The organism is Streptomyces phaeochromogenes, assembly GCF_001418655.1.
Taxonomy (GTDB): domain Bacteria; phylum Actinomycetota; class Actinomycetes; order Streptomycetales; family Streptomycetaceae; genus Streptomyces; species Streptomyces phaeochromogenes.
Map to the genome: position 1 here is coordinate 1 of NZ_LIQZ01000111.1, position 56,774 is coordinate 56,774.

Genomic DNA, 56,774 nt, shown 5'->3' on the forward strand with positions numbered 1-56,774 from the left:
TCCTCCTCGGCCGAGGAGGAGTCGCCCTGGGGCTCCTTCTCCGATGCCGAGCCCGCACCGCCGTTCTTGTCGGTCTTCTCGGTCTGCGACTCGGACGACTGCGGGGAGGTCGTGGAGGAAGCGGTCGAGCCGTTCCCCGTGCTCGATGGTGCGGGGTCGAGCGAGGGGACCTGCTGGCCCACCGGCTCCCGGCCCGCCGTTCCTTCCAGGGAGCCGGAACCCTCGTCCTCACCGAACGGCGCCAGCGTGACCGCCAGTGCCAGGAGGGAGACACCGACGGCGGCGGCGATCAGTCCGACCCGCCCTATCCGGGCGCGGCGCCCTTCGGCCGCGTCGGCGTCCTGCGCGTCCGGGTCGTCGTCGGCCGCGCCGCGGCTGAGACCCGACTCGACGGCCCTGCGGCGTCGTTCCAGGTAGGCGAGTCCGCCCCAGCCGATGACCCCGCCCGCGAGCGCGGCGGGCAGTCCGCCGCCGGCGAGCCGCAGACAGGCGGCGGCCTCCGCACATTCGACGCAGCGCGCGAGGTGCCACGACAGGTCGTCCGGCACCTCGGCGGCGGGTGAGCGGGTGACCGCGTCGAGGAGCCGGGCGTAGCTGCGGCACTCCTCGGAGAGCGGTGTGTCGAGGTGGTTGCGGTGGCAGCGGTCGCGGAACACTCCGCGCACCTGGTGCAGTTCCTCGGCCGCGCCCTCCGGGTCGAGGCCGAGCCGGCGGGCCACGGAGGTGACCGGCAGCGCCTCGACCTCCGCCAGCCACAGCAGCGCTGCATCCGGTTCCTGCATGTCCCGCAGCCCGCGCAGGGCGAGCGGCCGGTGCAGGGGCGGTCCCGAAAAGCGGGCGGCCTTGTCGGAGTTGAGCCACAGTCGGAGTTCGGGGTCGAGGCGATCGCCCTGGCCCCTCGCTTCCCAGATGGCGGTCGTCTGGCGTACGGCGGTCAGGAGGAGCGGTATTCGGGGCAGCCGGGGTGTGCGGGCCCGGCGCCCGAAGTTCCTGCCGCTGGACTCGGCCTCCGCGGCACGCGCTTCGCGTATGCCGAGCGAGAACGCCTCGGAGGCCAGTTGGCGGGCATGGGTGGAAGCGCCGGTACAGAGATCGGCGTACGAAAGGACCGCGTCCCAGCACTCCGAGAACAGAGTGGCCTCGGCGGCGTCCTGAGGGGTCGGCAGGTCTGGCATGGGTGGGGACTTCACCTGCATCCACAAGCGGGGTCAACTCACCTGGGTAATACGGGAGTTGAGGGGGACGTCTGCGACGGGACCAGAGTTTTTCACGGTTCCTGCACAACTGACAAGCGGCACTTGCACATCCGGTTACCGCGGGTCGCACGTCCCACCAGGCCCCGCAGCCTCAGCCGTGCTTCAGTCGTACACCAGTTGTACGTCCCGGCAGCCCCAAATGACTCAATCGATTGCCCTTGGAACTGCCGTACGTCCCCATCCGCCCCGTTCCCTCAGACCGCGGGCACCTCTTCCGTCACCTCGTTCGCCGGCAGGCTGTCCATGAACGAGCTCACCGAGAAGACCGCGTTGCCCGGCCCGGGCGGGCCGTATCCGGGCGGCGAGGAGAGCCCGAAGTCCTCCATCGTGGAGCGGTAGGCCTCAAGGAGCCGGATGTGGTACTCCAACGGCGCACCCTGCGGATTCGCCTTGCCCAGCGGGGTCGTCGGCTCCGGGCACCAGGTGGTGAAACGGGGCGTGATGCCCTGCGACATGAAGAAGCGCAGGCCCTCGGTGGTGGACGCGATGGCCTCGTCGACGGTGGTGAAGCCGAAGGGCTCCGCCATCTCCACCCCCGCCACGAAGTTGGGGATCACATTGCGTGCGCCGAAGATCTCCGCGGAGTCGAGGATGCGCTTGTGCCACTCGGCGCGGCCGACGTAGCGCTCCTTGCCGGGGCAGTGCAGCTTGAACAGGTACTCGTCCCACACCTCGTAGTTGGGGTGGTAGATCTGCACGCCGTAGTCCTTGAAGCGCTGCACGTCGTCACGCGGGAGTGCCTGGGCGACGACCTTGCCGATCCACCTGCCCGGGAAGTGCTCCTCGATGGCCTTGGCGTACATGCCGTAGAAGTCGGCCTCGTCCCGGCCCTGGAGCTTGGAAGTGATCGCGCCGCCGGTGAGCGTGTAGGCGGTCGACGTCTTCGCCGTGTCGTAGCGGTCGATGATCTCCAGGGCTTCCAGGACCTCGTCGACGTCCTTGACGCCGGTGTAGGGCCGCCCGGCCGCCTTGTGCTGGCGCCAGTTGTGGTTGATGTCGCAGTACTGGCACTCCTCCTTGGCGCCGAAGTACTGGCACACCCGGAACACGGTCAGGTAGATCAGGTAGCCCCACTGGATCGTCGGGGCCACCTCCATGACGGACTTCCCGTTGGAGAGCTTGTGCCGGTAGTACTCCGGCATCGGCGGGACCCCGACGTCCGAGATCCGCTTCCCGTCGAGGTAGAGGCCGAGCACGCCGTCCTCGCTTGCTGCCACGCGGTACGGCGAGGACGGGTTCACGCGTACGGAGACGACTGTGCGGCGCAGGTCGTACGGGCCGCCGGTGAGGATGATCTCCTCCGGCGGGCGGCGCAGCGCGGCCTCGCCCAGTTCGGGCAGGGTGCCGTGGTCGAAGGAGAAGATGAAGTACGACTTCGGTTTGACGTCCCCGTCCTCGTTGTCGCTGAGCGCGGAGTCGTCGAAGGCCACTCCCCCACGGAGCAGGTCCTCCTTGAAGACGGCTTCCCGCGGTACGTGCGGGAACCTCTCCATCAGGTCCTCGACCAGCGCGGTACGGCTGCCCATCCCGTCCTCCTAGCTCCCGGTACTCCCGGCTGCTGTGCTCGACTCCTCACGGTATGCCCCTCCTCCCGGGCCCGTGGTGCCGGGTCCCTCCTGGTGGCAGGGCCGCGTCTAGAGTCACCTCCGTGACCACCTCCTCCCCACCGGTAGCCCTCCATCACACGGACCACCCCGGCACGGGCCCGGCCCTCCTCCTGGTTCATGGATGGGGCGGCGACAGCGGGGACTGGGCGCCCACCCTCCCGTACTGGCGGCACCGCGTGATCGTCCCCGACCTGCGGGGTCACGGCCGCTCACCGAAGCCGCCGAGCGGCTACGGGCCGCGCGACTTCGCCGTCGACCTGGCTGACCTGCTGGGCCGGCTGGACCCCGGCCCGGTGATCGCCGTCGGCCACTCGATGGGCGCCCAGGCGGTCACGGCACTCGCGGTGGAACACCCGCGGTTCGTACGGGCGTTGGTGGTCGTCGACTCCGCGTACGGCGCCGATGAGGGCGAGGCCGTCCGCATTCCCGGGGAGCAGGAGGAGCTGCGGAGGGAGGGTGCCGAGTGGGCCGCCCGTTTCGTGGACAGTGCCTTCCGGCCGGGGGCACATGACCAACTGCGCGACCGGCAGCGGACGTTGATGGCCCGCATGGACCCGGAGGTGCTGGCTCAGTGCCGCGACGGCATGTACCTGGCCCCGGACGCCTTCGGCCTGCGACCTGCGACCCGCGCGTATCTGGCCCGCCGCGACTGTCCCGTGCTGGGCGTGTACGCGACACCGGCTGCCGCCCACTTCGAGCGCGGCACGCTCACCCGACCCGGCTCCCGGGTGGAGGTCTTCGAGGGCTGCGGCCACTACCTGCACGAGGAGCGTCCACGAGAGCTGACGTCCCTCGTCCAGGAGTGGGCAGCGCCCCTTTAGGGGCGCGGGGAACTGCGCGACCAGCCACGACGAACCCGCGGCTCTCATTCCTCGTCGGGCAGTTGGTACCAGAACTCGATCTCCCCCACATTGCAACGCCCGTTGTGCCCGTCATAGACGCGGATCCGCTCGTACGACGCCCGTTCGGCGAGCCGGAACTCGTACCACCGGGCCGTGTCGACCCCGCTGACCGTGTGGAAGTCGGTCCAGTCGGCCCCGGTCCCGTCCGAGCCGCGGAACACCGTGCCGTTGGCGCGGCTCAGCTGGTCGGCGCGAGGATGCAGGCGGATGCGGTCTACGGTGATCGGGCCCGCGGCGCCCGCGTCGATGTCGATCCAGCTCTCGGCGGCCGTGGTGTCGGTGTAGGTGGTGGTGTCACCGTCGAAGGCCCGCCAGCCCGCCGCCTCCTTGGTTCCCGTGCCGGGCCACTGGATGGTGGAGGCCACCACCATGGACGGCGTCACCTGGAACTTCCGCAGCAGCGTGTCCACGGAGACCAGGAGTTCATGGGCCGCGTAGACGGCGTCCACGCGGGCGGGCTCCGGGTCGCCGGTCGTCCTTTCGATGCGGTCGAGTTCGGTGGTGAAGGCCGCGTACGACTTCTTCGTCCAGTCGGAGGCGTTCGTCCTCCGTGCTCGGGCGAGGACCTGGGCGAAGGTCTCGGCGACCGCTACGGCCACGGCGGAGTCTCGGGTGCCGCCGTCGACGAGGGCCGCTGTCACCTTGTAGGAGCGGGTGCCGTGGCGCAGGTTCTTGTCCTCGTATGCGTACGCGCGTGTGTTCTTGTCCAGAACTTCCCACTGGCCGCCGGCAGTTGAGCGGGAGAGTGTGAAGGTCAGGGCGTCGTCGGGCTTGTTCCAGCGGACGGTGGCCGTGTCGGCGGCGCGCTCGACGGAGAGCAGGAGCGCGTTCGCGCCGAGGGTGTCCACCGCCACCTTCGTGAACTCCGCGTCGCCCGTGGCCGCGAAGCCCGCGTGGACCGCGTACGGGAACGGTGTGAAGAGTGTCGCGACCGTCAGCCAGGTGGTGCCGTCGGCCGACACCTGGCCGTGCACGCGGTGGCTGCCGGTGTCCCGGACGATCCGCAGGTACGGCGTCGCGGCCAGGGTCTGCCCGTCGAGGCGGCGGGTGATGGGTGAGCGCAGGTCGTCCTGCCAGTCGTGGCGGCTGTCGCGGGTGCGGTTGTGGAAGACGAGCTGTCCGTCCTTGTCCGCGCCGAAGAACAGGTGGCGGGTGTCGGCGGTGATCCGGTCGCGGAGCATCAGTCCGGTGAGCGGGCCGCGTGCCCCGGTGATGTGGGTGGTGAGGGTGCAGCTGCCTGCCAACGGTTTGCTCACGTAGTGGAGTTGGTCCTCTATGTCTCGGGAGGGCACCTTGTAGTCGTCGCCCTCGCCGAGTCCCTCTCCGCGTGCGCCGAGCACTCGTATCGTCGAGCCTCGCACCGCCGTGCTGCCCGGTCTCGCCTTGCGCAGGGCGTCGTCGCGCCAGCCCGAGTTTCTGAGGCCGGGCGAGACGGGCTTCGGGAGTTCGGTTCGGATGGTGTGCGAAGTCCAGCCTGGGCCGCCGTCGTTGACGGCGGTGACCGTGTAGAAATACGTCTCGCCGGGGCGGGCGGCGGTGTCCGTGAAGTGGCGGCCCGTCTCCTTCAGGGAGAGGACCTTGTACGGGCCCTGCTGCCGGGTCGCCCGCCGTACCTCGTAGTGCGAGGCGCCCGCCGTTGTCTGCCAGGTCACCGTGACCGCTCCGTCGCCGGGGAGGGTGTGCACGAAGTCCACGTGTGCGGGAGGGAGTTCGGACTCGTGCGGTGTCGGCAGCTTCAGTACCAGGCCGGTCTTGGGCGGGACCTTCACCTTGCCGCCGCGCACTGGGAGTTCCTTTCCGGTCACGAGGTCCAGGACCGTCGAAACGGTTGAGCCGGTACGGCCCGTGGCCGAGGGCACCTCCACCTCGTACGACCGCTCGTTCCCGTACGTTCTGCGCGTCGTGTTGAAGACGAAGAAGTAGCGGCCGTAGCGGGCGGTCAGCAGGTCCGGGTAGCCCGAATAGGCGTGGTCCGCCTCGAAGTTCTCTCGGTGGACCGTGCCCACGCCCGGCTGGTAGGTGATGGGTGCGATTTCGCCCGCCAGGGCCTGGAGGGCTGTGGAGTCGGCCGTCTGCTGGTCCTCCATGAAGTCGACGTCGATGTTGTCCATGCGGGCCCAGTAGTCCTCGTACTGGAAGCGTGCGTTGGTGTTGATCTGCACGATGTGGTCGCGGTTCGCCTGGCGGACGTGCAGGCGGCCGTTGCGGGCGAACCCCCTTTGGCGTTCGTTGAGTTGGGCCCACAGGTGGAGGTCGCCGTCCCTGAGCGAGACGAACATGCAGTCCACGTCGACCCAGGCGAAGCGCTCGTAGTGGGCACGGTTCACCGCCAGTGCGGTCAGCTCCGCGGGCGTGTAGTGGGCGAAGTCCGTGTGCGGGTGGACGATTCCGGTCGGCTCGTGGGCCTTCAGGTACGCGTAGGTCTCGCCGAGCGTGAGGTCGTACTTGTTCTTGCTTGTGACCGAGGCGAAGGAGCTGAAGTACTGGTGGTCGGCGAGCTGTTGCTGGGCGAAGCCGACCGCCTCGCGGGCGAAGGAGCGGGTGACTGCCCAGCGGCTTCCGGTGTACCGGTCGGTGTGTTCGGCCATGTGCCGGGCCAGGGAGACGTAGTTGAGGATCCTGCCCTCGGAGATGCGCAGTACATAGCCCGGGAAACCTGGGTAGTTGGTGTTGCGCTCGTCGATCACCATCTCCATGCGCATCGTGCGCTTGAGGTTGTCGTCGAGGTCGGTCATCCGGGCCAGGGAGCGGGCGTGCAGGTTGCGCAGCGCGATCTCCAGGATGCGGTCGTTCAGGTCCTCGTCGCCCTTGTGGCCCCAGGTGCGGTGGAACCACTCGGGCAGGTAGTTGGTCGCCTCGCCGTAGTTGGCGACGTAGCCGTTCTCCCGGGTGTGGCCCGCCTCGGTGATGGTGGTGTAGTGCTTGCCGAGGGGCAGGCGGCGTACCAGGTTGCCGGCCTTGTCCTGCTTGGACTTGGCCAGGCCCTTGATGACGTACTTGACGTAGTCGTCCGTCCAGCGGGCCGTGGTGTCGTGGTAGAAGAGCGAGTGGAAGAGGTCCAGGTCCTGGCCGTCCGGGCCGACGAGGACCTCCTCGCCGAGGAAGGGCAGCCAGCCGAGCGCCTCGCCCGCGATGCGGTGGCTGCGCGCCTTTCCCTCGTAGAACTCCGAACCGATGACCCGCAGCCCCTCGTGGGCCTCCCAGGCGCCCTCGTACGTGTACATCACCTGGTTGTAGATGTACGAGAGCCGCGAGCGGGCGTAGTCGAAGTTGGCCTTGAGTACGCGGCCCCAGGCGGCCCGGCGGGTCAGTGGTGAGCCGTCGAAGTCGACGTCCTTGAGGGAGGTTTTCCCCTCGCTTGTGCCGGTGGTGAAGGGCTCGTCCAGGAACGTCTCGAAGGCCTCGCGGCCGAGGACGTCCTTGTCCGCGATGAGGTTCTCGACGATGTAGAGGGCCTCGCCGAGTGCGCCGTAGTAGCCGCCCCAGTCTCCCTGGTGGCCGCCGCGGGCCAGGAGTCTCGTGTCGGCGTAGTAGTCCTTGGTGTGGTTGTCGACGCACTTGAAGACCCGTTGGAGGGCCGTCCGCCGGTCGGTGGCGGTCCTTGCCGGGCACCAGTTGGATTGCGTCAACGCCGAGGCGTAGAAGCGTAGTTCGTCCTCGTAGCGGACGATGCTGAGCCTGGCCGTCGCCGATGCGTCGATCTTCGCGGAGTGGTCGTTGAAGAGCTTCACCTGGCCGGCCACATAGCCGTCGACGAGTGCCTGCTTCTGCGGCTCGGTCAGGTCCGCAACCGTGTCCGTTGGTGGTGTGAAGTCGGCCTGCGGGTCGTCGCTCACGTCGAGGTACGCGCCGGTGTGGGTGTACGCGCGGTAGTAGCCGCGGGAGTCGGCGGTGACCTTGGCGGTGAACGCGGCGTCGTACGTGCGCAGGGTGATCTCGGCGAGCTCCCTGCCCTTGGTGTGCTCCAGCGGCAGCATCACCGTGGCATAGAAGAAGCGGCCGGGCAGCGGACGGACCGTGCCGGTGTTCAGCGCCTCGTAGTCGCCGGAGCGGCGGTAGCCGATCTGTTCGCCGTTGATGTACGCGATCGTCTTGTACGGGGAGGTGTCGCCGCCCCAGAACTTGACGGTCAGGTAGTTCTGGTGGAGGGGGTCGACCCGCACCGTGAAGCGGAGGTCGCCGGTCTTGATGTCGGGGGTGGCCAGGGGTCTGGCGACTCGGGCCCGGTCGCCCGCGTTGCCCTCGACGACGGCGGAGCCGGGGGCGTGGAGGCCATGCGCGGACTCGGAGTCGGGGTCGCCGAAGTCGACTAGGTCCAGGCGTCTCGCGCCGTCGGCTGCCGAAGTCCCGGCGGCGGACGCCTGCTCGGCGGCGGTCCAGGACCAGCCGGTCAGCGCGAGAGCACCGGTGCCGGCGGCGGTACCGGCCAGGACGGATCTTCTGGTGACGGACATGCGGGATCCTCACGGCGGCGAAAGGTGAACCAGGAAGGGAGAGAAGGGGGAGGGAGAGGGGACGCTAGGAGGCGGGCCGCTCTGCGTCGGCTACGGACCTCCGCGCGTGGGCTCGGGCTACTTGCTCGGGCTACTTGATCGAGCCCAGCGTGACTCCGGAGCGCCAGAAGCGCTGCATCGAGATCATCAGGATGACCATCGGGATGAGGGACAGCAGCGAGCCCACGACCACCATCCCGGTCAGGTCGGCGGACGTGTCGACCTTGACCTTCAGCCAGGAGTAGAGGCCGACCATCACGGTCCACTTCTCCGGCGTACGCAGGAACACCAGGGGTCCGAAGAACGAGTTCCAGGAGCCGACGAAGCCGAGCAGGAAGATCGTCGCCGCACCCGTGGACATCAGGCGGGCGCCGACCGTGAAGAAGATGCGGTACTCCCCCGCACCGTCGATGCGGGCCGCTTCAAGGAGTTCGGGCGGGATGGCGCCCTCCGCGTACACCTTGGCGAGGTAGACGGAGAAGGCGTTGAACAGGCTCGGCACGATGATCGCCGACGGGGTGTCGACCATCCGCAGGTCCGTGAAGAGGAGGAAGGACGGGATGGTGAGCAGTGCGTGCGGGACGAGGAAGGAGCCGATGATGCAGCCCATCAGTACGCCCCGGCCCCGGAATTGGTACATCGCCAGGCCGTATCCGCAGGCTACGCAGACCAGGGTCATGCCGGCGGTGCCGACGACTCCGTAATAGAGCGTGTTCCACAGCCACTTGAGGAAGATGCCGTCCTGGTAGGTGAACAGCGCCTTCAGGTTGTCCGTGAAGTGCAGGTCGGAGAACCACAGGCCGTTGGTGGTGTAGAGGTCGGACTGGTTCTTGGTCGCCGAGACGATCAGCCACCACACGGGGGCCAGCGAGTAGAGGGTGAAGAACACGACTCCGCCGAGGACCAGGGCCTTGGTCCGCCGACTGTGCCGGACGGGGCCGGTTCCGTCGCGGGAGGCGGTGGCGCCGCGCTTCGGGCGCGAGGCCCCGGGCTCGGTCGGGGAAGGGGAAGGGGAAGAGGAAGGGCCGATTGTCACGGTCATGAGGTGGGCGCCTTGTTCGTGAGTCGGTAGAACAGCGCGGACGCGGTGCCGACGACCAGGGCCAGGATGATCGACAGGGCGGAGGCGTAGTTGAAGTTGCCCTGCTGGAAGGCCCAGTCGTAGATCGCCATGATCGGGGTGAAGTCGCGGGTGACCGTCTCCGGTGCCATGGACTTGAAGAGCATGGTGTCGCTGAAGATCTGCAGCGTGCCGATGATGCTGAGCACGGTGGTGAGGACCAGGGAGCGGCGGACCAGCGGCACCTTGATCGACCAGGCGATCCGCCACTCGGAGGCCCCGTCGATGCGGGCGGCGTCGTACACGTTCGCGTCGACCGACCGCAGCGCCGAGTACACGATCAGCATGTTGAAGCCGATCCCGCTCCACGCCATCAGGTTGCCGATGGACACCCAGATGAGTTCGCCGCCGTAGAAGTTGGCGTCGATGCCGAAGAGGTCGAAGAAGGGGGTGAGCGGGCCGACGACCGGGCTGTAGAGGTAGATCCAGATCAGGGTCGCGACGATGCCCGGGATCATGTACGGGATCAGCAGCGGGATGCGGAACCGGTCGGCGACGCGTTGCGAGGCCGCGTCGAGGAGCAGTGCGAGACCGACGCTGGCGATCTGGATGACCGGGATGCTGATCACCGCGAAGAGGCCGACGCGGAGCATCGAGGCCCAGAAGCGGCCGTCGCCGAAGCCCTCGACGAAGTTGTCCAGGCCGACGAACTCGACGGTCTTCTCGCCGAATCCGAGCCCGGAGCCCTTCTCGCTGTAGAGGCTCTCCTTGAGCGCCATGACGAGCGGGGTCACGGTGAACAGGAGGAACCCGAGGAAGAAGGGGACCGTGAACGAGGCGCCCTTGAGGGCCATGATCCGCCGCCATCCCAGGCGTGCGGCCCGGGACGGCGACTCGGTGACGGCTGCCATGGGTCAGCCCTCGACGTTGATGTTCTTGGACTTCAGGTCGTCGACCGTGAACTCCTGGAGGTGCTCAAGGGCCTGCTTCACCGTCATCTTCTTGGTGACGATCTTCGCCCACTGGTCCTGCAACTCGGCGAAGACACCTGTGTAGTTGGGGCCGACCGTCCAGTTGCTCTTCGCGTGGTCGACGGACTTGAGGATCACACCGCGGGCCTCGGACTTGTGGGTGCCGAAGAGCTTGTCGGTGACCACCGAGTCGACCCAGGGGGTGACGTCCTTGACGGCGCCCGGCCACTCGTACTGCTTGGTGTCCTTCTGGTAGGTGGAGTCGATGCCGGTCTTGTCGGTCTTCATCCACACCGCCGCCTCGACGGCCTCCTTGACGTGCTCGCAGCCCTTGGGGACGAGTACGCCGTTGTTGGCGCTGTAGGAGGGGGTGGTGAACTCCGTGGCGTCGGCGAACTGGGGCAGGTCGATGGGCTGCCAGTCACCGAGGGACTTCTTGTAGTTCAGTTCGTAGTTCTGCAGCTGCCAGGTCTGGGTGGGCAGCGAGACCATCTTCCCGGAGTCGAAGTAGCTGATCAGGGCGGGCCGGTCCTGGTAGGTCTGGTTGGCGACCAGGCCGCCGTCGACCAGTTGCTGGACTGTGTCGGCGGCTTTGAGGGACTCGGGTGACAGGAAGTCGATCTTCCAGCTGTCGCCCTTCTGCTCGTACCAGGTGCCGCCCGCCTGCTGGACCAGGTTGACCAGCGTGGACGGGTCCTCGCCGGCCAGGTTCATGACGTACACGCCGTGCTTCTTGAGCTTCTTGCCCGCGGCGATCACGTCGTCCCAGGTCTTGGGTGCGTCGACGCCGTACTTGTCGTACACCGAGCGGTTGATCATCATGAAGGTCGGGTTGAAGCCGGTCGGGACGGCGTAGTAGGTGCCACCCGCCTGGACGCTGGGCAGGGCGGCCGGGTTGAACCGGTCGAGGTACGGCTTGAGTTCCTTGTCGACGCTGCTCAGCAGGCCCTCGCCGACGAGGCTGGGCACCTCGCCGAAGTTCTGCACCAGGCAGGGCACGTCCTTCTTGGCGGCGACCGCGTTGCGCAGGTTCTGCGCCGTGCCCGGGTTGTCGGCCTGCTTGACGAACTTGAGCTTGATACCGGTGTGCGTGGCGTTGAACTTGGCCACCACGGGGTCGACGTTCTTCGTCTCCGACCAGCTCCAGTACTCCAGCGTGACCGGCCCCTTCGACTGGTCCGAGGAGTCGTCGGAGCCGCCGCAGGCGGTCGCGGTGAGGGTGAGCACGGTGGCGAGCGCGGCGGCGGACAGGGTCGCGCGGTGCGGGACACGGGGCTGGGGCATGGCGGCTCCTGAGGCGACTGGAACAGGGGGGACCGTCCGCCGCTCGGGTTCTGCCGTCCGAGGGCGCCATAGAAATCGGTCTCTATGGAAGCTAGAACCGGTCCCGGACGTCGGCAAGACATCGGGCAGAGAAAACTGGGGAACCGGGCCAACTCCCCCGTAATTGCACGGGATTTCGAACGAGTAGCCGGAAAATGGGGAGCTATCGGGCGGCCGGTTCTTTAGAGACCGGTTGTCCAGAGAAGCGCAAAGTCGGCGCAGAGGGGGAGCGGAGAGAGGAAGTCAGGGACAGGCAGGCGAAGTCAGTGCCCGGGGCGCCGTGTCGAGTCCCGCAGGACGATGTGCGTGCCGAGCACCAGGTGCTGGCTTCCCGGGAGTTCCTCGCGGTGCAGGGCCAGTCTGACGGCCGCGCGGCCCAGTTCCTCGTGCGGGACGTTGACGGTGGTGAGGGCCGGGAAGAGGTCCAGGGCCAGTGGCACGTCGTCGTAGCCGACGACGGACACGTCGTCGGGGACGCTCACGCGTGCTTCGCGCAGCGCCTGCAGCGCGCCCGCCGCGACCATGTCGGTGCCCGCGAACACCGCCGTGAACTCCGCTCCTGACGCGAGGAGTTGGCGGGCGCCCTGATAGCCGTGCGAGCGGCTGAACGTGCCGTCCAGGATCAGCTTCGGGTCCGGGGCCAGCCCCAGCAGTTCGTGCGCGCGCCGGAAACCGCTGAGGCGCTGGTCGCTCGTGGACAAGCCCGGCACCCGGCCTAGGTAGGCGATGCGCTGGTGGCCCGAGGTGAGCAGATGGGTGGTCATCGCGAAGGCGCCGCCCTCGTTGTCGTACTCGACGACCGTGGCGGGCACCCCCGGGCCGAGCGGCGGCCTGCCGACGAGCACGAGCCGCGAACCCACCCGGTCCAGGGCGTGTGCGAAGTGCGTCATACGGTCCTGGTAGGCCTTGTCCTCCCAGGCTCCGCCGACGACGATCACGGCGTCGGCCCGCTGTTCGCGCATGGTCTCGACGACGGCGAGGACGCGCTGCGGATCGCCGTGCGTGGTGCACAGCATGCAGAGCCTGCCCTCGGCGGACGCCTGCTCCTCCACACCGCGTGCGATGTGCGCGTAGAAGGGTCCTGTGACGTCGTCGACGACGAACGCCACCGTCTTGTTGGTGGAGCCGCCGAGCGCGCGGGCGTGCGCGTTGACCACGTAGTCGAGCTCGCGCATCGCCTTGAGCACCCGGGCGCGGGTGCTCGCGGCGACCGGGTAGGTGCCGCCCAGGACCCGGGAGACGGTCGACGCGGAGACGCCGGCGCGCGCGGCGACGTCCCGGACCGTGGAGGCGTCATTGCCCATCACGGGCTCCGTCTTCTTGGCCACCGGTGGGCTCCCCTCCCCTGCTCTGTACCGGTCACCCTATGGGGTGGCCGGGTTCTCGTACGCGCTGGTCGGGCCCCCGTCGTCCTGCCGTACGAGCACCACCGACCAGGGCGCGAGCTGCCGTTCGCAGGTCAGCTCGCCCGCCGCGTCGGCCCGTACGGTCTCCGTGCGCGGGGCCGTCCGCCGGAGGGCGGTGATGTCCTCGCGGGAGAGCGGGTCGGGTGCGCCGCGCTCGCGCCAGGCGGCGAGGGTGTCGCCGCCGGCCGCGCTGCCGGGTTCCAGGATCTCCACCGTGAAGGCGGCGTCGGCCGGGAGTCCGGTGAGACTCAGGGTGTACGGGACGTGGGTGCCCAGGGCCAGTGTCTGCTCGGCGACCGTGCGGTCCGGGGTCGAGAGGGGTACGGCGAGGGGCATCTCGGGCGGGTAGTGGTAGGTGAGGGCGGTGATCCGGCCGGTGGCCGCCTCCCGGGTGACGACCGTGCCCGGCTCGTGGACGAGGAGTTCGTCGCCGAGCGCGTGCAGGAACCGGTAGGCGTGGTACGTCGGCTTGGGTATGCCCTGCTGGTTGAGGAGTCCGAAGCCGCCGTGGAAGGCCGTGTCCCCGGCGCCCATCTCCTCGAAGACGTCCGTGAACGTCCAGTACGCGAGCGAGTCGACGAGGCCGATCGACTCCAGGTTGGCCCGGACGACGAAGGTCGCGGCCTGCGGATGGTCGTGGGTGTGGTCGCGGGAGGAGGGGGTCGAGCTCCACTCGGTGAGGTGGATCCCGGCGTCCGGGAACGGGCTCTTGCCGACGATGTCCCGGACCGTCGCGAGGTCCCTGCGGGTGGCGTCGGCGCCGCGTGTGTAGTGGGCGCCCTCGCCGTGGTCGTCGAGTGCCCAGTCCGTGGGGTACGGGTGGCAGGAGACGAAGTCGACGGGCAGCCGCTCGCGGGAGCAGTGGTCGAGGAAGTGCTCCAGCCAGACGGGCCGCCACTCCAGGGCGTCTAGGTTGTCTGCGGTGACCGTGACATGTCCGCTCTTGTCCTCGGTGTCGCCGTCGAAGCGGGCGTCCGGCACGAAGTTGCTGGTGGCCGGGCCACCGACGCGCAGGGCGGGGTCAATTGCCTTGAGGGCGTGGGCCGTTGCCGCGTACAGGTCGTAGTACTCGGTTCGGGTGCCGCGGAAGAACGGGTCGAGGTTGGGCTCGTTCCACACCTCGAAGTACCACTGGCGGACCTCGTCGATCCCGTACCGGGCGACCCAGTGGCGGACGGTCGCGGAGACCAGGCTCGCCCAGGCGACCAGGTCGGTGGGTGGGGAGCCGTGGGCACCCCACCAGAAGATGGTGGCCTTCTCGCGGGCCAGGTCGCCCGGGCTGAAGCCGAGTTCGACGAAGGGGCGGACGCCCGCGTCGAGGATCCGGTCGAACAGGTCGTCCACGTACTGGAAGTTGAGGACGGCCTGTCCGTCCTCGCCGAGCCGGTACACGAACATGTCGTCGTGGAAGAGGCCGTGGAAGCGTACGTACTTGAAGCCGCAGCCCTCCGCGACCTGGCGCAACTGCTCCTGCCAGGAGGCGCGCAGGCCCTCGGCCGCTCGGCCCGCGCCGGCGCACACGGACCAGAAGTGGTGCAGGGGCTCGCCCGCGGCGGCGGCGTCGGCCCGCGGGGTCAGGATCGAGGTCATGCGGTGCGCTCCAGTACGGCGTGGTCGATCGCGTGGGCCAACTCCCGTCCGGACAGCAGGCGTTCGGCCTCCTCCGTGACGGCGAGACCGAGCCGGGCCACCTCGTTGCCCTGCGAGCCCGCGAGGTGCGGGGTGATGAACGCGTTCGGCAGGTCGAAGAGCGGCGAGTCGGCGGGCAGCGGTTCCGGGTCGGTGACGTCGAGGATCGCACTGAGCCGGTTCGCGCGCAGCTCTTCGACGAGAGCGTCGTGGTCGAGGAGGGCGCCGCGGGCCGTGTTGACGAGCACGGAGCCCGTCGGCATCAGGGCGAGTTCGCGGCGGCCGATCAGGTGGTGCGTCTCGGGGGTCTGCGGGGCGTGGACGGTGACGATGTCGCTGGTGGCCAGCAGGTCGTCGAGCGGCAGCAGGGGTACGCCGAGGGCGGCGGCCTCCGTCGCGTCGACGTACGGGTCGGCGAGGGTCACCCGCAGGTCGAAGGGCCGCAGCAGTTCGATGAGACGGCGGCCGATCCGGGAGGCTCCGACGACGCCCACGCGGCGGCCGAAGTTGCCGATGCCCGGCATGATCTCGCCGTAGGGAAAGGCGCGTTGGGCGCGCAGGCGGTCGCGCTGGGCGAAGAGGTCCTTGCCCGCCAGGAGGATCATGGCGAGCGTGTACTCGGCCACGGGGAGGGCGTTCGCGCCGGCCGCGGAGGAGACCGTGATGCCGCGTTCCCAGACCGCGGGCGAGGTGAGTCCCTTGACCGAGCCGGCCGCGTGGAGGATCGCCCGCAGCCGGGGTGCGGCGGCCAGGACCGCCTCGTCGATGTGGGGGCAGCCCCAGCCGGTGATCAGGATCTCCGTGTCGGCGAGTGCCTCCCGGACGCGGGGGTCGGTGAAGTTCTCGGCCGTGAGAGTGGGATCGATTTCTACCGCGTTGCCCAGACGGGCCAGCACGTCCGGAGGGAAGATGTGGGGCACGTTCTCGGCTGTCATGGCGAAAAGTGCGGCGGGGCGTGGGCGCAAGGTGGGGTGGCCTTCCGGATCGGTGACGCGTCTATAGCAACCGGTCTCTACGGTAGGTCTCGCGGAGCGAGAGGGTCAATGGACGGGGCCCGACGGTGAGTGGGTGGGGTCCCGACGGTGATGGGTGGGTGCGGGTTGGCTGTGGCTGGGCGCGCAGTTCCCCACGCCCCTGGGGTGGGACAGGGGCGGGTAGGTTCGAAGGGTGGCCGTTTCGCCGGTCGACGAAAACTTTCCGGAAGGACCACGGATGGCAGAGGCTCTGACCAACTGGGCGGGGAACATCACCTACTCCGCCAAGGAGCTGCAGCGCCCGCACTCGCTCGACGCGCTGCGGGCCCTCGTGTCGCGTGCCGACCGCGTGCGGGTTCTCGGCAGCGGGCACTCGTTCAACGAGATCGCCGACCCGGGCAGTGAGGGTGTGCTCCTGTCGCTGACGGGGCTGCCGCCGTCGGTCGAGGTGGACGCCGCGGCCCGTACGGTCCGGGTGGCGGGCGGGGTGCGGTACGCGGAGCTGGCCCGGGCGGTGCAGGAGCGGGGGTTCGCGCTGCCCAACATGGCCTCGTTGCCGCACATCTCGGTGGCGGGTTCGGTGGCGACCGGCACACACGGCTCGGGGAACGCGAACGGCTCGCTGGCCTCGCCCGTACGGGAGGTCGAGCTGGTCCTCGCCGACGGATCGGCCCTGACGATCGGCCGGGGTGACCCCCGCTTCAGCGGAGCCGTGACCTCGCTGGGCGCGCTCGGTGTCGTCACCGCGCTCACGCTCGACCTGGAGCCGGACTTCGAGGTCGCCCAGCATGTGTTCGGCCGGCTGTCGCTCGCGGAACTGGACTTCGAGACGGTGTCGGCGTCGGCGTACAGCGTGAGTCTGTTCACCGACTGGCGGCGGTCGGGTTTCGTGCAGGCGTGGGTCAAGCGGCGTACGGATGTTCCGTGGGACGGGTTTCCGTGGGCCGAGCCGGCCACCGAGGCGATGCACCCGGTGCCGGGGATGCCCGCCGGGAACTGCACCCAGCAGTTCGGGGTGCCCGGGCCCTGGCACGAGCGACTGCCGCATTTCCGGCCGGAGTTCACGCCGAGCAGCGGTGCGGAGCTCCAGTCGGAGTACCTGCTGCCGCGCCCGCACGCGACGGGTGCCCTGCGTGCGCTCGACGCGATCCGGGAGAGGATCGCGCCGGTGCTGCAGGTCTGCGAGGTGCGTACGGTCGCGGCCGACCGGCAGTGGCTGAGTCCGGCGTACGGGCGGGACACGGTGGCCTTCCACTTCACCTGGGTCGAGAACACGGCGGCCGTGCTGCCCGTGGTGCGGCGGGTGGAGGAGGCGCTGACGCCGTTCGATCCGCGACCGCACTGGGGCAAGGTGTTCACGATGGCGGCACCGGTGGTGCGCGGGCGCTATCCGCAGCTGGCGGAGTTCAGGAAGCTGGCGGATGAGCTGGACCCGACGAGGACGTTCCGCAACGCGTTCGTCGGTGAGGTGCTGGGCGGGTGACGGACGGGGGACGGACGGCTCGATCCCCACTCTGCCCACTGTGAGCGGCAGGGACTTTGTACAGCCCCTTTCCTAACCCCTTGTCGAAAGTCCTCGGGCGGTCATAGCCTTGCGCCGCGCCGGGGCCGTCGGGCCGCCATGGCCTGGAGGGACCGAGGGGGCACATTCTGGTGAAGCGCACATCACGCGACATCCGCACCGCGAACCGCTATGGGGTGCTGCGCCAGATCATCGCCCATTCGCCCACGTCCCGCCAAGAACTGGCCGCCGCCACCGGGCTGAGCCTCGCCACGATCGCCACACTGGTCGGGGAGCTGCTCGACCTGGGGATGCTGACGGAGGTCGGCTTCGAGGACTCCGCGGGTGGCCGCCCGCGGGGTCTCGTGGCCGTCAACGCGTCGGGGGGCGCGTTGATCGGCGTCGACATCGCGGAGACGTACGTCCGGGTCGAGCTGTTCGATCTGGCGCTGGGCGTGCTGGCCCGTGCCGACGAGGCCATGCGACCTGGTGAGATCCGTCCGGAGCAGGTCGTCGGGCATGTCGCCTCGGCCGTCGGCTCGGTGGTCGCGCAGGCCGGTATCGAGGGCGCCCGGGTGCTCGGGGTCGGGGTCAGTGTGCCGGGCCAGGTGGACCGGGAGGCCGGGGTCTCGGAGTACGCGCCGAACTGGGACTGGCACGACGTGCCGTTGCTCGACCTGCTCGCCGAGCACATCGCGTATCCGCTGTATCTGGACAATCCACTGCGCGCCTGCGCGGTCGCCGAGCTGTGGTTCGGGGCGGCGCGCGGGCGCGGGGACGCCGTGGTGGTGAACCTCGGGACGGGCGTCGGTGCCGGACTCGTGCTGGGCGGCGGGCTGCACCGGGGGGTGAGCAACAGCGCCGGCGAGTGGGGGCACACCACGCTCGTGCTGGACGGGCGGCCGTGCCACTGCGGCAACCACGGGTGCGTGGAGACGTATGTCGGGGCGCCCGGGATCATGCTGAACCTGCGGGAGTTGAGCCCCGGCAGCACGCTTCTGCATCCCGAGGACCAGACCGCGACGATCAACGCGCTCGCCCGCGGGGTCGCCGAGCGGGACCCGGTGGCGACCAAGGTGGTCCAGGGCACCGCGCGCTATCTCGGCGCCGCCATCGCCGACCTGGTGAACCTCCTCAACCCCGAGGTGGTCGTGCTGAGCAGCTGGGTCGCGGCCACGCTCGGCGAGCCGCTGCTGTACGAGGTCCGCGAGGCCGTGGCCCGGCACGCCCTGAGACGGCCGCTGGCCAGTACCGAGATCGTCCTCTCCCCCATTCCGACGGACCCGGTGTGCCTGGGCGCGGCGACGTTCGCGCTGGAGGGTGCCCTCAGCTCGGTGGGACTGAGACCCGCGGGCGGCAGGACCGCCGCGCCGCGTCGCGCCTCCGCCGCCAAGAGCCGTACAGCGCCGTCTTCTTGATGCCGTCTTCTTGACGTCGACGCCCCGCCATGTCCGGTATCCCGGACGATGCACAACGCTTCGAACAGACTTCGTCCAACCCCTTGCCGAAGTATTAGCCGAAGGTTAACGTCCCGCCACCGCACAGCGATTTCGAGCCGCAGCCGTACTCGAGACAAGGACGTCAAATGTCGGCACTGAGCAACAGCAACTGGGACCGTCGATCCGTACTGCGAGCCGCGGCGGGACTCGCCGCGCTGGGCCCGCTGGCCGCCTGTGGCGGCAACACCGGCCGTGAGGGCGGCGGCAGTTCGGGCAAGGGACTGGTGCAGTACTTCCACGCGTACGGGGAGGCCGGGACGCAGGAGGCCATCAAGCGGTACGCGAAGGCCTACGACGAGGCCCGTGTGACCACCCAGTGGATCACCGGCACCAACTTCGAGAGCAAGCTGTTCTCTTCGCTGCTCACCGACAACGCACCGGACGTCTTCGAGTTCCACCCTCAGCTGCAGCTGATCAAGAGCGGTCAGGTGGCGCCGCTGGACGACATCATCGCCCCGGTCAAGGACGACTTCAATCCGGCCGACATCAAGTCCCACACGGTCGACGGCAAGGTCTACGGCGTCCGGATGATCGACGACCCGCAGTTCTTCTTCTACCGCAAGTCGATGCTGGAGAAGGCCGGCGTGGACGTGCCGCAGACCCTCGACGAGCTCGCGGAGGCCGCGGCCAAGCTCACCACCGACAAGGTCAAGGGCCTGTTCATCGGCAACAGCATGGTGTCGACCAACTACGCCCTGGTCTGGGCGGCCGGAGCCGACCAGCTCAACGACAAGAACGAGATCGCCTACCACACCGACGAGGTGGTCGAGGCGCTGAAGGTCTACCGCAAGATGTTCACCAGCGGCCACCTGCTGCTCGACGCCCCCGCCGACTACTGGGACCCCTCGGCCCTGGTGCAGGGCCTCACGGCGATCCAGTGGTGCGGGATGTGGGCCATGCCCGTGATGCAGAAGGCCCTCGGCGACGACCTCGGGATATTCCCGTTCCCCTCGGCCGCCTCCGGTGCCAAGCCCGCGGTCTACAACGGCGGTTGGTCCATGTTCGTCAACGCCAAGGGCAAGAACGTCGACCTGGCCAAGGAGTACGTGAAGTGGCTCTGGATCGACGAGAAGAAGTACCAGGAGGACTGGGCGCTCAGCTACGGCTTCCACATCCCGCCGCGTACTTCGATCGCCGAGTCCGCGACCAAGCTCAAGTCCGGCCTGCCCGCTGAGGGCGTGAAGCTCTTCACCGACTACGGGCGCTTCGACAACATCTCCTGGACCCAGGCGATGATCACCGCCTTCGAGGAAGTGATCGCCAACTCGGTCCGCAAGGGCACGAATCCGGAGAAGGCTCTCGACGCCGCGGACACGAAGGTCAACCGCGAGCTCAAGAAGCTCTTCGGATAGGCCGACGGACAGGTAGCGACATGTCGACGACCACGACGCGCGACGCCACGCGCCCCGCCCCGGCCAAGGTCTCCAAGGCCAGGCCGCGGCGGGGGCTGCGGGGCAGCACGTTCAACTTCTGGCTCTTCACCGGCCCGTTCCTCCTCGGCCTGGTGATCTTCGTCTACATCCCCATCGGTTGGAGCGCCTGGCTCAGTTTCTTCGAGGCGCGCTACACCGTCACGCCCGACAAGTTCGTCGGCTTCGACAACTACAAGCTGATGCTGACGAACGGGGACTTCACCGGTTCGCTCGTCACCTTCACCGTCTTCGCCGCGATCATCGTGCCGGTCACCTGGGCGCTGTCGCTCGGTCTGGCGCTGATGGTGCACCGGCTGCGTTTCATGAAGGCGTTCTTCCGGTCAGTCTTCTTCCTGCCGACGGCGTGCAGCTTCGTCGCCGCCTCGCTGATCTGGAAGATGTCCATCTTCAGCGGTGTCCGCTTCGGCATGATGAACACCGTCCTCAGCTGGTTCGGGGTCGAGAACATCGCCTGGCTGGCCAACCCGAACCCGCCCTGGTACTGGCTGGTCATCGTCACCGTACGACTGTGGCTCCAGGCCGGCTTCTACATGATCCTGTTCCTGGCGGCCCTGCAGAACATCCCGCCGGAGCTGTACGAGGCCGCCGCGATCGACGGTGCCAAGCCGGGCTGGCAGACCTTCCGGTACATCACGCTGCCCCAGCTTAGGGCCACCTCGACGGCGGTGATCCTGCTGCTGCTCGTGGCCGCGTACCAGGCGTTCGACGAGTTCTTCAACCTGCTGGCGAAGTCGACCTGGGGCCGCCCGCCCCTCGTCGAGCTGTACTACACGGCCCTCGGCGACGACCAGGACTACGGCGCCGGCAGCGCGGGCGCGGTCATCCTGACCCTGCTGATCTGCACGGTGACGCTGCTCCAGGGCAGGTTCATGGGCTTCGGCAGGGGGGAGGAGACCAAGTGACGACCACCACCGAGGTACGCGAACCGGTAGAGGCGGGCGCCGCGCGGAAGACGCGTGACCCGCGCAAGAAGCGGAGCCGGAGCGTTTTCAGCAGCGCCGGGCTCTACTTCGCCACCGCCGTCTGCGCGCTGCTCTTCCTCATCCCCTTCTACCTGATCGTCCGCAACGCCCTGTCCACGGACGCCGAGATCACCGGCGAGAACTGGAAGTGGTTTCCGACCGACATCCAGTGGGGCAACGTCACCGAGCTGTTCGACGACCCGACGGTCCCGTTCGCCCAGTCCCTGTGGAACTCGACGGTCGTCGGCGTCCTGCACACCATCGGCACGCTGCTGGTCTGCTCGCTCGCGGGCTACGGTCTCGCCCGTATCCCCTACAAGCACGCCAACAAGATCTTCTACGCGGTCCTGGTGACCCTGATGGTGCCGGCCGCCGTCACCTTCGTACCGAGCTTCGTGCTGGTCTCGTCGCTCGGCTGGGTGTCGAGTATGCAAGGTCTCATCGTTCCGGGGCTGTTCAGTGGTTTCACCTGCTTCCTGTTCCGGCAGTACTTCCTGGGGTTCCCCAAAGAACTGGAGGAGGCGGCGCGCGTGGACGGGCTCGGGTACTGGGGTGCGTACTGGCGCATCGTCGTGCCCAACTCGCTGAACTTCTTCGCCGCGATCGCGACGATCACCTTCATCAGCGGCTGGAACGCCTTCCTGTGGCCGCTGGTCATCGGCCAGGACCAGGAGGCGTGGACCGTGCAGGTCGCGCTCTCCTCGTACATGACCAACCAGACCGTCAATTTCCACCTGATCTTCATGGCCACCGCCATCTCGATCCTGCCCCTGGTACTCGTGTTCCTGTTCCTCCAGCGCTGGCTGGTGCAGGGGGTCGCGCAGACGGGCATCAAGGGCTGACCTAGGAGACCGATGTCTTTCCGCACCACCCATTCCGTCGACAACGACATCGAGACCGACATCGACACCGACTATGTCGAGGACGTCTCGCCCGGGAGCGGCGCGCTGCCGCCCCGGGCGTGGTACGCCTCCTCGGACGCCGATTCCCTTTCCCTGAACGGCAGTTGGCGTCTCCGGCTGTCGGCGACGGCCGATGCCGAGGACGAGTCGTTCGCCGCCGAGGGGTTCGACGCCGGGGACTGGCCCGAGGTGCGGGTCCCCGGGCACTGGGTCCTCCAGGGTGACGGGGGCTTCGGCGCGCCGATATACACCAACCACCTCTATCCGTTCCCGGTGGATCCGCCGCGGGTGCCGACGGAGAATCCGACGGGCGACCATCTGCGGGTCTTCGACCTGCCGGACGGCTGGCCGGCGGACGGTGGGGCCGTGCTCCGTTTCGACGGGGTGGAGTCGTGTGCCCGGGTGTGGCTGAACGGGACGGACATCGGTGAGTTCAAGGGGTCCCGGCTGGCGCACGAGTTCGCGGTCGGGCACCTCCTGAAGGAGTCGGGGAACGTGCTCGCCGTCCGGGTGCACCAGTGGTCGGCGGGCTCGTACCTGGAGGACCAGGACCAGTGGTGGCTGCCCGGCATCTTCCGGGACGTCACGCTGCTGCACCGGCCGCCGGGCAGCGCGCTCGACTTCTTCGTGCACGCCTCGTACGACCATCTCGAAGGCACCGGGACCCTGCGCGTCGACTCCGATGTCGACGGGCGGGTGACCGTGCCCGAGCTGGACATCGATGTCGCGACGGGCGAGTCGGTGACCGTGCCGGTGCGTCCATGGACCGCCGAGACGCCCCGGCTGTACGACGGGACGCTGGTCACCGAGGGCGAACGGGTGCCGCTCAGGATCGGGTTCCGTACGGTCGTGGTGGCGGACGGCCTGATCAAGGTGAACGGCACGGCGATCCTGTTCAAGGGCGTCAACCGGCACGAGTGGCATCCCGAGACGGGCCGTGCCCTGGACCTGGAGACCATGCGCGAGGACGTGCTGCTGATGAAGCGGCACAACATCAACGCCGTGCGCACCTCCCACTATCCGCCGCACCCGGCCTTCCTCGATCTGTGCGACGAGTACGGACTGTGGGTCGTCGACGAGTGCGACCTGGAGACCCACGGCTTCACCGAACAGGCCTGGCGGGACAACCCGGTGGACGACGACCGCTGGACACCGGCCCTCCTGGACCGGGCGTCCCGCATGGTCGAGCGCGACAAGAACCACCCGTCGGTCGTCATCTGGTCGCTGGGCAACGAGGCGGGCACCGGGCGCGGGCTGACCGCGATGGCCGAGTGGATCCGCGGCCGTGACCGCTCACGGCTCATCCACTACGAGGGCGACTGGAACTGCCGCGACACGGACGTGTACTCGCGGATGTACACGGACCACGCCGAGGTCGAGCAGATCGGCAAGGGCCTGGACGGCGGGCCGCTCAAGCGGCGCCAACTGCCCTTCATCCAGTGCGAGTACGGGCACGCCATGGGCAACGGGCCGGGCGGACTCGCCGACTACCAGCGGATCTTCGAGGCGCACGACCGGATCCAGGGCGGCTTCATCTGGGAGTGGATCGACCACGGCGTCAAGGACGAGCGGTACGGCTTCGCGTACGGCGGCGACTTCGGGGAGGAGCTGCACGACGGGAACTTCGTCTGCGACGGGCTGCTCTTCCCGGACCGCAGGCCCTCGCCGGGGCTCCTTGAGTACAAGAAGGTCATCGAGCCGGTCCGTATCGAGGGCGACGGCACGAACGGCACGGTACGGGTGACGAACACGCACGACTTCGCCGACCTCTCGCACCTGGCGTTCGAGTTCTCGTACCAGGTGGACGGATTCCCCACAGGTGCGCACCGGCTCACCGTGCCGCCGCTCGCACCAGGGGAGTCGGCCGAGGTCAAGCTGCCCGCGACCGCGCCCGACGGCCGGGGCGAGGAGGTCCAGTGGACGGTCCGCGCGCTGCTCGCCGAGGACACCTCGTGGGCGGGCCGCGGCCACGAGGTGGCGTGGGCGCAGCAGACCGTCACGCCGCGCGGGCCCCTTCCGGCGGCCACCGGAGCGCGGCCCGCGGCCGACGGCGACCGGATCACCCTCGGCCCGGCCTCCTTCGACGCCCGGACCGGGGTGCTGCGGACCATCGGCACGACGGAGGTCACCGGCCTGCGCCTGGACGTGTGGCGCGCCACCACCGACAACGACGACGGCGCGTCCTGGCAGGACGACGTCCGCATCGGCATGGTGTGGCGCAAGCTGGGCCTGCATCGCATGCGACACCGGCTGGACGCGGTGGAGTTGACGGAGGACGCGCTGACCGTACGGACCCGGGTGGCACCGGCCGGCTGGGAGGTGGGCCTGCGCACCGTGTACCGGTGGACGTCCGACGGGACACGACTGCGCCTGACCGTCTCGGTCGCCCCCGAGGGCGACTGGACGGTGCCGCTGCCCAGGCTCGGCGTCCGAGTGGGGCTGCCTGCGTCGTTCGGGGAGAACGTGAGGTGGTTCGGCAGTGGTGGCGAGGCGTACCCGGACACCAGGGCCGCGGCGAAGACGCTCCTGTGGGACACGAGCGTCGACGACCTGCAGACACCGTACGTACGCCCGCAGGAGAACGGCGCCCGCGCCGACGTCCGCTGGGCCGAGGTCGGAGACCTGCGGATCGACGGCGACCCGGAGTTCTGGTTCACCGCGCGGCAGTGGACGACCGAGCAGCTGGACGCGGCCCGGCATCTGACCGACCTCACGCCGGGCGACACCGTGTGGGTCAACCTCGACCACGCTCAGCAGGGCATCGGCTCGCAGTCGTGCGGTCCCGGCGTGCTGCCGCGGTACCAGCTGCGGGTTCGACCGGCTGAATTCTCCTTTGTGTTCTCAACGGTCGACGACTGACACTGTTACCGGTCACATGGCCGTCCGGCTCCCCAGCCGGACGGCCGTGTTCGTGTGTCTCCCGCTCCCCCGGAGGTTCCCCGCGTGATCGGTTCCATCGAGGTCCGTGGCCTGTCCCGGACCTTCCACACCACCGTGCGCCGCCCCGGTTTCATGGGCGCCGTCAGGTCTCTCGTCAATCCGGAGCGGGTCGCCAAGGACGCCGTATCCGACATCACCTTCGACGTCGCCCCCGGCGAACTCCTCGCCCTGCTCGGGCCGAACGGCGCGGGCAAGTCCACCACCATCAAGATGCTCACCGGCATCCTCACCCCCACGTCCGGCGAGGCACGGGTCGCGGGCGTGGTCCCGTACCAGGAGCGCGAGCGCAACGCGCGCAACATCGGGGCCGTGTTCGGGCAGCGCACCCAGCTGTGGTGGGACCTTCCGGTGCGGGAGTCCTTCGCGATCCTGCGCGACATCTACGACGTTCCCGAGGACGAACACCGCACGCGGCTGCGGGAGTTCGACGAGCTGCTCGACCTGTCCTCCTTCTGGGACACCCGGGTGCGGCACCTCTCGCTCGGCCAGCGCGTGCGCTCCGACCTGGCCGCGGCGCTGCTGCACGATCCGCGGGTGGTGTTCCTCGACGAACCCACCATCGGCATGGACGTGGTGGTCAAGGAGCAGGTCCGTGAGTTCCTCCGGTACCAGGTGGAGGAGCGCGGGCGGACGGTGCTGCTCACCACGCACGACATGACGGAGGTCGAGCGGCTCGCCGAGCGGGTCGTCCTGATCAACCACGGGCGGCTCGTCCTGGACGGCACGCTGGACGAGATCCGGCGGAAGTTCGGCTCGACCTGGCAGGTGCGAGTCACCCTCGCCGACCCGCACACGCCCGTCGAGGCGCTGCCGGGGATGGTGCTGGTGCGGCGCGAAGGCCCGCAGGTGGTCTTCGGACCCGACGGGCCCACGGCTCCGGCCATGCACCAGGCGCTGAAGCAGGTCATCGAGCGGTACGAGGTCACCGACATCGCCCTGGACGAGGCCGACCTGGAGGACGTGATGCGTGCCGCGTACGTCCAGGCGGGGGGCGAGTGACCATGGCCGTCCTCCAGGGCTGGCGGGCCGCCCGCGTCACCCCGCTCGGCGAACTCCACACCCCGCCGCGCATGACCGCCGCGCTGCTCCGGCTCACCGTGCAGGTGGTGCTGGTCGCGTCCCTGTGGCACGGGCTGTACTCGGCCACCGGCACGACGGCCGGTCTGACCGAGGACCAGGCGGTCACGTATGCCGTGCTGGCCGTACTGGCCACCCGAATAAGGGAGTTGGACCAGTACGCGGGCCGGGACACCGTGCTCCAGCACATGCACTTCGGCACGATCATCTACTGGTACCTGCGCCCGCTCCCGCCCCAGCGCTACTACGCGCTGCGGGCGCTCGGCGAGCAGCTGTACGGGCTGGTGTGGGTGCTCGCCGGATACGTGATCTGTCTGGCCGCCGGGGTCGTGGACCCGCCCAAGTCGGCTGCCGTGGCAGGGGTGTTCGCGGTCAGCGCGTTCCTGGGGCAGTGGGTTCTCTACTACGTGATGCTCGCCATCGACCAGCTCTGCTTCTGGACGCTCCGCAACGGCGCGGCGATGCTGATCCTGATCTTCGCGCAGAACCTGCTGTCCGGGGTGTACGCGCCGCTGTGGTTCTTCCCGGACTGGTTCATCACCATGAGCGGCTTCCTGCCGTTCCAGGCGACGCTGAGCGTGCCGCTGTCGCTGTACGTCGGCCGCATCGAACTGTCCGACGCGGGCCCGCAGTTGGCCGTACAGGCCGCCTGGGTGGTGGCCCTCGCCCTGCTCACCCGGCTGCTGTGGCGGCGGGCCGCCCGGCGTGTGATCTCGCAGGGAGGCTGACATGTCGACCAAGGCTCTTCGCGTCGTCTGGCGCATCACCCGGCTCAACTTCCGTGCCCAGCTGGAGTATCGCTCCGAGTTCCTGATGATGATCGCGATCGGTGCGGTCTGGCAGGTGTCGGTGATCGTGTTCGCGACCGTGCTGCTCACCCGGTTCAGCGGGATGGGCGGCTGGGACAGCTCGGACGTCCTGCTGATCCCGGCCACGCGCATGCTGGCGCACGGGCTGTTCGTGCTGTTCCTGGGGCGCGTGCACGGTCTGGCGCGGCACATCCAGGAGGGGGTGATCGACACGTATCTGGTCCGCCCGATGCCGGTCTACCGCCAGCTGCAGCTGTCCTACTTCCCCACGAACGCGATCGGTGACCTGACCGTGGCGGCCGGTCTGATGGCGGGCGCCCTGAGCCGCAGCGACCTGGACTGGACGGCGACGCGGATCACGTACCTCGTCGTCTGCGTCCTCGGCGGAATGCTCCTGGAGGCGGCCATGTTCACGGCGGTCGCATGCGCCTCGCTGCGCTTCCCGGCCGCCGACTACTGGGGTCGCTGGCTGGAGGAACTGCTGGGCACGTTCGGCAGCTATCCGCTGAACGTGCTGCCCAAGGCGGTGGGCGGCTTCCTCACGTTCGGGCTGCCGCTGGCGTTCGTCGCGTACTTCCCGGCGGCGGTGCTGACCGGGCACGACACCGCTGTTCCGTACTGGCTGGCGGCCGTGTCACCCCTGCTCGGTGCGGCGGCCTATCTGGGGTCGCGGCTGTTGTGGAGGTGGAGTCTTCGGCACTACACGGGTGTGAACGGCTGACCGACCGCATTCAGCCCCGGTGTCCTGCCGTGGGTGACGCGGCCCCTGGCGGCCCTGGCACAGGCACCCCCGTGACCTGTGCAGAGGGCCGCCAGGGCCGCGTCGCCCGAGCGTCGGCGATCAGCTCAGCACTCGCCGCCCCACTCCGCGCTGTGCAGGGTGACGGGGCCCAGGAAGATGTCGACGTTGGGGTCGTTCGGGTAGTGCAGGCACCCCTGGAAGTTCCCGCCCGCCTGGGCGGTGAGGTTGAAGCGGATGTGGTCCGCGCCCGGGAAACGCACGCCGTTGTTGAGGATGTACATCCCGTGTTCCGAGTGCAGGTTGTACAGGTTCCCCTGCGACATCCACGTCGGCGCGCCCCACGCCACGTCGTTGTTCCAGACGCAGACGTATCCCCTGGGACAGTCCGCCGGAGCGGCCGACGCCGGTGGTGCCGAGGCCACACCCATGCCCGCCGTCATCAGCAGTGCCGCTACGCCCACGCCGGCCTTCTTGCGGAACCGTGCCTTCAAAGCTTCCTCCGTCTCAGTAACTGCCGGGCGGCTGTTGCCGTCCGGCCGCTTCCAAGTGGCCAAGCATTGCTCCTGTTCCAAGGCTCTGGTCCCTGACAGATGTCAGGGACCAGAGCCTCCCGGGTCTGCCTACAGTGCGGGGCGACGAGTACGGAACCAACCCGCAGTCCGACCCGCCACGGCATCGAAAGGAACGTCATGCGCAAGATGACCGCGGCACTCGCCGCCGCCGGAGCACTCGCCCTCACGATCACCACCGCCCAGAGCGCCGCAGCCGATGGGCACGGCCGCGGCTGGTACGGCGTGTGGGCGGACGGGGTCAACGTCCGCGACATCAACGAGGGCAACTGCATCCACTCGCCGAGCACCACCAACTGCCCCAGCGTCATCGGCCAGATCAACTCGTGGGACGAGGTGCTGGTGTACTGCCAGATCCCGGGCCAGACGGTCGGCGGCAACCCCTACTGGGTCATGGTCGCGCCGCGGGGCTGGGACAAGTACGGGATCATCTCCAGCTACTACGTCGAGAACAACACCAACTGGATCGACGGCGTGCCCGGCTCGAACGGCTGCGCGATCTAGGGCCTGCCACAGAGACGCTGGTTCCCGGGTCACCGCTCCCGTCGCAGGTCGCGGGCCGTCGTGCCGTACTGGGACTTGAGCGCGCGGGCCAGGTGGCGTGGGTCGTGGAGGCCCCAGCGGGCGGCGACGGCGGCTGTCGTACGGCCGTCCTGGGTGGGGTCAAGGAGGTCGCGGCGGATGCGGGCGAGGCGTTCGCCGCGGAGCCAGGCCGCGAAGGGGATGCCGGTGTGGCGGAAGAGGCGGTGGAGCTGGCGGGCCGAGATGCCGTGGGCCGCCGCGACCGAGTCGACGCACAGGGACGGGTCGGAGAGGTTCGCCAGTACGTAGACGCGGATGCGGTCGACCAGTTCGGTGGCCGTGTCCATCCGGCCCGGCTCGGTCTCCGTGAAGGCCGCCAGGAGGAGGGACACCAGGGCGTCTCCCGCGTGCGCTTGCGCCGGGCCCGCCAGTTCGTCGAGGTGGCTGCCGAGGCCCTGGAGGAACGTGGCGAGCACCGCCTGCGCACCGGAGTCGGCGGGCAGGCGACGAGCCGCCCGACCTGCCACGGTGTCGGCGTGCCGCCCCAGTTCGGCGCGCGAGATGCCGACGGCCATGACGTCACAGTCGTCGGCGACGGCTAATCGGTACGGGCGTGTCATGTCGAAGACCACGAAGTCGCCGCTGTGCGCACGGGATTGGGTGCCGCCCTGGTCCGCCGCGGCGGGCTCGGGAGACCTGTGCAGGGTGATCTTCAGCAGCTCGGGGTCGGTCGACGAGATCGCGCGCGCCGACCGCTGGACCAGATGCCCGGAGCCCCGGATCCGGGCCACCGCCGCCCGTCCGACGACCGCCGCGTCGATGTCGGCCCGGAACGCGCCCGCCTCAACCCCCGTACTGGTCAACGCTCTTGGTGCCGTCACCGCTAGTGGCGCGAGGACCGTGGACGCGGCCGTCTGTAACTCACCGACAGTGGCCTGGTGGACGTGTAAGGCGCCACCGCTCATCGAACCGCTCCCTGACTTGCCCGGGCATTTATCGGTATATCGATTGGCTCACTTGAGAGTTACCCGGTTTCCGGGCGCGAATCGGCGACGGGCCGGGCGGGAAGTGGAGACTCGCCACGCCTGCGCTTCCGTACCTTCTTCTTGGGGGAGCGACGTCGGCTGGGACCCTCACCACAGTTCCAGCCGGCTGCTCCACCACCGGCGTCACCGGCACGGCACCCGGACCTCCGCCCACACCACCTTGTACGTCCCGCCCAGGCACAGGTCCGTGCCCCACTTCTCGGCCAGCGCGGCCACGATCAGCAGCCCGCGCCCGCCCTCGTCCGACGGCTCCTGGGGCACGGGCCGCCGCTCGGTCCGCCCGTCGGCCACCTCCACGCGTACGAAGTCCTCGTCGTCCCGCAGTACCAGCCGGACGCGGAAGTCGCGGCCCCGCACCCGTCCGTGCCGCACCGCGTTGGCCGCGAGCTCGGCGACGACCAGGGTCACGGACTCGCTCGCCTCGCTGTCGTAGGCGAACCCCCACACGTCCATCCGGTTCGCGACCAGCCGCCGCGCCAGCCGGGCCCCTCGCGGCGTGCAGCTGAAGAGCTGCGTGAACGTACGTACGGTGTCGGGTACTTGGACCCGGATGTCTCCTTGCATGGGTCAACGGTCCCGGCCCGAGGGGCCGTCGACCAGCTCCGCCACTCGTACGCTGCGCGCCGTACGAGTTCACGCTGTGGACAGTACGGGTGACGTTCCGTGACCATGACGGAATGACCAACAGCACGACGAACGAGCCCGAGCCGTCGGACAGTTTGAAGACGTTCGGGCTGGTCCACAAGGCTTTCCGCAAGCGGGCGGGTCTGACGCAGGAGGAGTTCGCGCCGCTGGTGCGGTACCAGCCGTCGACGGTGGCATCGATCGAGCAGGGGCGACGCTTACCGCCACGGGTGTACGTGGAACGGGCGGAGGAGGTGCTGGACGCGTTCGGTGTGCTGCGGGCGGCTGCGAAATACGCTACGCGGGGCCCAGGGTTGGCGTCGTGGTTTCACAAGTGGGCGGACCTGGAAGAGCAGGCGATCAGCCTCTACACGTACGAATGCCGGGTGGTCCCAGGCTTGTTGCAGACAGACGCGTATGCACGAGCGGTGATGTGGAACGTGCCGCAACGGCCGACCGACGAGCAGGTCGAGCAGCGCGTCGCCGCGCGATTCGCGCGGCAGGAGCTGCTCAGCACGAGCCGGGAGCGACCCACGGCATTCAGCTTCATCGTCGAACAGGCAGTCCTGGAACGGCATACGGGCGGCGAGGAAGTGACACGGGAGCTGATCAACCACCTGCTTCAGGTGAATGCCCAGCACTGGAACGTCGAGATCCAGCTGATGCCACTTCGGCAACCGGTGCACGCGGGTCTCGACGGACCCGTGCGCTTGCTGGAGACCCCGGAGAACGAATGGCTCGCCTACGCAGAAGGCCAGAAGACCGGCCACCTCATCAGTGACCGACAAGCAATCAGCGTGCTCCAGCAGCGTTATGCCAAGATGCGCTCACAGGCTCTCACTCCAGACGACACGGTGAGCCTGCTCCAGCAACTGCGAGGGGCGCTATGAGCACCAGCACGACCGAACTTGCCTGGTTCAAAAGCAGTTACAGCGGCTCAGAGGGCGACGACTGCGTCGAAGTCGCCGCCTCCCCCGCCGCCATCCACGTCCGCGACTCCAAGAACAGCCGCGGGCCTCAGCTCGCCCTCTCCCCCGACGCCTGGGCGGGCTTCATCTCGTCGGTCAGTGGTCCGCGCAGCACGGCGTAGGGTCCGGGACCTCGAACGGGACCAGTACCCCTCCCACCGCGGGCATGAGAGTGAGGACGAGTTCGCCGTCCTGCCACTGCGGGCGGACGTGATCCCTCGTCACCACACTCTGGTCCGGCGGGGGTTCACCCGCCAACCCCAGTACCGTGACGCGGTCGATCGCGGAGCCGGACAGCAGCTCCGCGACCGTCACCGTGCCGGTCAGGGCGGCCGACCCGGGGTAGACGACGGCCCGGCCCACCTCGTCGGGCACGCCGGTCGTGACCTCGTACCCCTTCGCCGTGAGCGCGTTGGCAGCCTCGGGGGACGCCGTCGTGAACGACAGCACCACCCTCGGCCGCTCCCCGCGTACCAGGTGGGTACAGCCGAACTCGCCCTCTGAGAGGGCGAGTTCGGCTGCAAGCGCCAGCAGCAGGTGGTCGGCCGTACGCAGGTCGCGTACGTCGGTGTCGACCGTGATGACGTTCTGGTTCACGCGGGGAGGACCCACACGGGGTTCGAGTAGAACCACAGGTCGTTCCACGGGTCGGCGTCGCCGACGACGTCGATCGCGGGGCCCGCGGGGTCGACGGCCGCACCGCGCGAGCCGACGGCGGACCGCTTGCCGTCGGAGCCGCGCAGACGGACGTACAGCGGGCGGTCGACGCGGCCGAGGGAGTACGTGATCCGGACGGTTCCGGTGGACTTGTTGACCTCGTACGACTTGACGACCTTCGCGGTCGGCGCGGTGAAGGTGTCCTTGTCCGCAACCGGGCCGGTGACGTCACCCTGGATGACGTCCACGCGGGCCAACTTGGGTGTGAAACCGGCCCAGTTGGGGCCGTCCGCGAGGGCGATGTCCACGGTCAGCGTGACGTTCGTGCCCTTCTTGACGTGGAGCGCGCCGCCGAGGGTGGCCCAGCGGCTGCCGCCGGAGAGGCGGACGTCGAGGCCGCTGAGGAGCTGGCCGTGGTCGACCCAGACGCGGCCGGCGCGGATGCCGTCCATGACGGCGCCGTACGAGAAGCCGTCGGAGCCGACGTGGGTGCGGCTGTACTGGCCGGGCCAGTAGTCGCCCTGGGTGATGTCGATCTTGCCGCCGTAGACCGGGTCGTCGTAACGGCCGTTGGCGTTGAAGTCGCCGCCGCCGCGCGCGGCCGTGTCCGCGTAGACCTGGTGCGAGTCGGAGTTGGCGCTGATCCACCAGGCCTTGCCCTCGGCGAGGAGGCTGTCCCACAGGCCGCCGACGGTGGCGGTCATCCAGTCGAAGCCGCCCCAGGTGCGGTAGCTCTCCGGCGGGTAACCGGCGAAGGAGTCGACGCTGGGGTTGTTGTCGTAGATGCCCCGGGCCCGGCCCATTCCGAGGGGCGCGGGCAGACCGGCCGCCTGGTGGCCGGGCGCGCCCTCGAAGCCGACGGCTATCTGGTGGCTCGCGGGCGTCGCGTCACGCCAGGCGCGGATCTCGTGCGGGGAGTCGACACCGCGACGCGCCGGGTGGTTGGCGAGCATCAGCGCGTCCTTGACCTTGCGGCGCTTCACCTGCTCACCGAGGAAGGCGAGACCCGCGATGGCGAGGGCCTCGTTGGCGGGCGAGGAACTGGACGCGTTCTTGACGCTGCCGTCGTAGTCGGTCTCGAACTGCTTGAGGACGGAGACCTCGTTCTTGCCGGGGTGCACGAAGACCGTGCCGTGCTCGGCCCCCGGGATGTTCCACTCCAGGCCCTGGAAGACGAGGGTGTCCTCGTGGGCGTCACGGGCCGCCTTGATGTCCGGGTTGACCTTGTCCACACCGATCTTGGCGTGCGTGGTGCTGCCGTGGTCGGTGATGACCAGCCAGTCCATGCCGTGCCTGGCGCCCTGGCGGACCTGGTCGACGACGCGGTACTTGCCGTCGCTGCTGTACTGCGTGTGGATGTGGTGGTCGCCGGCCAGCCAGAGGAAGCCCTTCTTTCTCCGGCCACCGGACGCAGGCTGGGCGGCGGCAGCCGTCCCGCTCGTCGCGCCGCCGAGGACTCCGGCGGTCGCAAGACCCGCACCGAGCAGACCCGCGCGGCGCAGCATGGAGCGGCGCGACCGCTGGTCGGGCGTCAGGGCCTCGTCGGGTACGGAGGTGTCGAAGGCGGCCGGAAGGCTCGTACCGCCCTCGTGAGCGTGGTCGTGGTCGTGGTGGTGCCCGTGTCCATGCCCGTGGCTGTGCCCCATGTCGGCCTCCCGTGTCGAGCGCCGCCGGTGCGGACGCGCGTATGGAGACTCGATGCGAAACATGAACTTTGGTCGACGCCACGGTGATCACAGGGCGACACCGACACGGCAGGTCGCCTCGTCTCCCACTGTTCCCCCAACTGCCCTTGTCCGTCACACTGGTTGACCTTGAACCTGAACAACATTCAAGTTCAAGGCTTTCAGGTTCCTCCGCTCGTCCCCCTCATCTCCCCCGCTGTTTCCTCCGACTGGAGACACCCCCACCATGAGAAGACTCATCGGCTCCCTGATGGCCGGCGCGCTGGCCTTCGCCGGGCTCACCGCCGCCGTCTCGACCCCCGCCGCTGCCGCCGCCCCCTCCTCCGGCACCTTCAACGTCCTCACGTACAACGTCGCGGGCCTTCCGGAGCTGCTCAGCTCCGGGAACCCGGAGGTGAACACCCCGCTGCTCGCCCCGCGTCTCGGGGCTTACGACATCGTGAACGTGCAGGAGGACTTCAACTACCACGCGGCGCTGTACGCGGGCGACAACCACCCGTATCGCACGGCGACGAGTGGCGGTGTGCCCTTCGGCGACGGGCTCAACACCCTCTCGGACTACACGTTCGACGACTTCGAGCGGGTGCAGTGGAACGACTGCACGGGCACCAACTGCCTTACACCCAAGGGCTTTTCGCTCGCGCGGGTCCGGCTGACCGAGGGCGTCTTCGTCGACCTCTACAACGTGCACACGAACGCGGACGACACGGACGAGGCCCACGCCGCCCGCCGCGCGAATGTCGCGCAGCTCTCCGCCTTCATCACCGCGAACTCCTCGGGCAACGCGGTGATCGTCATGGGCGACACCAACACCCGCTACACCCGCGCGGGCGACAACATCCGCCTGCTGTCGACCGCGAACGGTCTCACCGACGCGTGGGTCCAGCTGGTGCGCGGCGGCAACGCCCCGGCCCAGGGCAGCGACGCGATCGTCTGCCCCACCACCGCGCCCACGAACGCCTGCGAGGTCGTGGACAAGGTCCTCTACCGGGGCAGTGACCTCGTGAACCTCTCCGCGAGCCGCTACAACAACGAGTGGGCGAAGTTCCTGGACTCGGCGGGCGGCAACCTCTCCGACCACTTCCCGCACACCGTCGACTTCTCCTGGACGCTGCCGGCCGGCCTCCGGGCGAGCGACACGTTCGGCGGCCCGCACGGCACGGCCTTCAACGACGCGGACAACCTCCCGGCCACGCCCTCGCCGCGCACGCTGACACTGCGCGGTGCCTCCCGCCTGGACGCGGTGTCGCTCACGCTCGACGGCGGCACGTCCCTGACGCACGGCGGCACGGGCGGTACGGCCGCCTCGCTCACCCTCGCCACCGGTGAGCACCTCACCTCGGTCAAGCTCACCCGGGGCCAGAAGGACGGCCGGACCCGGGTCTTCTCGGCCGCCTTCACCACCGACAAGTCCCGTACGGTGACGGCCGGTTCGGCCACCTCCGACGCGGTGACCTACACGGCCCCGGCCGGCTGGCAGATCGTCGGCTTCACGGGCCGCTCGGGCGACGAGATCGACAAGCTGGGTGTGGTGTACGCGCCGATCGGCTGATCCCGTCGACGGCGACCCGCCCGACAGACATCCGCCCGGACAGGTGTTGTACTGCCTGTCCGGGCGGTTGTGTGTGCGGGCTGTTCGGGGGGCTCGGCCCAGAGGGCCCGGCTCGTGGTGGCCGGTTCAGATCCTCCAGCCCAGCAGAGGGATGCGCGCTCCGGTGAGCAGGCCCAGGAACATCACCAGGGAGAGGGCCAGGGCCACGGCGAGACGCACGACGATGACGTTGTCCAGGGCGGGGCGCAGCCCGGGCGGGGCGCCCCGGCCGAGGAGCCAGGTGACCGGGACCGAGCAGGCGAAGAGCAGGGCGAGCAGCTCGATCTGGTCGTCGCCGGCGGGCTGGACCGGGGCGCTGGAATCCAGGTCGTAGCCCTCGGCGTACATCGCGAAGGCGAGGATCTTCCAGCACAGGGCGCAGAAGAGCGTGGCGGCGGCTTCGACGGGGACGAGGCGCGCCCGGAGCCCTTCCGGGAGGTGTGACAGCAGCATGGTCTTTCGGGGACGTGGGGGATGTGAGGGGTGGCGGTGACGGCGGGGTCGGCCGGGTGTTCCGGTCGGGCCCCGCCTTTGTGGTCAGCCGGTCCCGGTGGCGAAGGGGCCGCCCTCGCCGAAGACGAGCCGTGCGAAGTTCTCGCCGATACGGCGGTGTCCCGCGGGATCGGGGTGGACCTCGTCGGGCAGCGGGAACTCGGCGTAGTCCTTCTCGCCGTAGAGGTCGCGGCCGTCGAGGTAGTGCAGGTTCGGGTCGTCGGCCGCCCGCTGTTCGACGACCCGGGCGAGTTCGTTGCGGATGACGTTGAGCGTCAGACGCCCGGCGGCGCGCTCGGCCGGATCTCCCGTGGCCTTGAACCGGAGGGTCCCGCCGTCGAGGTCGGGCGCGAGGGGGCCGGGGGTGTCCTCCTGGATCGGACACAGCACGGGGGACACGACCAGCAGCGGTGTGGTCGGATGCCCCTCGCGGATGGTGTCCAGGAACCCGTGGACCGCGGGGGTGAAGGCGCGCAGGCGCATCGCGTCGGCGTTGGCGACGTTGATGCCGATCTTGAGGCTGATCAGGTCCGCGGGGGTGTCCCGCATCGCACGCGCGGTGAACGGGTCGAGCAGCGCACTGCCGCCGAACCCCAGGTTGACCAGCTCCACCCCACCCCGACTTGCGGCCAGGGCAGGCCAAATGGCGGTCGGGTGGGCGGCGTTGGAACCATGGCTGATGGAACTGCCGTGGTGCAGCCACACCTTGCGGCCGTTGTCGGGCGCCGGCTCGACGGGGGCGTCGGTGCGCAGGGCGATCAGCTCGGTGACCTCCGTGTGCGGAAGCCAGATCTCGATGTCCTTGTCACCCGCGGGCAGTTCGGCGAACCGGGCCGTGCCGGCGGGCCCCTCGGTCAGCTCGGCGGACTGCGTGACCATGTCGACGATCGTGCGTACGTTGCCGCCGGCCACCGTGGCCTGCGCGGCGAGACGCCCGTCGACCAGCAGGTCGTACACGCCGTCCGCCGGGGCCGGGAAACCTCGGTAGACCCGCCTGGTGGGCAGCGTGTCCAGTTCGACGACGGTGGCCCGGGTGCGGAAGACCAGCCGCACGCCGGAGGGCTGGGCCTCGGCCACGGCGAGTCGGTCGTCCGGGATCTGGCGGCGGGCCCGGGCGGGCAGGCGGTGGGGCAGCAGGCCGTGCGGGGTCTGTTCCAGGTCCAGGAAGCCGCGCAGCATGTCCGCGGTGACGGGTGTGGTGATCCAGTCGTGTTCGGTGTTCATCGTCTCGCTCACTGTCTCGTTCGTTGCCTCAGCCTCAGGTTGTGGTCCAGGTGCGCAGCAGCGTGTCGAGGGAGTCCAGGGTCCAGGCCCAGGACTCCTGCGAGGGGACGGCGGTGTGGCTGAAGGCCCCGGCCATCTCCAGGCTCACGTAGCCGTGGAAGACGCTGCCCAGCATCCGGACCGCGTGCGTCTGGTCCGGCTCCGTCAGGTCGTAGCCGCGCAGGATCGCCCGCGTCATCTGCGAGTGCCGCACCGCGGCACTGGCGGCCGCAGTCTCGGGGTCGAGCCTGAGCCGGGCGGCGTCGTAGCGGCCAGGGTGCACCCGGGCGTAGTCGCGGTAGGCGTCCGCGAAGGCGGCCAAGGCGTCCTTGCCGGCCCGGCCGGCCACGGCGGCGGCGACCCGGTCGGCGAGTTCCTCCAGCGCGAGCAGGGCGATCCGGGTCTTGAGGTCGTGCGAGTTCCTCACGTGCGAGTACAGACTCGCGACCTTGACGTCGAACCGCCGGGCGAGCGCCGAGACGGTCACCTGGTCGAACCCGACCTCGTCGGCCAGCTCCGCCCCCGCCTGGGTCAGACGCTCCGTGGTCAGCCCCACTCGAACCATAACCATCCTCCCTCTTGCCGACAACCATTATGCATTTGCCTAATACCTTTAGGCAAATTAGCCTGGCTCTTATGAAGCCGCTGACCGAGCAAGAGATCCGTACCGCGTTCGTGAACTGCACCAAGGGCGAGTCGAAGCGCCTGTCCGTCCCCCGCGACCTGGCCGAACGGCCCTGGGACGAGCTGGACTTCCTCGGCTGGCGCGATCCCCAGGCCCCCGACCGCGCCTACCTCGCCACCGAGCTGGACGGCCGACCGGTGGCGCTCGCGCTGCGCGGCGCCGGCGCCGCTTCCTGGCAGACGCGGCGCAGCATGTGCTCGATATGCCTGACCACCCACACCGGTGGCGTATCGCTCCTCGTCGCCGCGAAGGCCGGCAAGGCGGGGCAGCAGGGCAACTCCGTGGGCGCCTACATGTGCAGCGACCTCGCCTGCCCGCTGTATGTGCGGGGCAGGAAGGACGCGGGCGTCGGCGCGCGGCTCCCCGAGTCGCTCACCCTGGAGGAGAAGATCGAGCGGACCGTCGCGAACCTCGGCGCGTTCATCGCCAAGGTCACCGCGTGAACCAGCCGGCGGTCACCGCGTGAAGCAGCCGACAGTCACCGCGTGAAGCAGCCGACAGTCACCGCGTGAAGCAGCGGGCGCCGGGCAAGGCCGACCCGGCGTCTAGTGGTCCGCCGCGGTTTGGCCGGCTGTCTGCGCGGCCCAGGAGGCGAGGATGCGCAGACGGTCGTGGCTGGGGGTGCCGGGCTCGGCGGTCAGGGTGATGAGCTGCTGGTCGGGATCGGCGGTGGAGGCGAGGAACGACCAGTCGAGGGTGAGCTCCCCCACGATCGGATGGTTCAGGACCTTCGTGCCCGTGCCCTGGACCGCGACGCGATGGGCACCCCACCATCGCCTGAAGTCGGGGTCCTGGAGCGACAGTTCGCCCACCAGCTCGACCAGCCGTGGATCCTGCGGGTCACGGGCGGCCTCCATGCGCAGCTGCGCCAGGCTCGTCTGTGCCACCCAGTCCCAGTCCGGGTACAGCGCCCTGATGGCCGGGTCGCGGAAGACCAGCCGTACGAAGTTGCGCCTGTTCTCGGGAATCCGCGCGAAGTCGGTGAACAGGGCGGCGGCCATGGGGTTCCAGGCGAGGATGTCCGTGCGCCGGCCCAGGACGACGGCCGGTGTGGTGGCCAGGTCGTCCAGCAGACGCCGTAGCTGCGGCTGGACCTTCTGCGTGGTCCGTCGGCGGGGCCGGGCCGCGTCCTTGCCCGACAGTTCGAACAGGTAGGCACGCTCGCTGTCGTCGAGCCGGAGAACACGCGCGAGGGTGTCCAACACCGGTTCGGAGGCCTGACGGCGGCCCTGTTCCAGGCGCGTGTAGTAGTCGGCGCTGATCGACGCCAGCAGGGCCACTTCCTCCCGGCGCAGCCCCTTGACCCTGCGCCTGCCGCCCGGCGAATCGGGCAGCCCGACCTGGGCCGGGCTCAGCTCCATGCGCCGCGCCTTGAGGAAGGCACCCAGCTCACTGTGGTGCGCGTTGCCGCTGCTCATAGGTACGAGTCTTACAGACGGCCTTGCCTGTGACAGGGGGCCTGACGTGTCCCAGGACAGGGCTGTCCGAGGACAGAAGTCGCCCCTTATCCGTCTGCGTACCGGGTGCGAGTGTCGATGACGTGACCGGCGGACGGGCATCCCCAAAGCCGTCACGGCAATTCGGCACCCGCACCCGCACTCGCACTCGCACTCGCACTCGCACTCGCACCCAGGAGACACAGGAACATGAAGGCCGACGTCACCTTCCCCAGCAACAACCTCACCCTCGCCGGGATTCTCTTCACTCCCGATCCTCCCGGTACTCCCGGTACTCCCGGTACTCCCGGTACTCCCGGTACTCCCGGTACTCCCGATGACCACGTCGGCGGCCGGTTGCCCGCCGTCGTCATCTCCCATCCCGGAGGCGGCGTGAAGGAGCAGAGCCCGAGCATCTACGCCGAGCGGCTGGCCGCTGCCGGGTTCGCCGCGCTCGTCTTCGACGCCGCCCACCAGGGCGAGAGCGAGGGCGAGCCGCGCGGTCTGGAGAACCCGTTCCAGCGGGCCGAGGACATCAAGTCCGCCGTGTCCTACCTGACCACCCGCGACGACATCGACCCGGACCGCATCGGGGCTCTGGGCATCTGCGCGTCCGGCGGTTACGTCCCCTACGCGGCGCAGACCGACCACCGCATCAGGAGCGTCGCCACGGTCAGCGCCACGGACATGGGCTCGGTGATCCGTGAGGGACTGGGCCGCACCCAGGACCCGGCGGTCCTCGCTGCCATGCTCGACCGGGCCGGTGCCCTGCGCACCGCGGAAGCGCGCGGTGCGGCCCCGCAGTTGGAGGCGTGGATTCCCGACAACGCCGAGGAGTTGCTGGAGACGGCCACCAGGCAGTTCCGGGAGACGTACGACTTCTACCGCACCCCGCGCGGCCACCACCCCCGCGCCATCCAGGGGTGGGTGCTGCGCAGCGTCGACCTGCTCGCCCAGTACGACTCGTACGCGCTGATCCGGCTCATCTCGCCCCGGCCCCTGCTGATGATCGCCGGTTCGGAGGCGGAGACCGCCTACTTCAGCCGGGAGGCGATCGAGAGGGCGGCCGAGCCCAAGGAACTGTTCGTCATCGACGGCGCGACCCACATCGACCTGTACGACAGGGACGAGTACGTCACCCCCGCCGTCGCCAGGCTCACCGAGTTCTTCGGCAAGCACCTGGCCGGCTGACCGCCCGCGATCCGAGACCGGGATCCAAGGCCTGGATCCGCCGCCTCCCTTGCTACCATCTCCAGGTTTCTGGCTAGAACCCTTAGGAGATGGTTGATGATGGCCCGTGCCGGGATCACGGCCGACCGGCTCGTCGAGGCCGCCGCCGATCTCGCGGACGAGGTCGGCTTCGAGAGCGTCACGCTGTCCGCGCTGGCCCGCCGGTTCGGTGTGAAGGACGCGAGCCTGTACTCGCACGTCAAGAGCCTGCACGACCTGCGCACCCGGGTCGCGCTCCTCGCGGGCGGCGAGATGATCGACCGGATCTCCACGGCGGTGGCCGGACGGGCCGGCAAGGACGCCCTGGCCGCCTTCGCCGACGCCTACCGTGAGTACGCCCTGGAGCGGCCGGGCCGGTACGCGGCCACCCAGATCCGGATCGACCAGTCCCTCGTCGCCGCCTCCCCCGCCTTCGCCCGGACCGCCGAGGTCACGTACGGGATGCTCCGCGCGTACGGCCTCGACGAACCCGATCTCACCGACGCCGTACGCCTGTTGAGGAGCACCTTCCACGGCTACTGCGCCCTGGAGGCCTCCGGCGGCTTCGGCGCACCCCGTGACGTACAGACGTCCTGGAACCGGACGATCGACGCCCTGCATGTGCTGCTGGAGAACTGGCCGAAGGCAAGCACCCCGTAGCGGCGCGGGGCTGTGACATCTTTCGGCGCCGCCGAGTGGGCACGACCGGCCACGACGAACTCGCGCCTTTCACCCATGAGTTGCCCTTGAACTGCCCTACCCCAGGTGCCCCCCTGACCACTTAGACTGGAAACTTCGCCGGTTTCAGGTGCCGCCCTGGGGGAGGGAGCGCGCAGTGTCCCAACCGCAGCTCCGACGCGGCCCGTCCAGGCCGGATCCCGATCCGCATCTGCCCCATGGCCCGCGCCCCGCGCGAATAGTGCGCTGGCTGGGCGGCCTGGGCTGCGCGGCGGCCGGTTACGCGGTGTTCCAGTCCCTGGTCGGGGTGCTGCCGGGCAGTATCGACGGGGAGTCCGCGCGGTACGCGATCGCCGTGGTGAGCGGGCTCGCGACGGCCGTCGCGGCCTGGCTGTCGGCGGCACTGCTCCGGTCCCGGTACGCGGACTCGGACAACACCCCTGTATTGACTGGGCAGTTGACAGGAACCGCCTCCACTCCGGCGGGGCCGGGACCGCTCCCCGCGCTCTTCTCCGCCGCGTACGACACACTCGCCGAACAGGTCTGTGTGGTCGACGACCCGGTCCGCGGGCGGCTCACCGGATGGGCGCACTCCCTCGGCGAGAGCGGCCCCGGCCGGCCCACGTCTGTGGGTACCGCGTACGGCCTGCACATCATGCTCGACCTCGGGATGCCCGAGGGCCGGATCGGCGCGGGCGACCTGGTGGACACGCTGTGGCGGCTGCGGCTGCCCGACGGCGGCTGGTCGGCGCGCTCGCAGGGGTCCGAGCCCCGCCCGGAGGTGACCGCCCTGGTGCTGGGCGCGCTGGCCCGGGCGGGCGCCTCGCGGGAGCGGCTGGCGGCCGAGGTGACGGGCTGCGAGGCGGGCTTCACCCATGAACTGGACCGTACGGGGCGGGAGTTGACGCATGTCGTGACGACCGTGCTGCGCGGCCTGCTGCGTGCCGCGCCCGGTTCGGACGCGCTGCCGCTACTGCGGGACGCGCTGGTCGAGGGCGCGGTCACCGATCCGCGTCGCCAGCACCGGCGTTGCTGGGGCTACCGGCTCGCACCGTTCCACGGACCGCCGTCGCCGCTGCACACCGCACAGGCCGTGGTCGCCCTGGACCGTGCGGCCCGGGTGCTGGGCGGCGAGAGCGCCAACGGCCGCGCGGCCCGCGAGGACGGCGTGCGCTGGCTGCTGGCCTGTCCGGACGCCCCGCACGACGCCTGCCTGGATCTGGCCAACCTCCGCGAGGAGGTGCGCAGGCCCCGCAGCGACGACCCGTCGCGCCACGAGGTCCTGAACGTACGGCACTTCACCGCCTCCTGGGTCGTCCGCGCCCTGCTCACCCCCGGTGCCCGGGACATCGCGCGCGAGGACGGCCTTGAGGAGGAGTGGCGGGAGCGTCTGAACGGCGCGGCGAGCGCGGTGTGGGCGGGACAGACGGACGGCATATGGACGTGGGTCCGCGACGACACCAGCGAGCTGCGCCGCCCCATGTGGATGACCTATCAGGGCCTTTCGGCGCTGCGGGCGCATGCCGTATGGGTATACCAACCGAATGGCTGAGTCAGGAGAAGCGTGCATGGGTGGTCGGCAGGTCCTGGCGGCGCGGCGGCTGCTGGCCGAGGCACTGGACGGCGAACTGCCCGAGCATGAACGGGTGTTGGCGGCCCGCTCGGTCGTCGCCGAACTGGGCTCCCCCGACCGCCTGTTGGAGCTGACCGCCGAACTCGCCTCCGGCGAGGGCGATCCGGAGGGCTGCGCCCGGTACTCGTACCGCCATGTCCTCGGCTTCGACAAGCTCCTGCTCATCGACGGCGGCCCGCACCACATGCTGCGCGCCCATCTGTGGCACGCGGGGCGCGGGGCGATCGGCAAGGAGGACATCCACAACCACCGTTCCCCGCTTGCCTCCTATGTCGTACGGGGGCGGCTGGCGATGGAGCTGTACGCGCCCCGGGAGGGCGGTGGCATCGAGGCGGACCGCTACCGGGAGTCCCTGGCGGAGGAGTCGGCCGACTGGCTGCTGGAGCCGACGGGTCCGGCCCGGCTGCACCTCACGCAGGTCGCGGAGTACGCGGCGGGCAGCACCTACGCCCTGCCCGCGCACACCCTGCACCGGGCATGGTGCGACACGGCGGAGCCGACGGTGACGCTCTTCCTGGAGACGGGGAACGGGCGGCGGGAGCACACCGACGTCTTCACGGCGGCGGGGCCGCATCCGGGATCGGTGCCGAAGGTGCCGCTCGACGTGGCCGACTATCTGGCCGAACTCGACGCGCTGGCGGAGTTGCTCAGAAGCTCGTGAGGGTCAGACGCTCGCGAAGGTCACAGGGGCTCGGGAGGGTCAGAAGTCCGTGAGGGCCTGTAGGACGACGTCCAGGTTGTACGCGTCGATGTCGACGCTGTGCAGCTCGGCGGGGCTCAGCCAGACGTACTCCTGATCCGGCTTCTGGAGGGTGATGTGCCAGGAGAGGGGGCTGACCAGGAAGTTGTCCTGCCAGTTCTTGATCTCGTGCCCCTGGTACTCACTCACGAACGACGATTCGCCGACCTTACGGACGACCTCGCCGAGCAGGCCCGTCTCTTCCTTGAGCTCCCGCAGCACCCCGTCCTCGGGACTCTCGCCGGGCTCCAGCTTTCCGCAGGGAACGCCCCACACCAGGGGCAGGAACCGCTCGGTCTCACTGCGGCGCACCAACAGCACACGACCTTCGTGCATCACGACGGCAGCCGCCAGTCGTTTGTCGCCGGGGATCTCCATGTCCATGGTTCCTCGGTTCCTCGCCGGTCGGAGTCCACAGGGTTCTATACCCACGAAAACATCAACGCTACCAGGGTCACCCAAGGGTGTCCGGCCGTTGGGAGCCGGGCCGTACGAGCGCCTGCACCTCGTCGTACGTCGGCGCGGGCCCCTCGACGGACCGCCCCGCGCGGATCAGGGCCGCCGTCTCCACCGCCGCTCCCAGGGCCCTGCGGTAGAGGAGCGAGCCGAGGCTGATACGGCGTACGCCCAGGTCGGCTAGGGCGGGCACGGTCGGACCCGTGGGCGAGTAGAGGATGTTGAGGGGAACGTCCAGGGTCTTCAACAGGGCGGTGATCCGGGCCGGTTCGGAGAGGCCGGGGACGAACACGCCGTCGGCGCCCGCCTGTTGATAGGCGTCGAGACGGCGGCTCGTGTCGTGCATGTCACCGCCGTCATCGCTCATCCCATCGCCGTCGTCCCCGTCGCCCAGCCAGTGGGTGTCGGTCCGGGCGTTCACGAACAGGCCCGGTACGGCGGACTTCACCGCCGCGATCTTCGCCGCGTGGAGTTCGACGGGTGCCAGGGTGCCGTCGGGGCGGCCGTCCTCCAGGTTGATACCCGCGGCCCCGACGGCGGCCAGTTCGCGGGCCACCCCGGCGACCTGGTCCGGGTCGTCGCTGAAACCGCCCTCGGCGTCGACCGAGAGGAGGAACGGGCCGCTGCCCAGTGCCAGGGCCAGGTTCAGTGTCGCGTCACGGGTCGCCGCCGCCCCGTCGGGCAGTCCGACGGCCGCGGCCACTCCCAGGCTGGTCGTGCCGACCGCCGCGAAGCCCTGGGCGGCCAGCGCCGCCGCCGAGGCGTGGTCCCAGGCGTTGGGGAGCAGCAGCGGGGTGTCGGCGTGGTGGAGCGCGGCGAAGGCGGTCACCGCGTGCCGCCCAGGTCGCCCACGGCGTCGGCGTAGTACGTGGATCCGGTGAGGTGGAAGGCGAGTTGGCGGAAGGTCCAGCCCTCGCCGGGCGAGTGGTCGAGCTGTTCCTCGGTGAGCGCGGACAACCGGTTCGCCCACATCCGGGCCAGCCGGCCGAGCCTGCTGCGGGCCTCGTCCAGGTCCTCCTGGGTGAAGGGCGCGAGATCGGCCGGTGTGGTGGTCGCGGAGGCGTGCCAGTGGTCGGGCAGCGGGCGCTCGCCGACGAGCCGTGCCTCCAGTTCGGCGAGATGGTCGACCAGGTGGTCGGCGACCCGGCGGACGGCCTTGTGCGGGGTGTGGACACGGTCGTCGACGTGGGCGGGCGTCCCGTCCCAGACGGTCCAGGTCGCGGCCAGGGCGAGGACGTGGTCGACCATGGCGGTGAGGGCTTGGGCGGGGTCGCGGTCGTCGGTGGCCGGGACGTCGTCCCCGGAGGCCGCAGGTGCCGCGGCGTGTACTTCGCCGTGTGCTTCGGACGTGGTCATACGGCAACGCTAGGGGCGGAACGCTTCGGCACTCGCCGAACCGTCCCGGGCCTCCTGCCCAACAGTCCGGGTGCCCCTGGACGAGGCCACCCCGTCCGTGCAACCTCTGCCTGGGCTCGGTCGTCTCAACCAGCGCCAGGACCAGTGCGCGCGGCGAACGGGGAGGTCGGTGCCATGGCCGGCAGCGGGAAGCACGGTTTCGTCCGGAGCGTGCGCCGGTTCTTCTGGTTGCCCCGGGACATGCCACGCCGTCCGGCCGCCGCGCTGCCCCTGGTACGGGCGTGGCTGTTCGCGTTGGCTGTGGGGGCCCTCTTCGCGGTGTTCACTCCGGACGACGACGTCCTGACGCCGTCGATCATGACGGTGGTCGTCTGGGTGGGCACGCTCGACGACGTGGGCAAGGGTGTGCGGCACCGCTGGCCGGCCTTCCTGATCTCGGGAGCGGCCTGCTGGGGTCTCGCCCGGCTGCTGTCCACGATGGAGCCGGGTCTCGACGATTCCCACTGGGGCGAGTTCGCCGTCTTCGCTCCGGCGACGGCGGTGTTCGTGGCCATGTTCGTCGGGATCACACGGCTGCCGCAGAACCCACGCCTGTGATCCGCACGCTCAGGCACCCGGTCGGGTGGTCCTGACCGCGACCGCCCCGTCGTCCAGACGGGCCCGCACCTCGCGCCCACCGCTCCAGCGGACGTGGATCTCGTCCGTCCCGTCCACGACGGTCACGGTCACCGACTCCCCCAGCGGGACAGGCTCCGGCTCGGCGGTGAGACGGGCGAGCGCGACGAAGACGGTGTCCGCGGCGGCCGTGACACCGGTCAAGCCGTCGGTCGCGCTCAACAGGCCCTGGACGGCCAGGAGTTCGGCGCGCGCACCGCTCTCCCCCGCCGCCCATCCCGTGACCCGTACCGCCGTCCCCTCGGGCGCGCCCGACACCCGGAACGCCCGTACCTCCACCGCGCCCTCGGTCAGCACAAGGCTCGTGACGCGGGCACCGGAGGCCGTCGTGTGCCGGGAGGCCGCCCAGCCCTCGCCCACACCCAACGGCTCGATGCCGGTACGGCTCGGGTCGTCTCCGACGATCACGCTGTTGTCGTACGACGGTGAGGGCGTCGTCACCGTCGAGTACGCAAGGCGCGTGTAGTACGGGTCGTAGCGGACGTCCTCGCTGCCGTGGTTGTGGAGTCGGACCAGGCCGTCCGAACTCGTCGACTGGAGAAGCCAGTTGGGCGGGCCGACCGGGTGGGACTCGTCCGCCCGGTCCGTCGGCCGGGGCTCCTCGGTCGCCGTCCACACCTCGTGCTCCGGCGGGAGCAGCAGGCCGAGGAAGCCCTTGCTCGCCCAGTAGGGGGAGGCCGGGCCCGAATAGCCTTGCAGGACGGCCGAGTCGGGGCCGTGCCAGCCGAGGGTGAGCAGGCCGTTGTCGTCGACGGGTCCCCGGTCGAGGAAGTACTTCAGCGCGCCGGACGCCAGCCGCCGCGTCTCGCCCGGCGACAGGGGCGTACGGCCGGTGAGCGCGCCGAGCCAGAGCGGGGCGGTCGTCGCGAAGCGGTAGGTGAGTGAGCGGCCCTGGTGCATCGGCGCGCCGTCGCCGCCGAACAGGCGGGCGTAGTCGGCGAGATGGGCCGAGAGGCGGCCTCCGTAGAGGTCCAGCAGCCGTTCGTCGTCGGCCAGCCAGGCGTGCAGCACCGGGTACAGGTGCATGGCCCAGCCGTTGTAGTAGTCGAAGGCGCGCCCGTCGCCGTCGGTGTACCAGCCGTCGCCGACGTACCACTGGTCGATGCGGTCGAGGCCCCGGTCGATCGCGGCACGGGACAGCGTGGGCTCGTACCCGATGTCTTCCAGGAAGCCGCCGACCGTCACCGGGAACAACTCCCAGTTGCAGGGCCAGGGTTCGGCCGTCAGTGCGTCGCCGAGCCAGGCCGCGGCCCGCTGCCGTACGCCGTCGTCGAGGCGGTCCCAGAGCAGGGGCCGGGTGAGACGGAGTGCGAGGGCGATGGAGGCGGCCTCGACGAGGGGCTGGCTGCGGTCCTCGATGCGTGGCCAGACGCCGGCCGTTCCGGCGGCGAGGCCCTCGGCGTACCGCTCCAGGGCCTTCTCGTCGCGGCGGAAGGCCGCCAGCATCAGCGTACGGGCGTATCCCTCCAGGCCGTCGGAGAGGCGGCCCGACCAGCTCGTGTGCTCGCCGGGCAGGTGGTAGAGGGCGCGGTCCTCGGTCGCGTACGGCTCCACGGCCGCGAGCAGGGCGTCGGCCGTTGCCTCCCAGTGGGCGCGTGTGTAGCCGGTGTGCGGGCTGAGGGTGCGGTCCTCGGGGACTCCGGCGGGGCCTGCGGGGCTTGAGGGGCCTGCGGACATCGGTCGGGCTTCCTGCTCTCTCGCTCGGGTGGAACGGGCGGTACCTGGGACGCCCCGGTTCCGGACGGGACGCCCCAGGAGTCCAGCTCACCTCACCAGGCGCTCGGGCACCAGGTGTTGGGCAAGTAGTTCGTCGCGGACAAGTTCCGCGTACGCCGTCGCGCCGTACGCGGAGGTGTGCGTGTTGTCCCGTTTCTCGTTGTAGAGGTAGAGCGCCTTGGAGCCCTCGACACCCAGCGACTCGACCAGGGCCTTCGTCCTGGCCGTGAGGTCGATGAGCGGCACGTTGTGCGCTGCGGCGACCGAGCGGGTGACGGCCGGATGGTCGACGCCGAGGCCGTTCACCAGCAGGGCCGTGCCGTTGTTGAGGGTGCCGTCGCTGTTGAACCAGCGGCGGACGATCGGGGTGACCAGAACCGGTCGGCCACCCTTGTCCCGTACGCCCGCGACGAGCGTTTCGAGGTTCGCGCGGTACGTCGCCTCGTCGGTCTGCTTGTCGTTGTGGGCGAGCTGGACGAGGACGAGGTCACCCTTGCGGATCAGCGGCTGGACCGTCGCGAAGAGCCGCGGGTCGGCGAGGTAGGTGACCGTACTCTCCCCGGAATCAGCGTAGTTGGCGACCGAGACGCCCTTGCGGAGGTACTGCGGGAGTTGCTGGCCCCAGCCGGAGTAGGGGTCGCCCGGCTGGTCGCAGACCGTGGAGTCGCCGACCAGGAAGATCTGGCGGGTGTGCCGGGCCGCGGCCGGAGCGACCCGGATGTCGGCGAGCGCGGGCGCCGAGCCGCCGACGGCCAGGTCGAGACCGGGCGTGCCCTCGGCTCCGGTGGGTTCGCCCTCGGGCGTGCGGACGTTCACGGTGAAGGTGCGGGTCACCGGCTCGCCCGCACCGGTGGGCGTCTCGGCGAGCAGGGTGCGCCGCGTCTCTCCCGTGATGCCGGTGCTCGCCGCGGTGTCACCGCCGAGCCGGACGCGTACGTCGTAGGTGCCGGGCGCGACGTCGAAGTGGCATGCCGTCGCGGTGCAGTTCTCCATCCCCATACCCGCCCCCGTCCCGCGGCCGTGTGCCTGGGCCGGGACGGCGGACAGGGCCGTGGCGATGGTCAGCGTGGCCAGCAGGGTGATCGTCGTGCGTCTCAACGCGACTCCTCAATTCCCTCGTTCTCCTCGATTCCCTCAAGCCCCTCGGGTCCACTGCTGGTTGGTCGCCCCGCTGCACGTGTACGTGATGATCGCGGCGGAGTCGGCGGTGGACGCGCCGTTCACGTCCAGGCACTCGCCGCTCGCGCGGGAGGTGATGGTCACATAGGAGCCGCTGGTGGTGAGCGACCACTGCTGACTGGTCGCCGAGGAGCTGCAGTTCTCCTGGGTGACGGTGTTGGCGTTCTCCTGTACGCACAGGGAGCTGCCTCGGACGTTCAGCTGGTAGTAGCCGCTGCCGAGGGACTTGAACCAGTACTTCTGGTTGTTGCCGCCGTTGCAGGTGTACTGCTTGATCTGGGCGCCCGCCCACAGCGACTGGCTGGTCACGTCGGCGCACTTGGCGGAGTGGCGGGCGATCAGTGTGTTGTAGGTGGCGCTGGTTCCGGTGACGGTCCCGGCGGTCGTGTCGACGGTGACCTCCGGGGACCAGGACATGGACATCGTCGTCGAGCTCGGGAAGGTCAACGGCAGCCACACGTAACGGGAGTCGTTGACCGTGCCGCCGAACGCGTTGCCCCAGCGGTCGCCCATGTAGAGGTACGAGGTGCCCGAACTCCCCTGTACGGGAAGGACGTACGCGGTCTGCGAGCCGTAGGTCGTCGAGTCGCCGACGTTCGCCATCGCCGTCCAGGGGCCCGCGATCGAGGTCGCCGTGGCGTACTGCTGCTGGTTGGGGTTCCAGCCCGTGGCGCCCGAAGTCAGCATGAAGTAGACGCCGTTGCGCTTGAAGAGGGCCGGTGCCTCGCGGTGCCCGCCGTGCCAGGGGTCCGCGACCAGGCTCGCGATGCCCGTGTAGTCGGCGGTCAGGCGGTAGATCTGGAGGTCGTAGTTCTCACGGGCCGCGGAGATCATGTATCCGGCGCCGTCGGTGTCCACGAACACCGTGATGTCACGGGACATGTGCGTGCCGAGCGGCCGGAAGCTGCCCTGCCAGGTGTAGTTGCCGTCCACGGTGTCCGACACGGCGACCGCCGCGCGGGCCTCGCCGTAGTCGACGCCGTTCTCCTTGTGCATCCACATCACGAACTTGCCGGTGGACGCGTTGTACATGACCTTCGGCCGCTCGATGTTCGCGGTCTCCAGTTCCGGATCGCTCGCCTCGGTGAGGACGTGGTTGCGGAACTCCCAGTTCTTCAGGTCCGTCGAGCGGTAGGCGTCCACGTACCGGAACGTGTTGTCGGTGTTCCGGTTCTCGCCGAACCAGTAGTAGTACGAGCCGACCTTGATGACCCCGCCGCCGTGTGCGTGCAGGGGGTTGCCGCTCGTGTCGGTGAACTGCGTGCCGTTGGTGACGGTCTGGGGCGCCGCCTGGGCCGGACCGGCCGTGACGAGTGCGCCGGCCAGCGCCAGACAGAAGGCCAGGAGTACCGCGTACGCACGTCTCATCTCAGACACTCTCCTTCGAGGTGTCGGCCACGGGGATGCCGAAGTCGGGGGTGCCGTCGGACTTCCAGCCGAGCCGTTGAATGCGGGTGTGCCGGTTGGGGTCGTTCAGCGGGTCGCCGACGATGTCCCTGTACTGGCGGGCGTGGTAGACGAGGACGTCGGTGCGGCCGTCCTCGGCGACGGTGAAGCTGTTGTGGCCCGGGCCGTACTGCTTGGTGGTGTCGTTGCTCGCGAAGACGGGGGTCGGCGACTTGGACCAGTTCGCGGGGTCCATGAGGTCGCTGCGGGCGCCGGCGGTCAGCAGGCCCATGCAGTAGTTGAAGTCGGTGGCGCTCGCCGAGTACGACATGAAGACACGGCCGTTGCGCTTGATGACCGACGGCCCTTCGTTGACCTTGTAGCCGATCACCTCCCAGGGCAACTCCGGTGTCGTGAGCCGTACTTGAGGACCCTTCAGGGACCAGGGGGTCGCCATCTCGGACAGCCAGACCGCGGTGTTGTTGTCCATGCCGGGCTCGTGCTGCGCCCAGGCGAGATAGCGCGTGCCCCGGTGGGTGAACGTGGTGGCGTCGAGGGAGAAGGTCTCCCAGGCCGTCTTCAACTGGCCCTTCTCGACCCACTCCCCGCGGAAGGGGTCACGGCTCGCGTTCTCCAGCACCCAGATACGGATGGCCCAGATGTCGTTCGCGGGCGCGGCGGCGAAGTAGATGTACCACTTGCCGTCGATGTGGTGGATCTCCGGCGCCCAGATGTGCGCACCCATGTCACCGCTCGCGTGCTTCGTCCAGATCACGGACTCGGCGGCCCCGGCCAGCCCGCGCAGGGTCCGGGAGCGGCGCAGGATGATCCGGTCGTACTCGGGGGCCGTGGCCGTGAAGTAGTAGTGGCCGTCGGCGTGTCGGTTGATGTGCGGGTCGGCGCGGTTGCGGACGAGCGGGTTGACGTACCGGCCGCCCGGTCCGGCCCCGTCGGCGGCGGCCTCGGCTGCTGCGGCCTCGACCCCGGGTACGGCCGTGAGGGCGCCCGCGGCCAAGGCGCCCTTCAGGAGAAGTCTGCGGCTGGGGACTTCGGACGGGCCGACTTCGTCATTGCGGCTCATGCGTGTGCCCCTCCACGCTCATGTTCACAATTTCGAACAACATCTGACATTAAGAAACGCCGAAACCGTAAGGGCGCGTTCCGGGGAGGTCAACGGTTCGGGAGAGAACCGGGGAGCGAAACTTTTGCGACCGAAGTTTCTGTTATCGGCCCCGGGCCACGCCCGTCTCCACGGACGTGAACAAGAACATCCGCGTACAGGCGGCAGGGATTCGCGTACGGGCGGCGGGAGTCGGCGGGGCGCTCGCCGTCGTCGTCGCGACAGGAGTCATGGCACCGGGCGCGGTCGCGGCGCCCGCCGGGGCGAAGGACGTCACGGCGGCGGTGCTCGCCGACCGGGACGTGACGCTGAGCGGCGACACCGTGGTGACCGTGCCGGCCGGGGAGACCACGTACGACGGGGTGTTCCGGGGCGAGGGCACGCTCACCGTGCGCGGTTCCGGCACCCTGGTCCTCACCAAGGACAGCGACTTCACGCTGCCCGAGTCCCGGCAGCGGCAGCGGGTCGCCACCCAGGGCGGCAACCACCCGTACACCACCGTGAGCAACCCGGACCCGCCCGCGATCACCGTCGAGCGCGGGGCGACCCTCCAGTACGGCACGGGCGGCGGCACGGGTCTGATCGGGCACTTCCCGTACAACACCCCCGGCTACCAGCTGAATCAGCTCAACGTCAGGGTCGACGGAACCCTGCGGCTCTCCCTCGTGCGGACCTTCAACCTCGGCACGATCAGCGGTTCGGGGCTGGTCAGCCAGCCGCGGTTCATGTGGGGCAAGCTCGACATCGCGGGCACGCACCCGTTCACCGGGGTGATCGACAACGGCACCGCGATGGACGCGGGCAAGTCCGAGTACCCGGTGTCCCTGCCGAACGCCCGCGCCATCCTCAACCAGGGCACCTGGACCGTCGACACCCCGCTCGGCCGGACGGTCACCCTGCGGCAGAACTTCTACCAGCGGGAGTACGGCAGCGACATCAACGTCCAGTCGCGGCCCGGCAGCAAGGTCGTACTCACCGGCCAGTACAGCTGGTCGAACCAGGGCGGCGACACCAACCCCTCGCTCAGCGACCCGGCGCTCAACTGGCGGCCGGCGACGAAGAACGTCAACAAGCGCGGCACCAACATCAAGGGTGCCAATGTCCAGTGGGGCGACGGGACCACCAACAAGATCTTCATGCCGGGGACGGCCGAGACCGTCTACATCAACCTGCTTGCCGCCAGGGCCCGTTCACTGCTCACCTTCGACTACAACGGGCCCGTGACGCTCGGCGCGCCCATCGGCGGCGGCCGGTTCCACGACACGCTGTCCGCGCCCGGTGCCGGCGACGTCGTCATCAAGGGGACCAAGGGCAACAACGTCACCTTCGCCGCCGTCCAGTACTACGACGGCTCGACGACCGTCCAGAGGGGCGCGGTCCTGCGGCTGGGCAGCGGGAAGGCGGGCGGCGACGGCGGGCTGTACACCAAGGGCGACCTCTACAAGGTGGTCAACGACGGCTCGCTGGTGCTCCGCAACACCTCCAAGCCGCTGGTTCTGTCCCGGATCGGCGGCGGCGGCTCCCTCACACAGTCGGGTGCGGCCACGACCACGCTGACGGGCACGGCGGTGACGTACACCGGGACGACGACCGTCACGAAGGGCACGCTCGCGCTCGACGGGACAGGCCTGGCCCGCAGCAGGGCGATCCGCCTCACGGCCTCCGGCGCACGGCTCGACGTCCGCAAGGCACCCGGCGCGGCCCTGAACCTGACCACCGCCCTGTCCGGCAAGGGCACGGTCGTCGGCTCGGTGACGAGTACGGGCAAGGTCTCGGGCGGGGTGACGGTGACCGGGGACTACAGGCAGCGGCCAGGTGGTCAACTCGTCGTAGGGGGCGGGGCGTTGAAGGTCCGGGGCAAGGTGGCGCTGGCGGGCAGGCTGGACGCCCGCTCGGGTTCGGAGACCAAGACGGAGACGAAGACTGGGACGGTCACCCTGATCGACCACGCCGGCAAGGCGAAGACGACCGGCACGTTCACCGGGCTGAAGGAAGGCGCCGCGGTCGAGGTCGGCAAGACCAGGTACCGGATCAGCTACCGGGGCGGCGACGGCAACGACGTCGTACTGAACGCTGCCACCACCGCGAGCCCGTCCGCGACCGCCCGCCCCGCCGCGGAGTCGGCCGTGCCGAAGGCCGCGCGTACGCAGAACGCGGCCGACGAGAGCCCCATACCGCGTGCGTGGTGGCTGGTCGCCGCCGCGCTGGGGCTGCTGGCCACGCTGATGATCCCGGTGACCAGGCGTCGGCGGGGGCGCGGAAGGGACGGGCAGGGCGGGCGGCACGCGTCGGCGCGGTGATCCTCGGTGAGGGGGCACTCGGCCCTCGCTCAAGCGGTAAGGCTCAGCGGGGGAAACCCAGGTCGTCCGCGAGCCGCCGCGCCTCGTCCGCCCAGTCCGCCAGGAACGCCAGCACCACTCCGCGTTCCCGGTAGCGGCGCTCGGCCTCGACGGTACGGCCGCCGCCGTAGTCGAGCTGCCGCTCGTCGCTCGCGCGGGACAGCATCAGGGCGGTGAGCCAGTCGTACTTGACGGCGGAGGCGCACACGCCGAGGCGGACGAGACGCTCGTCGCCCTGCCAGCCGCCCGCGCGCAGGCCGCGTACGTAGGCCTCGTACACGGCGGTCGCCAGCTCGGGGAGCCGGGCGGCGGGCAGGAACAGGTCGAAGACCGTGTCGGGGATGTAGTTGCCGATGTCCTCGCCGAGCGCGCCGTCACCGGCGAACGCCCAGTCCAGCAGGACGCTTTCGCCGTGGTGCGAGACGAGGTTGGCGGGCCACTGGTCGAGGTGGCTGAAGACCCGGGGCAGCGACTCCATGGTCCGCAGGAACCACTCGCGTTCGTGGTGCAGCCGCACCATCCGCTCACGCAGTCCGTCGGGGAAGTGGTCGCGTACGAGCGGCTGTTGCCATGCCGTGTCGTCGTCGAGCAGCTCCCGGCCCACCGTCTGGCCCGAGGTGTAGTCCCGCAGGAAGCGGCGGCTGAGCCAGGGCCGGTCGAGGACCACGCCGTCCGCCAGTGCCCTGCCGTGGGCCGCGCCCAACCGCTCGGCGTGCCGGGCGTGCCGCGCGACCGGCCATGCCGTGGCGGGCTCGCCGTCGCGTACGTCCTCCAGCCACAACGCCACGTCTCCGTCGGGCCGTTCGACGGAGGCCAGCAGGTCGGGCGCGGTGATGCCCCACGGCTGCCAGACCCGGGCGACCCCCTCCTCGTACACATGGGCCTCGCGCCGCCAGAAGTTCCAGTGGCGCGGGTCCTCCGAGGCCGCCCAGGTCTCGGTGGTGTCCTTGGCGCGGGTCAGCACCTTGAGGACGGCGGAGCGCCCGCCGGCGGTGACGCGCCAGACACCGCCGGTCACTCCGTTCCTGGGGTTGTGCGTGAGGGGCCTGAACTCGGCCTGCCCGGGCGGGAGTTGGAAGACCTCGCGGACCTCGTCGGCGAGCTGCGGGGTGAGCGGTGCGGCGGCACTCATGCGGTGATCCTAGAAGGCCGTGCGGGCCGGGGCCGGGAGGACGGCACCCGGCGGCCGGGAGGACGCGCCCCGGCCGGCGCGCGGTGAAAAACCCCGCGCGCACTCCCCCGGCCCCTTGCTACCGTCCCCCTCATGAAGCGCGCCCATATGACGACGACGCCGGAGAGTGTCCCGGCGCGCTGACTCATGAGCCAGTCCGAAGCCCCGGGGCGAGTGCCCCGGGGCTTCGGCGTTCCCGGTCACTCGCCCGGACATCTTCCCGTCCACGAGGAGACCACCACCATGAACGACAACATCACCGACAGCGGCCCCGGCCAGGACCACGGCAACCGTCACGACCACCGCAGACTCGGCCGTGAGCTGGACCTGTTCGACACCGATCCGCTGATCGGGGCGGGGCTGCCGTACTGGCTGCCCGACGGCGCGACCGTGCGGCACACCCTGGAGGAGTACATCCGCGGCGAGGAGCGGCGGGCCGGCTACCGGCACGTGTACTCGCCGGTGCTCGGCAAGCGCGAGCTGTACGAGATCTCGGGGCACTGGTCGCACTACAGCGAGGACATGTTCCCGCCGATGGAGCTGGGCTCGGAGCAGGTCGTGCTGCGCCCGAGCCTGTGTCCCCACCACGCGGTGATCTACCGCTCCCGCCCCCACAGCTACCGTGAACTCCCGCTCAGAATGGCCGAGTTGGGCGGCATGTACCGCTCCGAGCTGTCCGGCGTACTCGGCGGCCTCACCCGCGTACGGGCGATCCAGCTCAACGACGCGCACATCTTCTGCACCCTGGACCAGGTGGCCGACGAGGCCGGGGCGGCGCTGGAGATGATCCGCCGGGCGTACGAGGCACTCGGGATCGACCCGGTCCGGTACCGGCTCTCCCTGCCGGGCCCGGGCGGCAAATACGTCGCCGCGCCCGAGCTGTGGCAACGGTCCACCGCGCTGCTGACCGAGGTCCTGGACCGCTCGGGGCTGCCGTACGAGGCGGCCGAGGGTGAGGCCGCGTTCTACGGTCCGAAGATCGACGTCCAGGTCGCCGACGGCGCGGGCCGGGAGTCCACCCTGTCCACCGTGCAGGTCGACTTCCACCAGCCCGAGCGGTTCGGCCTGCACTACATCGGCGCGGACGGCGGCAAGCACCGGCCGGTCATGGTCCATCGCAGCATCATCGGCAGCGTGGAGCGTGCCGTGGCGCACCTCGTCGAGCAGCACGGCGGCGCCTTCCCGCCCTGGCTCGCCCCGACCCAGCTGGTGATCCTGCCGATCTCGGACGCGGAACTCCCGAACGCCGCCTCCCTCGCCCGGCGCTGCGCCGAACGGGGGCTGCGGGCCGAGGTCGCCGGACCGGAGAGCGGCAGCCTGGGCGCCCGCATCCGGGAGTCCCGTCTGGTCCCGTACCAGGCCGTGATCGGCGCGAAGGAGGCCGTGGACGACCGGGTGGCACTCCGGCTGCGCGACGGCCGCCGCCTCGAACCGCGACCGGCCGAGGAGGTCGTCGACCGGGTCGCGGCACTGACCGGGGCGCACAGCACCGAACTGTGGGACGGGTCGGCCTGAGCAGAGCCTTCTCGGCCTGAGCAGAGCCCTCTCGGCCTGAGGAGAGCCCTTGGGTCAGCTCAGGCCGGGGGTCGTGGCCGGTAGTTCCACCGCGATGCGGATCCCGCCGTCGGGGCGCGGGGTGAGGGTGAGTGTTCCGTCGTGGGCGTGGGTGATGGTCTTGACGATGGCCAGGCCGAGGCCGACGCCCGCGTGGTCGGTGTGTACGCGCTCGGTGCCGCGCTGGAATCGTTCGGTGAGTGTCGAGGCCTGCTGCGGGGTGAGCTTCTCGCCGGTGTTCTCGACGGTGAGCACCACGGTGTCGGGGCGGGCGCTCGTGTCGACCCATACCGTGCCCTGTTCGGGCAGGTTGTGGACGATCGCGTTGTGCACGAGGTTCGTGGTCAGCTGCAGCAGGAGCGCGTGCGATCCGAGGGTGGGCGTGATGTCGCCGGAGGTTTCGAAGGTGACGCCACGCTTCTCGGCGAGGGGAAGGAGTGTCTCGACGGCTTCTTCCGCCAGGAGGGACAGGTCGACGTGTTCCCGGGTGAAGGACCGCTGGTCGGCGTGGCTGAGCAGGAGCAGCGCCTCGGTGAGGT

General features: G+C 69.8%; 49 protein-coding genes (1 of these 49 running past the window's edge). 22 read left to right on the top strand and 27 right to left on the bottom strand.

All coding sequences use genetic code 11. The annotated features are described in order from the left end of the window. Positions 1–1,175 (bottom strand): cellulose-binding protein (locus AOK17_RS15770; RefSeq protein WP_245697175.1); only part of this gene is annotated, 1,175 nt, incomplete at its 3' end. A 275-nt stretch (positions 1,176–1,450) separates the two neighbouring features. Beyond that, positions 1,451–2,782 (bottom strand): radical SAM protein, encoded by a 1,332-nt coding sequence (locus AOK17_RS15775; protein WP_055613094.1) that lies wholly within the window; start codon positions 2,780–2,782, stop codon positions 1,451–1,453. 122 nt (positions 2,783–2,904) lie between these two features. Between AOK17_RS15775 and AOK17_RS15780 the strand changes: the two genes are divergently transcribed. Further along, the gene (locus AOK17_RS15780) at positions 2,905–3,684 is read left to right on the top strand and encodes an alpha/beta fold hydrolase (RefSeq protein ID WP_055613095.1); all 780 of its coding nucleotides are present in this window, start codon (positions 2,905–2,907) and stop codon (positions 3,682–3,684) included. Positions 3,685–3,728: 44 nt separating this feature from the next. Here AOK17_RS15780 and AOK17_RS15785 read toward each other — a convergent pair whose 3' ends face one another. The 7 genes from AOK17_RS15785 to AOK17_RS15815 form a co-directional block, all read right to left on the bottom strand. Then, entirely contained in the window at positions 3,729–8,219 is a 4,491-nt protein-coding gene (locus tag AOK17_RS15785) for a fibronectin type III domain-containing protein (protein ID WP_055613096.1), read from the bottom strand. A gap of 130 nt (positions 8,220–8,349) precedes the next feature. Further along, positions 8,350–9,300 (bottom strand): carbohydrate ABC transporter permease, encoded by a 951-nt coding sequence (locus AOK17_RS15790; RefSeq protein WP_107102410.1) that lies wholly within the window; start codon positions 9,298–9,300, stop codon positions 8,350–8,352. Then, positions 9,297–10,229 carry a carbohydrate ABC transporter permease gene (locus AOK17_RS15795; protein ID WP_245697176.1) on the bottom strand — a complete coding sequence of 311 codons (933 nt, stop codon included), beginning with the start codon at positions 10,227–10,229 and terminating at the stop codon, positions 9,297–9,299. Before AOK17_RS15795 ends, AOK17_RS15790 begins: the two co-directional genes overlap by 4 nt. 3 nt (positions 10,230–10,232) lie before the next feature. Then, positions 10,233–11,573 (bottom strand): ABC transporter substrate-binding protein, encoded by a 1,341-nt coding sequence (locus AOK17_RS15800; protein ID WP_055613097.1) that lies wholly within the window; start codon positions 11,571–11,573, stop codon positions 10,233–10,235. A 302-nt stretch (positions 11,574–11,875) separates the two neighbouring features. After that, positions 11,876–12,940, bottom strand: a complete 1,065-nt coding sequence (locus AOK17_RS15805; protein ID WP_388364785.1) for a LacI family DNA-binding transcriptional regulator — start codon at positions 12,938–12,940, stop codon at positions 11,876–11,878. Between the two features lie 36 nt (positions 12,941–12,976). Beyond that, entirely contained in the window at positions 12,977–14,608 is a 1,632-nt protein-coding gene (locus tag AOK17_RS15810; RefSeq protein WP_055613098.1) for a GH39 family glycosyl hydrolase, read from the bottom strand. Beyond that, entirely contained in the window at positions 14,605–15,612 is a 1,008-nt protein-coding gene (locus AOK17_RS15815; RefSeq protein WP_107102411.1) for a hydroxyacid dehydrogenase, read from the bottom strand. The genes AOK17_RS15810 and AOK17_RS15815 overlap by 4 nt, the downstream gene beginning before the upstream one ends. A gap of 247 nt (positions 15,613–15,859) precedes the next feature. On the opposite strand from AOK17_RS15815, the gene AOK17_RS15820 reads away from it, so the two are divergent. The 9 genes from AOK17_RS15820 to AOK17_RS15860 all read left to right on the top strand — a co-directional run bounded on the left by AOK17_RS15820 (position 15,860) and on the right by AOK17_RS15860 (position 27,465). Beyond that, positions 15,860–17,104 (top strand): FAD-binding protein, encoded by a 1,245-nt coding sequence (locus AOK17_RS15820; RefSeq protein ID WP_055613099.1) that lies wholly within the window; start codon positions 15,860–15,862, stop codon positions 17,102–17,104. 170 nt (positions 17,105–17,274) lie between these two features. After that, the gene (locus tag AOK17_RS15825) at positions 17,275–18,540 is read left to right on the top strand and encodes an ROK family transcriptional regulator (protein ID WP_055613100.1); all 1,266 of its coding nucleotides are present in this window, start codon (positions 17,275–17,277) and stop codon (positions 18,538–18,540) included. 167 nt (positions 18,541–18,707) lie between these two features. Beyond that, positions 18,708–19,973: an ABC transporter substrate-binding protein gene (locus tag AOK17_RS15830; RefSeq protein ID WP_055613101.1), complete on the top strand. Its 1,266-nt coding sequence runs from the start codon at positions 18,708–18,710 to the stop codon at positions 19,971–19,973. Positions 19,974–19,993: 20 nt separating this feature from the next. After that, a complete protein-coding gene (locus AOK17_RS15835; RefSeq protein WP_055613102.1) occupies positions 19,994–20,956 on the top strand; it encodes a carbohydrate ABC transporter permease in 963 nt (320 codons plus the stop codon). Beyond that, the gene (locus AOK17_RS15840; RefSeq protein WP_055613103.1) at positions 20,953–21,858 is read left to right on the top strand and encodes a carbohydrate ABC transporter permease; all 906 of its coding nucleotides are present in this window, start codon (positions 20,953–20,955) and stop codon (positions 21,856–21,858) included. The genes AOK17_RS15835 and AOK17_RS15840 overlap by 4 nt, the downstream gene beginning before the upstream one ends. Before the next feature lie 12 nt (positions 21,859–21,870). After that, positions 21,871–24,777 carry a glycoside hydrolase family 2 TIM barrel-domain containing protein gene (locus AOK17_RS15845; RefSeq protein ID WP_055613104.1) on the top strand — a complete coding sequence of 969 codons (2,907 nt, stop codon included), beginning with the start codon at positions 21,871–21,873 and terminating at the stop codon, positions 24,775–24,777. 84 nt (positions 24,778–24,861) lie between these two features. Next, complete coding sequence (locus AOK17_RS15850) at positions 24,862–25,857, top strand: ABC transporter ATP-binding protein (protein WP_055613105.1); 996 nt, start codon at positions 24,862–24,864, stop codon at positions 25,855–25,857. Positions 25,858–25,859: 2 nt separating this feature from the next. Further along, positions 25,860–26,663 (top strand): ABC-2 family transporter protein, encoded by an 804-nt coding sequence (locus AOK17_RS15855; protein WP_055613106.1) that lies wholly within the window; start codon positions 25,860–25,862, stop codon positions 26,661–26,663. A 1-nt stretch (position 26,664) separates the two neighbouring features. Continuing rightward, positions 26,665–27,465, top strand: coding sequence for an ABC transporter permease (locus AOK17_RS15860; protein WP_055613107.1), 801 nt, complete (start codon positions 26,665–26,667; stop codon positions 27,463–27,465). Between the two features lie 125 nt (positions 27,466–27,590). Here the strand turns inward: AOK17_RS15860 and AOK17_RS15865 are convergent, their stop codons facing one another. Then, on the bottom strand, positions 27,591–27,977 hold the full coding sequence (locus AOK17_RS15865) for a peptidase inhibitor family I36 protein (RefSeq protein WP_055613108.1): 387 nt from the start codon (positions 27,975–27,977) through the stop codon (positions 27,591–27,593). Between the two features lie 198 nt (positions 27,978–28,175). On the opposite strand from AOK17_RS15865, the gene AOK17_RS15870 reads away from it, so the two are divergent. Continuing rightward, positions 28,176–28,559 carry a hypothetical protein gene (locus AOK17_RS15870; protein ID WP_055613109.1) on the top strand — a complete coding sequence of 128 codons (384 nt, stop codon included), beginning with the start codon at positions 28,176–28,178 and terminating at the stop codon, positions 28,557–28,559. 29 nt (positions 28,560–28,588) lie between these two features. On the opposite strand, the gene AOK17_RS15875 is transcribed toward AOK17_RS15870, so the two are convergent. Continuing rightward, positions 28,589–29,542 (bottom strand): AraC-like ligand-binding domain-containing protein, encoded by a 954-nt coding sequence (locus AOK17_RS15875; protein WP_063997231.1) that lies wholly within the window; start codon positions 29,540–29,542, stop codon positions 28,589–28,591. Positions 29,543–29,746: 204 nt separating this feature from the next. Beyond that, on the bottom strand, positions 29,747–30,187 hold the full coding sequence (locus tag AOK17_RS15880) for an ATP-binding protein (protein WP_055613111.1): 441 nt from the start codon (positions 30,185–30,187) through the stop codon (positions 29,747–29,749). A gap of 113 nt (positions 30,188–30,300) precedes the next feature. Between AOK17_RS15880 and AOK17_RS15885 the strand changes: the two genes are divergently transcribed. Continuing rightward, complete coding sequence (locus AOK17_RS15885) at positions 30,301–31,137, top strand: helix-turn-helix domain-containing protein (RefSeq protein ID WP_055613138.1); 837 nt, start codon at positions 30,301–30,303, stop codon at positions 31,135–31,137. Next, positions 31,134–31,337, top strand: coding sequence for a DUF397 domain-containing protein (locus AOK17_RS15890; RefSeq protein ID WP_055613112.1), 204 nt, complete (start codon positions 31,134–31,136; stop codon positions 31,335–31,337). The genes AOK17_RS15885 and AOK17_RS15890 overlap by 4 nt, the downstream gene beginning before the upstream one ends. Here AOK17_RS15890 and AOK17_RS15895 read toward each other — a convergent pair. Together AOK17_RS15895 and AOK17_RS15900 are read right to left on the bottom strand one after the other, a co-directional pair. Then, entirely contained in the window at positions 31,312–31,812 is a 501-nt protein-coding gene (locus tag AOK17_RS15895) for a hypothetical protein (protein ID WP_055613139.1), read from the bottom strand. The two genes, AOK17_RS15890 and AOK17_RS15895, sit on opposite strands and share 26 nt — an antisense overlap. Further along, positions 31,809–33,518, bottom strand: coding sequence for a PHP domain-containing protein (locus AOK17_RS15900; protein WP_055613113.1), 1,710 nt, complete (start codon positions 33,516–33,518; stop codon positions 31,809–31,811). The genes AOK17_RS15895 and AOK17_RS15900 overlap by 4 nt, the downstream gene beginning before the upstream one ends. A 265-nt stretch (positions 33,519–33,783) precedes the next feature. On the opposite strand from AOK17_RS15900, the gene AOK17_RS15905 reads away from it, so the two are divergent. Beyond that, on the top strand, positions 33,784–35,109 hold the full coding sequence (locus AOK17_RS15905) for a jacalin-like lectin (protein ID WP_055613114.1): 1,326 nt from the start codon (positions 33,784–33,786) through the stop codon (positions 35,107–35,109). 126 nt (positions 35,110–35,235) lie between these two features. On the opposite strand, the gene AOK17_RS15910 is transcribed toward AOK17_RS15905, so the two are convergent. The 3 genes from AOK17_RS15910 to AOK17_RS15920 form a co-directional block, all read right to left on the bottom strand. Then, entirely contained in the window at positions 35,236–35,601 is a 366-nt protein-coding gene (locus AOK17_RS15910; RefSeq protein WP_055613115.1) for a hypothetical protein, read from the bottom strand. Positions 35,602–35,685: 84 nt separating this feature from the next. Then, positions 35,686–36,864, bottom strand: a complete 1,179-nt coding sequence (locus tag AOK17_RS15915) for a GDSL-type esterase/lipase family protein (RefSeq protein ID WP_055613140.1) — start codon at positions 36,862–36,864, stop codon at positions 35,686–35,688. Positions 36,865–36,898: 34 nt separating this feature from the next. After that, positions 36,899–37,468, bottom strand: a complete 570-nt coding sequence (locus AOK17_RS15920) for a TetR/AcrR family transcriptional regulator (RefSeq protein WP_055613116.1) — start codon at positions 37,466–37,468, stop codon at positions 36,899–36,901. A 71-nt stretch (positions 37,469–37,539) separates the two neighbouring features. Between AOK17_RS15920 and AOK17_RS15925 the strand changes: the two genes are divergently transcribed. After that, positions 37,540–38,031 (top strand): FBP domain-containing protein, encoded by a 492-nt coding sequence (locus tag AOK17_RS15925; RefSeq protein ID WP_055613117.1) that lies wholly within the window; start codon positions 37,540–37,542, stop codon positions 38,029–38,031. Positions 38,032–38,133: 102 nt separating this feature from the next. Here the strand turns inward: AOK17_RS15925 and AOK17_RS15930 are convergent, their stop codons facing one another. Continuing rightward, entirely contained in the window at positions 38,134–39,006 is an 873-nt protein-coding gene (locus AOK17_RS15930) for a helix-turn-helix domain-containing protein (protein WP_055613118.1), read from the bottom strand. Between the two features lie 228 nt (positions 39,007–39,234). On the opposite strand from AOK17_RS15930, the gene AOK17_RS15935 reads away from it, so the two are divergent. The 4 genes from AOK17_RS15935 to AOK17_RS15950 all read left to right on the top strand — a co-directional run bounded on the left by AOK17_RS15935 (position 39,235) and on the right by AOK17_RS15950 (position 43,205). Then, the gene (locus AOK17_RS15935; RefSeq protein ID WP_055613119.1) at positions 39,235–40,215 is read left to right on the top strand and encodes an alpha/beta hydrolase; all 981 of its coding nucleotides are present in this window, start codon (positions 39,235–39,237) and stop codon (positions 40,213–40,215) included. Between the two features lie 99 nt (positions 40,216–40,314). After that, the gene (locus tag AOK17_RS15940; protein WP_055613141.1) at positions 40,315–40,893 is read left to right on the top strand and encodes a TetR/AcrR family transcriptional regulator; all 579 of its coding nucleotides are present in this window, start codon (positions 40,315–40,317) and stop codon (positions 40,891–40,893) included. 175 nt (positions 40,894–41,068) lie between these two features. After that, positions 41,069–42,463: a hypothetical protein gene (locus AOK17_RS15945; protein ID WP_055613120.1), complete on the top strand. Its 1,395-nt coding sequence runs from the start codon at positions 41,069–41,071 to the stop codon at positions 42,461–42,463. A gap of 16 nt (positions 42,464–42,479) precedes the next feature. Beyond that, positions 42,480–43,205: a hypothetical protein gene (locus AOK17_RS15950; RefSeq protein ID WP_055613121.1), complete on the top strand. Its 726-nt coding sequence runs from the start codon at positions 42,480–42,482 to the stop codon at positions 43,203–43,205. Positions 43,206–43,244: 39 nt separating this feature from the next. Here AOK17_RS15950 and AOK17_RS15955 read toward each other — a convergent pair whose 3' ends face one another. The 3 genes from AOK17_RS15955 to AOK17_RS50030 all read right to left on the bottom strand — a co-directional run bounded on the left by AOK17_RS15955 (position 43,245) and on the right by AOK17_RS50030 (position 44,987). Then, on the bottom strand, positions 43,245–43,667 hold the full coding sequence (locus tag AOK17_RS15955; RefSeq protein ID WP_055613122.1) for an NUDIX hydrolase: 423 nt from the start codon (positions 43,665–43,667) through the stop codon (positions 43,245–43,247). A gap of 70 nt (positions 43,668–43,737) precedes the next feature. After that, positions 43,738–44,568 carry an isocitrate lyase/PEP mutase family protein gene (locus AOK17_RS15960; protein WP_055613123.1) on the bottom strand — a complete coding sequence of 277 codons (831 nt, stop codon included), beginning with the start codon at positions 44,566–44,568 and terminating at the stop codon, positions 43,738–43,740. Beyond that, entirely contained in the window at positions 44,565–44,987 is a 423-nt protein-coding gene (locus AOK17_RS50030) for a DinB family protein (protein WP_055613142.1), read from the bottom strand. Before AOK17_RS50030 ends, AOK17_RS15960 begins: the two co-directional genes overlap by 4 nt. Before the next feature lie 282 nt (positions 44,988–45,269). Here AOK17_RS50030 and AOK17_RS15970 point away from each other — a divergent pair, with 282 nt between their 5' ends. Further along, on the top strand, positions 45,270–45,692 hold the full coding sequence (locus AOK17_RS15970) for a hypothetical protein (protein ID WP_063997232.1): 423 nt from the start codon (positions 45,270–45,272) through the stop codon (positions 45,690–45,692). Positions 45,693–45,701: 9 nt separating this feature from the next. Here AOK17_RS15970 and AOK17_RS15975 read toward each other — a convergent pair whose 3' ends face one another. The 4 genes from AOK17_RS15975 to AOK17_RS15990 all read right to left on the bottom strand — a co-directional run bounded on the left by AOK17_RS15975 (position 45,702) and on the right by AOK17_RS15990 (position 51,132). Beyond that, positions 45,702–47,447, bottom strand: coding sequence for a DUF2264 domain-containing protein (locus AOK17_RS15975; protein WP_055613125.1), 1,746 nt, complete (start codon positions 47,445–47,447; stop codon positions 45,702–45,704). A gap of 87 nt (positions 47,448–47,534) precedes the next feature. Continuing rightward, entirely contained in the window at positions 47,535–48,584 is a 1,050-nt protein-coding gene (locus tag AOK17_RS15980) for a rhamnogalacturonan acetylesterase (protein WP_055613126.1), read from the bottom strand. Between the two features lie 36 nt (positions 48,585–48,620). Then, positions 48,621–50,033: an RICIN domain-containing protein gene (locus AOK17_RS15985; RefSeq protein ID WP_055613127.1), complete on the bottom strand. Its 1,413-nt coding sequence runs from the start codon at positions 50,031–50,033 to the stop codon at positions 48,621–48,623. A gap of 1 nt (position 50,034) precedes the next feature. After that, positions 50,035–51,132, bottom strand: coding sequence for a glycoside hydrolase family 43 protein (locus AOK17_RS15990; protein WP_055613128.1), 1,098 nt, complete (start codon positions 51,130–51,132; stop codon positions 50,035–50,037). A gap of 269 nt (positions 51,133–51,401) precedes the next feature. Between AOK17_RS15990 and AOK17_RS15995 the strand changes: the two genes are divergently transcribed. Continuing rightward, positions 51,402–53,471 (top strand): autotransporter, encoded by a 2,070-nt coding sequence (locus AOK17_RS15995; protein WP_245697178.1) that lies wholly within the window; start codon positions 51,402–51,404, stop codon positions 53,469–53,471. A gap of 43 nt (positions 53,472–53,514) precedes the next feature. Here the strand turns inward: AOK17_RS15995 and AOK17_RS16000 are convergent, their stop codons facing one another. Beyond that, positions 53,515–54,642: a hypothetical protein gene (locus AOK17_RS16000; RefSeq protein WP_055613129.1), complete on the bottom strand. Its 1,128-nt coding sequence runs from the start codon at positions 54,640–54,642 to the stop codon at positions 53,515–53,517. Between the two features lie 282 nt (positions 54,643–54,924). Here AOK17_RS16000 and thrS point away from each other — a divergent pair, with 282 nt between their 5' ends. Continuing rightward, positions 54,925–56,196 (top strand): threonine--tRNA ligase, encoded by a 1,272-nt coding sequence (gene thrS, locus AOK17_RS16005; RefSeq protein ID WP_055613144.1) that lies wholly within the window; start codon positions 54,925–54,927, stop codon positions 56,194–56,196. Between the two features lie 54 nt (positions 56,197–56,250). On the opposite strand, the gene AOK17_RS16010 is transcribed toward thrS, so the two are convergent. After that, positions 56,251–56,774, bottom strand: partial view of a sensor histidine kinase gene (locus tag AOK17_RS16010; RefSeq protein WP_206190767.1) — the end only. The gene runs 583 nt beyond the window's last position; 524 of the gene's 1,107 nt are visible here — the last part of the coding sequence; the start codon falls outside the window, past its right edge; the stop codon is at positions 56,251–56,253.

Coding starts and splice junctions, on each gene's coding strand:
- AOK17_RS15860 (WP_055613107.1), top strand. CDS start 26,665: ATGTCGACCAAGGCTCTTCGCGTCGTCTGGCGCATCACCCGGCTCAAC.
- AOK17_RS15845 (WP_055613104.1), top strand. CDS start 21,871: ATGTCTTTCCGCACCACCCATTCCGTCGACAACGACATCGAGACCGAC.
- AOK17_RS15810 (WP_055613098.1), bottom strand. CDS start 14,608: ATGACCTCGATCCTGACCCCGCGGGCCGACGCCGCCGCCGCGGGCGAG.
- AOK17_RS15820 (WP_055613099.1), top strand. CDS start 15,860: ATGGCAGAGGCTCTGACCAACTGGGCGGGGAACATCACCTACTCCGCC.
- AOK17_RS15835 (WP_055613102.1), top strand. CDS start 19,994: ATGTCGACGACCACGACGCGCGACGCCACGCGCCCCGCCCCGGCCAAG.
- thrS (WP_055613144.1), top strand. CDS start 54,925: ATGAACGACAACATCACCGACAGCGGCCCCGGCCAGGACCACGGCAAC.
- AOK17_RS15795 (WP_245697176.1), bottom strand. CDS start 10,229: ATGGCAGCCGTCACCGAGTCGCCGTCCCGGGCCGCACGCCTGGGATGG.
- AOK17_RS15915 (WP_055613140.1), bottom strand. CDS start 36,864: ATGAACACCGAACACGACTGGATCACCACACCCGTCACCGCGGACATG.
- AOK17_RS15885 (WP_055613138.1), top strand. CDS start 30,301: ATGACCAACAGCACGACGAACGAGCCCGAGCCGTCGGACAGTTTGAAG.
- AOK17_RS15985 (WP_055613127.1), bottom strand. CDS start 50,033: ATGAGACGTGCGTACGCGGTACTCCTGGCCTTCTGTCTGGCGCTGGCC.
- AOK17_RS15775 (WP_055613094.1), bottom strand. CDS start 2,782: ATGGGCAGCCGTACCGCGCTGGTCGAGGACCTGATGGAGAGGTTCCCG.
- AOK17_RS15930 (WP_055613118.1), bottom strand. CDS start 39,006: ATGAGCAGCGGCAACGCGCACCACAGTGAGCTGGGTGCCTTCCTCAAG.
- AOK17_RS15890 (WP_055613112.1), top strand. CDS start 31,134: ATGAGCACCAGCACGACCGAACTTGCCTGGTTCAAAAGCAGTTACAGC.
- AOK17_RS15970 (WP_063997232.1), top strand. CDS start 45,270: ATGGCCGGCAGCGGGAAGCACGGTTTCGTCCGGAGCGTGCGCCGGTTC.
- AOK17_RS16000 (WP_055613129.1), bottom strand. CDS start 54,642: ATGAGTGCCGCCGCACCGCTCACCCCGCAGCTCGCCGACGAGGTCCGC.
- AOK17_RS15950 (WP_055613121.1), top strand. CDS start 42,480: ATGGGTGGTCGGCAGGTCCTGGCGGCGCGGCGGCTGCTGGCCGAGGCA.
- AOK17_RS15785 (WP_055613096.1), bottom strand. CDS start 8,219: ATGTCCGTCACCAGAAGATCCGTCCTGGCCGGTACCGCCGCCGGCACC.
- AOK17_RS15920 (WP_055613116.1), bottom strand. CDS start 37,468: ATGGTTCGAGTGGGGCTGACCACGGAGCGTCTGACCCAGGCGGGGGCG.
- AOK17_RS15975 (WP_055613125.1), bottom strand. CDS start 47,447: ATGTCCGCAGGCCCCTCAAGCCCCGCAGGCCCCGCCGGAGTCCCCGAG.
- AOK17_RS15790 (WP_107102410.1), bottom strand. CDS start 9,300: ATGACCGTGACAATCGGCCCTTCCTCTTCCCCTTCCCCTTCCCCGACC.
- AOK17_RS50030 (WP_055613142.1), bottom strand. CDS start 44,987: ATGGTCGACCACGTCCTCGCCCTGGCCGCGACCTGGACCGTCTGGGAC.
- AOK17_RS15900 (WP_055613113.1), bottom strand. CDS start 33,518: ATGGGGCACAGCCACGGGCATGGACACGGGCACCACCACGACCACGAC.
- AOK17_RS15935 (WP_055613119.1), top strand. CDS start 39,235: ATGAAGGCCGACGTCACCTTCCCCAGCAACAACCTCACCCTCGCCGGG.
- AOK17_RS15855 (WP_055613106.1), top strand. CDS start 25,860: ATGGCCGTCCTCCAGGGCTGGCGGGCCGCCCGCGTCACCCCGCTCGGC.
- AOK17_RS15955 (WP_055613122.1), bottom strand. CDS start 43,667: ATGGACATGGAGATCCCCGGCGACAAACGACTGGCGGCTGCCGTCGTG.
- AOK17_RS15995 (WP_245697178.1), top strand. CDS start 51,402: ATGGCACCGGGCGCGGTCGCGGCGCCCGCCGGGGCGAAGGACGTCACG.
- AOK17_RS15830 (WP_055613101.1), top strand. CDS start 18,708: ATGTCGGCACTGAGCAACAGCAACTGGGACCGTCGATCCGTACTGCGA.
- AOK17_RS15925 (WP_055613117.1), top strand. CDS start 37,540: ATGAAGCCGCTGACCGAGCAAGAGATCCGTACCGCGTTCGTGAACTGC.
- AOK17_RS15905 (WP_055613114.1), top strand. CDS start 33,784: ATGAGAAGACTCATCGGCTCCCTGATGGCCGGCGCGCTGGCCTTCGCC.
- AOK17_RS15990 (WP_055613128.1), bottom strand. CDS start 51,132: ATGAGCCGCAATGACGAAGTCGGCCCGTCCGAAGTCCCCAGCCGCAGA.
- AOK17_RS15800 (WP_055613097.1), bottom strand. CDS start 11,573: ATGCCCCAGCCCCGTGTCCCGCACCGCGCGACCCTGTCCGCCGCCGCG.
- AOK17_RS15875 (WP_063997231.1), bottom strand. CDS start 29,542: ATGAGCGGTGGCGCCTTACACGTCCACCAGGCCACTGTCGGTGAGTTA.
- AOK17_RS15880 (WP_055613111.1), bottom strand. CDS start 30,187: ATGCAAGGAGACATCCGGGTCCAAGTACCCGACACCGTACGTACGTTC.
- AOK17_RS15910 (WP_055613115.1), bottom strand. CDS start 35,601: ATGCTGCTGTCACACCTCCCGGAAGGGCTCCGGGCGCGCCTCGTCCCC.
- AOK17_RS15940 (WP_055613141.1), top strand. CDS start 40,315: ATGGCCCGTGCCGGGATCACGGCCGACCGGCTCGTCGAGGCCGCCGCC.
- AOK17_RS15870 (WP_055613109.1), top strand. CDS start 28,176: ATGCGCAAGATGACCGCGGCACTCGCCGCCGCCGGAGCACTCGCCCTC.